General features: G+C 34.9%; 53 protein-coding genes and 1 other annotated feature (2 of these 54 cut by a window edge). Of the genes, 46 read left to right on the top strand and 7 right to left on the bottom strand.

Annotated features, from left to right (window positions below; genetic code table 11):
• From ACWG42_RS03435 to ACWG42_RS03400, 8 genes are all read left to right on the top strand, one after another.
• Positions 1-239 carry the 3' end of an ABC transporter ATP-binding protein gene (locus tag ACWG42_RS03435; RefSeq protein ID WP_455790113.1) on the top strand. It extends 2032 nt beyond the left edge of the window, so the window shows 239 of its 2271 coding nt (coding positions 2033-2271); its start codon lies beyond the left edge, outside the window; it ends in the stop codon at positions 237-239.
• Positions 232-2103 carry an ABC transporter ATP-binding protein gene (locus ACWG42_RS03430; RefSeq protein WP_455790112.1) on the top strand — a complete coding sequence of 624 codons (1872 nt, stop codon included), beginning with the start codon at positions 232-234 and terminating at the stop codon, positions 2101-2103. Before ACWG42_RS03435 ends, ACWG42_RS03430 begins: the two co-directional genes overlap by 8 nt.
• A gap of 192 nt (positions 2104-2295) precedes the next feature.
• Positions 2296-4806, top strand: a complete 2511-nt coding sequence (locus ACWG42_RS03425; protein WP_455790111.1) for a hypothetical protein — start codon at positions 2296-2298, stop codon at positions 4804-4806.
• 154 nt (positions 4807-4960) lie between these two features.
• The gene (locus ACWG42_RS03420; RefSeq protein ID WP_455790110.1) at positions 4961-5449 is read left to right on the top strand and encodes a flavodoxin; all 489 of its coding nucleotides are present in this window, start codon (positions 4961-4963) and stop codon (positions 5447-5449) included.
• The gene (locus tag ACWG42_RS03415) at positions 5446-5868 is read left to right on the top strand and encodes a cupin domain-containing protein (protein ID WP_455790109.1); all 423 of its coding nucleotides are present in this window, start codon (positions 5446-5448) and stop codon (positions 5866-5868) included. Before ACWG42_RS03420 ends, ACWG42_RS03415 begins: the two co-directional genes overlap by 4 nt.
• A gap of 175 nt (positions 5869-6043) precedes the next feature.
• Positions 6044-6892 carry an RNA polymerase sigma factor gene (locus tag ACWG42_RS03410; RefSeq protein ID WP_455790108.1) on the top strand — a complete coding sequence of 283 codons (849 nt, stop codon included), beginning with the start codon at positions 6044-6046 and terminating at the stop codon, positions 6890-6892.
• 2 nt (positions 6893-6894) lie between these two features.
• Positions 6895-7572, top strand: a complete 678-nt coding sequence (locus ACWG42_RS03405) for a DUF2461 domain-containing protein (RefSeq protein WP_455790107.1) — start codon at positions 6895-6897, stop codon at positions 7570-7572.
• A 68-nt stretch (positions 7573-7640) separates the two neighbouring features.
• Entirely contained in the window at positions 7641-7715 is a 75-nt protein-coding gene (locus tag ACWG42_RS03400; protein ID WP_455790121.1) for a Fic family protein, read from the top strand.
• Positions 7716-8140: 425 nt separating this feature from the next.
• Here ACWG42_RS03400 and ACWG42_RS03395 read toward each other — a convergent pair whose 3' ends face one another.
• Positions 8141-8410 (bottom strand): hypothetical protein, encoded by a 270-nt coding sequence (locus ACWG42_RS03395; protein ID WP_455790106.1) that lies wholly within the window; start codon positions 8408-8410, stop codon positions 8141-8143.
• A gap of 136 nt (positions 8411-8546) precedes the next feature.
• On the opposite strand from ACWG42_RS03395, the gene ACWG42_RS03390 reads away from it, so the two are divergent.
• From ACWG42_RS03390 to ACWG42_RS03365, 6 genes are all read left to right on the top strand, one after another.
• A complete protein-coding gene (locus ACWG42_RS03390) occupies positions 8547-9353 on the top strand; it encodes a sensor histidine kinase (protein WP_455790105.1) in 807 nt (268 codons plus the stop codon).
• Positions 9350-10147, top strand: coding sequence for a response regulator (locus ACWG42_RS03385; protein WP_455790104.1), 798 nt, complete (start codon positions 9350-9352; stop codon positions 10145-10147). Before ACWG42_RS03390 ends, ACWG42_RS03385 begins: the two co-directional genes overlap by 4 nt.
• A 271-nt stretch (positions 10148-10418) precedes the next feature.
• Complete coding sequence (locus ACWG42_RS03380) at positions 10419-12410, top strand: hypothetical protein (RefSeq protein ID WP_455790103.1); 1992 nt, start codon at positions 10419-10421, stop codon at positions 12408-12410.
• Positions 12411-12771: 361 nt separating this feature from the next.
• The gene (locus tag ACWG42_RS03375; RefSeq protein WP_455790102.1) at positions 12772-15042 is read left to right on the top strand and encodes a leucine-rich repeat domain-containing protein; all 2271 of its coding nucleotides are present in this window, start codon (positions 12772-12774) and stop codon (positions 15040-15042) included.
• A gap of 365 nt (positions 15043-15407) precedes the next feature.
• Positions 15408-17297, top strand: a complete 1890-nt coding sequence (locus tag ACWG42_RS03370; protein ID WP_455790101.1) for a hypothetical protein — start codon at positions 15408-15410, stop codon at positions 17295-17297.
• Positions 17298-17748: 451 nt separating this feature from the next.
• Positions 17749-20484, top strand: a complete 2736-nt coding sequence (locus ACWG42_RS03365) for a leucine-rich repeat domain-containing protein (protein WP_455790100.1) — start codon at positions 17749-17751, stop codon at positions 20482-20484.
• 104 nt (positions 20485-20588) lie between these two features.
• Here ACWG42_RS03365 and ACWG42_RS03360 read toward each other — a convergent pair whose 3' ends face one another.
• Genes ACWG42_RS03360 through ACWG42_RS03340 form a run of 5 tightly spaced genes read right to left on the bottom strand, consistent with a single transcriptional unit; the run spans position 20589 to position 24447 of the window.
• Positions 20589-21149, bottom strand: coding sequence for a DUF3783 domain-containing protein (locus ACWG42_RS03360; protein WP_455790099.1), 561 nt, complete (start codon positions 21147-21149; stop codon positions 20589-20591).
• Between the two features lie 8 nt (positions 21150-21157).
• Positions 21158-22810, bottom strand: a complete 1653-nt coding sequence (locus ACWG42_RS03355; protein ID WP_455790098.1) for a putative ABC transporter permease subunit — start codon at positions 22808-22810, stop codon at positions 21158-21160.
• The gene (locus ACWG42_RS03350) at positions 22803-23528 is read right to left on the bottom strand and encodes an ABC transporter ATP-binding protein (RefSeq protein ID WP_455790097.1); all 726 of its coding nucleotides are present in this window, start codon (positions 23526-23528) and stop codon (positions 22803-22805) included. Before ACWG42_RS03350 ends, ACWG42_RS03355 begins: the two co-directional genes overlap by 8 nt.
• A gap of 21 nt (positions 23529-23549) precedes the next feature.
• Positions 23550-24179, bottom strand: a complete 630-nt coding sequence (locus ACWG42_RS03345; protein ID WP_455790096.1) for an SdpI family protein — start codon at positions 24177-24179, stop codon at positions 23550-23552.
• A gap of 4 nt (positions 24180-24183) precedes the next feature.
• A complete protein-coding gene (locus ACWG42_RS03340; RefSeq protein ID WP_455790095.1) occupies positions 24184-24447 on the bottom strand; it encodes an autorepressor SdpR family transcription factor in 264 nt (87 codons plus the stop codon).
• A 144-nt stretch (positions 24448-24591) separates the two neighbouring features.
• Here ACWG42_RS03340 and srtB point away from each other — a divergent pair, with 144 nt between their 5' ends.
• From srtB to leuB, 31 genes are all read left to right on the top strand, one after another.
• Positions 24592-25368, top strand: a complete 777-nt coding sequence (gene srtB, locus ACWG42_RS03335; protein ID WP_455790094.1) for a class B sortase — start codon at positions 24592-24594, stop codon at positions 25366-25368.
• A gap of 11 nt (positions 25369-25379) precedes the next feature.
• The gene (locus ACWG42_RS03330) at positions 25380-26099 is read left to right on the top strand and encodes a LiaF transmembrane domain-containing protein (RefSeq protein ID WP_455790093.1); all 720 of its coding nucleotides are present in this window, start codon (positions 25380-25382) and stop codon (positions 26097-26099) included.
• A 172-nt stretch (positions 26100-26271) separates the two neighbouring features.
• The gene (locus ACWG42_RS03325; RefSeq protein WP_455790092.1) at positions 26272-27654 is read left to right on the top strand and encodes a hypothetical protein; all 1383 of its coding nucleotides are present in this window, start codon (positions 26272-26274) and stop codon (positions 27652-27654) included.
• On the top strand, positions 27647-28387 hold the full coding sequence (locus tag ACWG42_RS03320; protein ID WP_455790091.1) for a hypothetical protein: 741 nt from the start codon (positions 27647-27649) through the stop codon (positions 28385-28387). Before ACWG42_RS03325 ends, ACWG42_RS03320 begins: the two co-directional genes overlap by 8 nt.
• 97 nt (positions 28388-28484) lie before the next feature.
• Entirely contained in the window at positions 28485-29567 is a 1083-nt protein-coding gene (ftsW, locus tag ACWG42_RS03315; RefSeq protein WP_455790090.1) for a putative lipid II flippase FtsW, read from the top strand.
• A 66-nt stretch (positions 29568-29633) separates the two neighbouring features.
• Positions 29634-30713: an undecaprenyldiphospho-muramoylpentapeptide beta-N-acetylglucosaminyltransferase gene (gene murG, locus ACWG42_RS03310; protein WP_455790089.1), complete on the top strand. Its 1080-nt coding sequence runs from the start codon at positions 29634-29636 to the stop codon at positions 30711-30713.
• A gap of 4 nt (positions 30714-30717) precedes the next feature.
• Positions 30718-31620: a UDP-N-acetylmuramate dehydrogenase gene (murB, locus tag ACWG42_RS03305; protein ID WP_455790088.1), complete on the top strand. Its 903-nt coding sequence runs from the start codon at positions 30718-30720 to the stop codon at positions 31618-31620.
• Positions 31608-32387: a cell division protein FtsQ/DivIB gene (locus ACWG42_RS03300; RefSeq protein WP_455790087.1), complete on the top strand. Its 780-nt coding sequence runs from the start codon at positions 31608-31610 to the stop codon at positions 32385-32387. The genes murB and ACWG42_RS03300 overlap by 13 nt, the downstream gene beginning before the upstream one ends.
• A gap of 61 nt (positions 32388-32448) precedes the next feature.
• Positions 32449-32808, top strand: coding sequence for an Asp23/Gls24 family envelope stress response protein (locus tag ACWG42_RS03295; protein WP_455790086.1), 360 nt, complete (start codon positions 32449-32451; stop codon positions 32806-32808).
• A gap of 12 nt (positions 32809-32820) precedes the next feature.
• The gene (locus tag ACWG42_RS03290; protein ID WP_455790085.1) at positions 32821-34452 is read left to right on the top strand and encodes a DAK2 domain-containing protein; all 1632 of its coding nucleotides are present in this window, start codon (positions 32821-32823) and stop codon (positions 34450-34452) included.
• 95 nt (positions 34453-34547) lie between these two features.
• Positions 34548-35339, top strand: coding sequence for a helix-turn-helix domain-containing protein (locus tag ACWG42_RS03285; RefSeq protein WP_455790084.1), 792 nt, complete (start codon positions 34548-34550; stop codon positions 35337-35339).
• Positions 35340-35369: 30 nt separating this feature from the next.
• Positions 35370-35837, top strand: coding sequence for a VOC family protein (locus tag ACWG42_RS03280; protein WP_455790083.1), 468 nt, complete (start codon positions 35370-35372; stop codon positions 35835-35837).
• Between the two features lie 90 nt (positions 35838-35927).
• Positions 35928-36320 (top strand): SRPBCC family protein, encoded by a 393-nt coding sequence (locus tag ACWG42_RS03275; protein WP_455790082.1) that lies wholly within the window; start codon positions 35928-35930, stop codon positions 36318-36320.
• Positions 36321-36418: 98 nt separating this feature from the next.
• Entirely contained in the window at positions 36419-36790 is a 372-nt protein-coding gene (locus ACWG42_RS03270) for a GntR family transcriptional regulator (RefSeq protein WP_455790081.1), read from the top strand.
• Between the two features lie 3 nt (positions 36791-36793).
• Positions 36794-37645, top strand: a complete 852-nt coding sequence (locus ACWG42_RS03265) for an ATP-binding cassette domain-containing protein (protein WP_455790080.1) — start codon at positions 36794-36796, stop codon at positions 37643-37645.
• Complete coding sequence (locus ACWG42_RS03260) at positions 37642-38301, top strand: ABC-2 transporter permease (RefSeq protein WP_455790079.1); 660 nt, start codon at positions 37642-37644, stop codon at positions 38299-38301. The genes ACWG42_RS03265 and ACWG42_RS03260 overlap by 4 nt, the downstream gene beginning before the upstream one ends.
• Before the next feature lie 57 nt (positions 38302-38358).
• Positions 38359-38985 (top strand): hypothetical protein, encoded by a 627-nt coding sequence (locus ACWG42_RS03255; RefSeq protein ID WP_455790078.1) that lies wholly within the window; start codon positions 38359-38361, stop codon positions 38983-38985.
• A gap of 681 nt (positions 38986-39666) precedes the next feature.
• Positions 39667-40680, top strand: a complete 1014-nt coding sequence (gene hrcA, locus ACWG42_RS03250) for a heat-inducible transcriptional repressor HrcA (protein ID WP_455790077.1) — start codon at positions 39667-39669, stop codon at positions 40678-40680.
• Positions 40681-40689: 9 nt separating this feature from the next.
• On the top strand, positions 40690-41307 hold the full coding sequence (grpE, locus tag ACWG42_RS03245) for a nucleotide exchange factor GrpE (protein WP_455790076.1): 618 nt from the start codon (positions 40690-40692) through the stop codon (positions 41305-41307).
• 17 nt (positions 41308-41324) lie between these two features.
• Positions 41325-43133 carry a molecular chaperone DnaK gene (gene dnaK, locus ACWG42_RS03240; protein ID WP_455790075.1) on the top strand — a complete coding sequence of 603 codons (1809 nt, stop codon included), beginning with the start codon at positions 41325-41327 and terminating at the stop codon, positions 43131-43133.
• Positions 43134-43233: 100 nt separating this feature from the next.
• Entirely contained in the window at positions 43234-44346 is a 1113-nt protein-coding gene (dnaJ, locus tag ACWG42_RS03235; protein WP_455790074.1) for a molecular chaperone DnaJ, read from the top strand.
• A gap of 155 nt (positions 44347-44501) precedes the next feature.
• Positions 44502-45323, top strand: coding sequence for a hypothetical protein (locus ACWG42_RS03230; RefSeq protein ID WP_455790073.1), 822 nt, complete (start codon positions 44502-44504; stop codon positions 45321-45323).
• 199 nt (positions 45324-45522) lie between these two features.
• Positions 45523-47295, top strand: a complete 1773-nt coding sequence (locus ACWG42_RS03225) for an NEAT domain-containing protein (RefSeq protein ID WP_455790072.1) — start codon at positions 45523-45525, stop codon at positions 47293-47295.
• On the top strand, positions 47283-48119 hold the full coding sequence (locus ACWG42_RS03220; RefSeq protein WP_455790071.1) for a heme-binding Shp domain-containing protein: 837 nt from the start codon (positions 47283-47285) through the stop codon (positions 48117-48119). Before ACWG42_RS03225 ends, ACWG42_RS03220 begins: the two co-directional genes overlap by 13 nt.
• Complete coding sequence (isdE, locus tag ACWG42_RS03215) at positions 48097-48978, top strand: heme ABC transporter substrate-binding protein IsdE (protein WP_455790070.1); 882 nt, start codon at positions 48097-48099, stop codon at positions 48976-48978. The genes ACWG42_RS03220 and isdE overlap by 23 nt, the downstream gene beginning before the upstream one ends.
• Positions 48965-49942: a FecCD family ABC transporter permease gene (locus ACWG42_RS03210; protein WP_455790069.1), complete on the top strand. Its 978-nt coding sequence runs from the start codon at positions 48965-48967 to the stop codon at positions 49940-49942. The genes isdE and ACWG42_RS03210 overlap by 14 nt, the downstream gene beginning before the upstream one ends.
• Positions 49935-50705 carry an ABC transporter ATP-binding protein gene (locus ACWG42_RS03205; protein ID WP_455790068.1) on the top strand — a complete coding sequence of 257 codons (771 nt, stop codon included), beginning with the start codon at positions 49935-49937 and terminating at the stop codon, positions 50703-50705. The genes ACWG42_RS03210 and ACWG42_RS03205 overlap by 8 nt, the downstream gene beginning before the upstream one ends.
• A 118-nt stretch (positions 50706-50823) precedes the next feature.
• Positions 50824-51070: a binding site (T-box leader), on the top strand.
• A 41-nt stretch (positions 51071-51111) separates the two neighbouring features.
• Positions 51112-52797, top strand: coding sequence for a 2-isopropylmalate synthase (gene leuA / locus ACWG42_RS03200; protein ID WP_455790067.1), 1686 nt, complete (start codon positions 51112-51114; stop codon positions 52795-52797).
• Positions 52798-52809: 12 nt separating this feature from the next.
• Positions 52810-54081 (top strand): 3-isopropylmalate dehydratase large subunit, encoded by a 1272-nt coding sequence (gene leuC, locus ACWG42_RS03195; protein WP_455790066.1) that lies wholly within the window; start codon positions 52810-52812, stop codon positions 54079-54081.
• A 1-nt stretch (position 54082) separates the two neighbouring features.
• Positions 54083-54577, top strand: coding sequence for a 3-isopropylmalate dehydratase small subunit (gene leuD / locus ACWG42_RS03190; protein ID WP_455790065.1), 495 nt, complete (start codon positions 54083-54085; stop codon positions 54575-54577).
• Positions 54577-55656 (top strand): 3-isopropylmalate dehydrogenase, encoded by a 1080-nt coding sequence (gene leuB, locus ACWG42_RS03185; RefSeq protein WP_455790064.1) that lies wholly within the window; start codon positions 54577-54579, stop codon positions 55654-55656. The genes leuD and leuB overlap by 1 nt, the downstream gene beginning before the upstream one ends.
• A 94-nt stretch (positions 55657-55750) precedes the next feature.
• Here leuB and ACWG42_RS03180 read toward each other — a convergent pair whose 3' ends face one another.
• Positions 55751-57103, bottom strand: coding sequence for a CCA tRNA nucleotidyltransferase (locus tag ACWG42_RS03180; RefSeq protein ID WP_455790063.1), 1353 nt, complete (start codon positions 57101-57103; stop codon positions 55751-55753).
• A 146-nt stretch (positions 57104-57249) separates the two neighbouring features.
• Here ACWG42_RS03180 and ACWG42_RS03175 point away from each other — a divergent pair, with 146 nt between their 5' ends.
• Positions 57250-57671: the 5' end (the start) of a diguanylate cyclase domain-containing protein gene (locus tag ACWG42_RS03175; RefSeq protein ID WP_455790062.1), read on the top strand. 2959 nt of this gene lie beyond the right edge of the window; the window shows 422 of its 3381 coding nt (coding positions 1-422); the start codon lies at positions 57250-57252; its stop codon lies off the right edge, out of view.

The raw sequence follows: 57671 nt of genomic DNA, 5'->3' as shown, positions 1-57671 counted from the left end.
ACTTTAAAACAGATTCCAAATTACGTGGAGAATTAAATAAATTAACAAAGAAAACAAATGCAACCGTATTATTAGTTGCACAACGAATTTCATCTATTATGCATGCTGAACGCATCGTAGTTTTAGATAAGGGACGTGTAGCTGGTATTGGTACACATAATGAACTTATGAAAAACTGTGAAGTATATCAAGAAATTGCATATAGTCAATTGTCAAAGGAGGAACTGGGAAATGAGTAAAGAAAAGCAAGCTCGTCCTATGGGCCGACCAGGGCATGGACCAATGGGTGGAGGCGCACCTGTACAAAAAGCCAAAGACTTCTCTGGAACAATGAAGAAGTTGATTAAGTTACTTCGTCCGTATTATGGACGCATGATTACTTCTATCATATTTACAATCATCTCCGTTGTATTAACAATACTAGGACCTAAAATTCTAGCAAAGGCTACCGATGAATTGATCACTGGTTTTCAAAAACTAGCAAAAGGGAATGGTGGTATTGATTTTGATTATATTCTTCAAATCATCGTATTATTAGTAGGAATCTATTTGATTAGTTCCTTCATTCAATACGTTGTTGGTATTACCATTGCTGCTGTTGTTCAAAAGCTATCTTACCAACTACGTGAACAGATTGCGAAGAAAATCAATGCTCTTCCATTCTCATACTTTGATACAAGATCTCATGGGGATGTATTATCCCGTGTAACCAATGATATTGATACTTTACAGATGTCATTAAACCAATCTATGTCACAAGGGTTACAATCAATTGTTATGGTGATTGGTTATCCAATCATGATGTTAACAATTAGTTGGCAAATGACTTTAATGGCAATTTGTGTCATTCCATTGTCCTTAGTATTTGTATCTATTATCGTTAAGAAATCTCAGATTTACTTTAAACGTCAACAACAATATTTATCTGATGTAAATGGACATGTAGAAGAGATGTATAGTGGACATGTCGTTATGAAAGCCTTCAATGGAGAAGAACGTTCTGTACGTGAATTCAATGAACATAACGATAACCTATATGGAACTGCATGGAAATCTCAGTTCTTATCTGGTATGATGATGCCTATTACCCAATTTGTTGGAAACTTAGGATACGTTGGTGTATGTTTATTAGGTGGATGGTTAGCTGCAGGAGGAGGAATCACAGTTGGTGATATCCAAGCCTTCATTACGTATGTAAGAGGACTTAACCAACCAATTTCTCAATTAGCACAAGTTATGAACACTTTACAATCTGCCGCAGCTGGTGCAGAACGTATCTTTGAAATCCTAGAAGAAGAGGAAGAAGTTGCGGAAACAACGACACCAAAAGCAATCGTAGATGAAACAGGAGAATCCCTAATTCAAGGAACTGTAACATTTGAAAATGTACACTTTGGTTATACTCCAGATAAAATTATTATCAACGACTTCTCTATGTATATCAATGCAGGAAAACGCGTTGCGATTGTTGGACCTACTGGTGCTGGTAAGACAACCATCGTAAAACTATTGATGCGCTTCTATGAATTGAATAGCGGTACTATTTATATCGATGGTACAGATGTTAAAGAATATACACGCGCTGATTTACGTTCTTTATTTGGTATGGTTCTACAAGATGCATGGTTGTTTGAAGGTAGTATCATGGACAACCTACGTTATGGTCGCCTAGATGCAAGCGATGAAGAAGTTATCGCTGCAGCAGATGCTGCGTATGTTGATCACTTTATTCGTACTTTAGATCATGGATACCAAACAGAAATCAATGAAGAATCTAGCAATATCTCTCAAGGACAAAAGCAGTTACTAACAATTGCTCGTGCATTCTTGGCAGATCCTAAGATTCTAATTCTAGATGAAGCTACTTCTTCTGTCGATACTCGTACGGAAGTATTAATTCAAAAGGGTATGGAAAACCTAATGAAGAATCGTACATGTTTCGTAATCGCCCATCGACTATCTACGATTCGTGACGCAGATGTAATTCTCGTTATGAAAGATGGAGATATAGTTGAGGTCGGAGATCATGAAGAATTGATGAAAAAAGATGGTTTCTATACGCAGTTATATAACTCTCAATTTGATGAGGGACAAGAAGCCTAAACCGCTAGCAATAGCGGTTTTTTCTTTACAATTTCCGATGCGAAATCGCCACTTAATAAAAAAATCCTGTTATTCACGAAGCATATACTACATTTCACGTAATTTTCGTTTTTTTCTTAAAATTTCAGTTATGATATAGCTAGGATTAAGAATCACAAAAGTGTTTAAAATTAAGAAAGGTGAGAAAAAACTATGAAAAAAAGAAGTAAAGCAACACGTATATTCGCATGCTTATCAACGGTGGCGTTAGCCTTTATGTGCATACAACCATCAACTCTTATCCATGCAGTATCAACCGATACTTTTGGAGAAGGATATGTCCTTGCGGGAGACTTGGCATTGCCAGAGGTTCAAGTTTTTGCGGGCGAGAGTAGTATCGTAGCCTATACATATGACGTGAGTATGGGTAGTGTTAAAATAGAGAATGGCACAAACACTAATACTATAAAGGTAACTTCCAAAATCACTGCAGTAAATACAACAGGCATTGTTCAAGATAACATTTCTAAAGACACCACGTTAACTTTAACGGGAACAGATGCAACGAATGACTACAATGTTGTGATTAATGGAGCAACAGGTGTAAAGCTGACGCTTAGCGGTGTGAGCTTAACATCTACGTCCGCAGGCAGCTCACCTGTGATGCTGCAAGCAGGTGCCGAGGCTGCCCTAAATCTGGAGGGTGAGAATACACTGAATGCATCATTCATTCCGTCAGAAGATAATACGTCAGGAAAAGGAGCAGGGCTAACAGTACCTGAGGGGACGAAGATAACAATAGCTGGGAAAGGCAGCTTAATAGCAAAAGCAAACCAAAATGGAGCAGGAATTGGAGGAGGAAATAAAGGAGCCTGTGGAAAGATTAACATTACTGGCGGTACGGTAAAGGCAACGGCAAAAGACTTTCATGGAGCAGGAATCGGCGGTGGAAATGAAGGAGCCGGTGGAGAGATTAGCATCAGTGGCGGCATGGTAGAGGCAACGGGAGGCGCTTATGGAGCAGGAATCGGCGGTGGAAATGGAAGAGCCGGCGGAAAGATTAACATTACTGGCGGTACAGTAGAGGCAACGGGAGACAATCTTGGAGCAGGAATCGGCGGAGGAAAAGGAGGAGCCGGTGGAGAGATTAGCATCAGTGGCGGCACGGTAAAGGCAACAGCAGGCCAAAATGGAGCAGGAATCGGCGGAGGAAAAGGAGCAGCCGGTGGAGAGATTAGCATCAGTGGCGGTACAGTAGAGGCAACAGCAGGCACTTATGGAGCAGGAATCGGCGGAGGAGAAAACGGAGCCAGCGGAAATATTAATATTACTGGGGGAACGGTAAATGCAGGGGGACAGAGAGATGGAGCGAACGCCTATTCTGGAGCAGGAATCGGCGGAGGATATGGAGGAGCTTGCAACTCGATTCATATTAGTGGGGGAATGATAAAAGCAAGGGGCGATGTGGATGGATCTACTTATTTTGGAGCAGCAATCGGCGGAGGACGTACAGGAGCTGGCGGAACGATTTGTATCTGTGGCGGTACGGTAGAGGCAATAGCAGGAGAGACGGCTGATGGGATTATCGGAGGAGGAGGGGGAAGTGCTGTTAAGGGTACGTTTTCTACTACCTGTTCTGCAGCTGGTTCTGGAAACGCCTTTATTAGGGCTGGAAAAATTCAAGATCGGACTAATTTGAACCACTCTTCTGGTACACAAGGCGTTATCTTTGGAGGTGAAGAAGGAACTGTTTATGGTTCACCGACATTGCAGGCGAATGCGACAATCAAAGCAGACGACGTCCTGACTATTGATGCTGGTAAGAATTTTTCTATAGGAAGCGGCATCACTTTGACTAATGGTGGAACCATTATGAATGATGGAACGATTACGAACGATGGTACCATTACGAATAACAAAACGATTACGAATAACAAAACGATTACGAATAACGAAATGATTGCAAATAATGGGACTATAATGAATAACGAAACGATTACGAATGACAAAACGATTATGAATGATGGAACCATAACGAATAAAAAAACAATTACGAATCATGAAACGATTACGAATAATGGAACTATAGTAAATATCGAAATGATTACAAATGATGGAACGATTACGAATCATGGAACGATAATGAATGATGGAACAATTGCGAATAACGAAACCATCATGAATAAGGGAACCATTTTCAACGATGGAACACTGACGAATAAGGGAGAATTATACCTTGCTTTAGAAGGAATTATAACTACTGGTGATAACGGTGATTTAACAGGAACCGGCAACTTTACTATAGCACTTAGGTCAGAGGACATCACTATTATTGATGAAGCGAATATTATTTATACAGGCAGTCAGATTAAACCAGAATATAAAATCAAAGAGAGCCGGCCTATTGAAGGAAAAGACTTTAAAATCGCAATAGACCGCTACGTAGTAAGCTACGCAGAGAATATCAATCCTGGTGAAGGAAAGATAATCTTTACAGATAAAGAGGATAATACCATTGTTATTGAGAAATCCTTTACCATACATGAAAAGGATTCCGAGTCATCTCAGGATCCGATTGCACCAACGAAACCTACGAAACCAACGAAACCAACTTCACCAAATACCGGAGATGAAAGAGGGGCTTCTTATATTCTATGGACAGCAGGTAGTGGTGCACTTCTTGTGATGATTATGAATCGTAGAAAAAGAGTGATAAAGGAATAATGTGTAAAAATGCGAGAATAAATTGCTCGCATTTTTTGTGGTTTTTATAAAGAGAAATCTTTCTTTACCTAGAGTGACTTTGTTTATTTATTTCAAATTACTTGACATGGAGTGTACTCCAAGGAGTATGATGAAGATAAGGAGGATTTATAGTATGAGCAAAAAAGCAATCGTTGTGTATTTCACAAGCTCTTTACATACAGAGACAGTTTCAAAATATATCGCAGAAATTACAGGAAGTGATCTATGTGAAATTAAACCTGTGGTTCCATATACTAATCAATATTCAAGTTTAGTAAAACAAGCGAGCGAAGAAATAAAGAACGGGATAAAACCTGAAATAGAAAAAATGCCGTTCGATATCAACTCATATGATACCATTTATGTAGGTTCACCTAATTGGTGTGGTACGGTTGTACCTGTGGTTTCAACATTTTTAACCAAATATGATTTTACAGATAAAATCATTCTTCCATTTATCACACATGGTGGAGGAGGAATGGGGCATGCGGATAAAACGATTCAAGAACTTTGTCCAAGTGCACATGTAAAAGAAGCCTTACAAATACAAGGAGATGGTGGAAAAATGTTACGAGGAAGCGTGATGGGATGGTTAGAGAATGTGGGAGAAACTCATTTATGAACAAAGAAGAAATGATCAAAGATTTGGGTGTAGAAGTATTTGAAACGGGGGATAAGAATGATGCCTTTGCGAAGTACTTCACAGGACAAAGTTATTTGAACATGTTGAATATGGAAGGTGTTAGTGTAGGTAATGTTACCTTTGAACCGAACTGTAGAAATAATTGGCATATTCATCATAAAGGTGGACAAATTCTTTTGGTTACTGGTGGAAAAGGAATCTATCAGGAAGCAGGAAGCAATGCTAGAATGTTAAAGATGGGGGATGTCGTTTATATTGCCCCTGAAGTAAAACACTGGCATGGAGCACAACAAGATCGTTGGTTTGCGCATGTAGCGATTGAAATCCCTTCAGAGGGTGGAAATACTGAATGGTTAGAACCAGTAGAGGATGAAGCGTATTTTGCTTGTCATAACTAATTTAATAAGAGAATAACACAGGTCACGTTTGGAAACGTAAGGTGATTAAGTGTTATTTTTTTCTGTGTTTTCTTAGTGTGCTATACTTTTTATGTAGGAATATAATATAATATATGAAATTCTGTCACAACTTTATGAAAAAGATGTCTAATAAGTGAAAAGGAGAAGTTTACATATGGAAAAAGAAAAATTAGAAGAATGTTTAGCAAAAGCATTAGAGGGTGATAACGAGGCATTAGAAGCGTTGATTCTGGAGGTAGAGGATTTTGTATTCAATCTTTCTTTAAGGATGTTAGGAGGCGTCGCTGACGCCCAAGATGCAACACAGGATATTTTGATACGTATGCTTACGCACTTGTCTTCCTTTCAAGGAAAGTCTTCGTTTAAGACATGGGTATATCGCATCGCAACAAATTATTTGATTGATTATAAAAAGCATATGTTCTCAAAGTATCCACTAGACTTTGATTTTTATGCGAATGACATCAAAGCGGGCTTTATAGAAGATAGTGAAGAGGTTTTGTTGGGGATAGAGCGTGAAGTATTAGCGGAAGAGTTGAAACTCTCTTGTACCAATGTGTTACTTCAATGTTTAGACCCAAAAACACGTTGTATTTTTATATTGGGAACGATGTTTAAAATTGATAGTAAAGTTGCAGGAGAAGTATTGGATTTAACACCAGAAAACTATCGTCAAAAATTATCTAGAGCGAGAAAGAAAGTCGCAGATTTTCTAAGTGAGCATTGTGGGTTAAGCGAGAGTGGGTATTGTTGTTGCGAGAAACGAATTGAATATGCAATCAAACAACATCGTTTACAGCCTGCGAATTTAGAATATCTAAAATTAAATGTATTAACAGAATATAAAGAGACGATGGATTCACTTGATGATTTAACAATTGTATTTGATGAATTACCAAAGTATAAATCCACGATACAATCAAAAGAGCTTTTAAAACAACTATTACAATCAAAGCCTATGGAGAAGATGCTTCATTTTGAAAATGGAGAACCAATGCAATGAACATGAACATCATATTAGATTATTTGTTAGAACTAAGAAGAAACAATTGTCGTGAATGGTATGCGGCACATAAAGAAGAGCGTAAGATTGCAGAGAAGGAATTTGAAGCCTTTCTACAAGAACTCATTATAAGAATCAGTGAGTTTGATGAAAGTGTACTATTTCATAATCCTAAAGACCTTACTTTTAAAATGGTAAGAGATACTCGTTTTAGCAATGATAAATCGCCCTATAATCCAACCTTTCGTGCACATATTTCATCAAAGGGTAAATACCCAATTCCAGTAGGGTATTATATTTCTATTAGTCCTGAAGATATGAGCTTTTTAGGCGGTGGTTTATTTACAGATATGTTTACAAATGCAGCAACAATGATTCGAGAATATATATGTAATCATGGGGATGAGTTTCTAAAGATTATTTCAGATCCATCCTTTTGTGAACATTTTACATTGAAAGGGACATCACTTAAAAATGTACCAAGAGGATATGATAAGGAACATCCTATGGCCTCCTATTTGAAGTATAAGAGTTTTTACTTAGAGTACTATGTGGAAGATAATTTACTTATGGATAGTGAAACGTTTTTAAATCTTGCAGTGGAAAAATTCAAAGCGATGCAAGGGTTTAATGACTTTTTGAACAAAGCACTTGTAGAGTTTAAAATGCCAGCGAGATAGAAACAGGAAAGAACTATTGATATACTCTGTATGTAACTCGGTTCATTGACAAAATATAACTTGATATTATGTTTGAGCATATCCATCCATTTGAAGATGGAAAAGGAAGAACAGACCGATTGTTAATAAATGTCGAATTATGATACAAAAGGTTTAACAGATATGTTTACAGAATTACAAGAACTAGAAACAAAACGGATGGAGCAGTTTAAAGATATGAAACCTTAAAAAGGAATGGAAATACCAATAGGTGTTGTCCATTCCTTTTTGTTTTATACTTGAACAGTCCTCTGCGAAAATGTAAAAAGAAATTCTAACTTTAGAATGCGCTCTTTATACTCTAGAAACATTGAAAGAAAATGTGTATTCATATATAATATTACAATATAAGAAAACACGTTCAAAAGGTAATTAAATTTTTAGATAATTTAAAATTTACAATCAAATATAGTATACTACATAATGAAGGGGCGGCAAATGCCGAAATGGTGATGATTTTGGAACTTGCAAACGGATGTCTTGAAATATTTGCGGCAATGATAATTCTAATACTATATGTGGGCATGCATCAAACAAGCACTAAGTCTATTTTTGAAAAAAGGCTTACCTTTATTATTATATGCCATGCTTTGGTATTGGTTTTAGATGCAATGCGTTGGTTCTTATGCCAATACACAAACTTTCCCCTGTTATTGATTTTTCTATCCGTTACCCCTACTATTTTATCCTTAATTGGAAATGCTGTTTTTTGTTTCTTTATCTTCTCAATTCTTTCCCAAAGAGAAACCATCTCACGAAAATATATATATATTTTATATTTTTTTACTTTGTTGGCCATTGTTGTATGGACTATTCTTATTTGTACAAATGGGGTTTCAAGCGCAATCAATTTACAAACCAGTCATGAGTCTTTAAATTTTCATAAAGTATATTGGCTTGGACATCTCATTTGGGGGGTGGGATGTCTCTTTTGGATGCTTGTTTTATTACGTTGTCGTAAATTACTAAGTATAAGTGAATTATGGGCATTACTTAGTTATTGCATCTTCCCATTAATTGCACTTGTTTTACGCTTTTTTTGGGATGGGCCACAGATTTTCCTTTCTGTATCCCTAGCGTTAATTTGGATTTATGTAGTATTGCAACGAGACCAACAAGCGCGGTTGGAAAAACAAGAAAATCAGCTTGTTCAAAGTAGAGTTGCTATTTTATTAAGTCAGATACAGCCCCATTTTTTATATAATACCTTAACGATAATTTGTGGTTTGTGTGATGAAAATCCAAAGGAAGCAAAAAAGGTTACTGCAGAATTCGCAGATTATCTACGACATAATTTAGACGCTTTAACTAAAACAAATCTTATCCCTTTTAAAGATGAACTTCAACACATCAAACTATATCTTAATATTGAGAAAAAACGTTTTGAAGAAAAATTGAGGACTGACTATGATATTCAAACGGAAGATTTCTTAATACCTTCTCTCACAGTTCAACCAATTGTAGAAAATGCAGTAAAGCATGGCATCCTCAAAAAGAGAAATGGAGGAGTAATTTCAATTTCAACACGCGAAAAAAAAGAATGTTTTGAAATCGTTATTTCTGATGATGGTATTGGATTTGATTCAGAATCACCACCAACAGACGATAGAACACATATAGGATTGAAAAATGTACAAGAGAGATTATTTGCGATGTGTAAAGGAACTATTCTCATTGAAAGTACAGTTAATAAAGGGACAATCGTAACCATGAGCATACCAAAGGAGAAATTAAAAAAATGAATATCATTGCAGTAGATGACGAAAGAATCGCTTTAAATTTATTGGTTAATTCCATTAAAGAAGTATTACCAAGAGAACAGGTGTTTGGATATATTTCAGGGGAGGAAGCCCTAAAATTTCATGTTAAAGAAGCATGTGAAATAGCCTTTCTAGATATTGATATGGCAGAGCTTGATGGAATTTCACTTGCTAAACGATTAAAAATAACAAACCCAAGAATAAATATTATTTTTGTAACTGCGTATAAAGACTATGCTATACAGGCGCTTAACATCCATAGTAGCGGATATGTTATGAAACCAGTTACGAAAGAAAAGATAAAAAATGAATTAGATAATTTGAGATATTCTATATCAATTTTTAAGACTCATGATGTTTGGATTCAATGTTTTGGTAATTTTGAAATATTTATAGAAGGACAACCTGTCAAATTTATGTATAAAAAAACTAAAGAATTACTTGCATTTTTAGTAGATCGAAAAGGATCGTTTTGTACAAATGGCGAAATCATAGCAAATTTATGGGAGGATGATGCAAGTAATTATAAAAAAAGTTCTTATTTACGAGATTTACGTTCTGATTTAATCAAAACTCTTTCTAAGCTTGGTGTAGAGAATATTATCTATAAAAGTCGTGGTGTCATGGCAATAGCAACAAGCAATGTTGCCTGTGATTATTATGATTGGTTACAAGGAGATAACGTTGGAATCAATGCGTATCATGGTGAGTATATGTCCCAATTTAGTTGGAGCGAATTTACACGCGGAGGCTTAGAAGTAATTTCTAGTAAATAATAAAAAAACCATTGGAAAGTGATTCAATGGTTTTTTTATCGACGCATTGTCGACATAGGGTATGGTACACTTATGAGGTAAGTGAAAGAAGAGGGATATATTAGGATGAAGTACTTAATTACAATCCATTCTTCTGGGAGGTGTATTCGCTGGTAAATTTTTAAATGAAGAGAAGAATTCTAATAACATATTATGAAAGGAAGTGAAGTTAAAATATAGTGTGGCAATGATTTAATCAAAATAATAAATATACAAGGAGAAAAATAAAAGAATGAAGAATATGAAAAAGAGAGTAGAAAAAATACTATTATCATCAACAATGGTATTAACAATGGCATTTACTGTTATGCCAATAAATGTATTTGCGACGGAGAATGATACTAACAACAAAAATTCCGCAAGCCCTAGATCAGGAGAGGTGGAGATTAATGAAACAAATTTTCCAGATTCTATATTTAGACAGTACATATCAGAAGATGTAAATGCAAATATAGACTCGAATAAAGATGGGTTTCTATCACAAGAAGAAAGAAATAAAGTAACAACGATGAATTTATCATATAAAGAGATTACAGATTTAAAGGGAATTGAATATTTTAGCGCTTTAACAGATTTATATTGTAATAATAATAAGCTTACAAGTTTAGATTTGAGGCAAAATACAGCTTTAGAAGTCATTATGTGCGATGAAAATCAACTTACAAGTTTAGATGTAAGTAAAAATAGCAATTTAGAGAAGTTAGCGTGCTCCTTCAATAATATTACGAGCTTGGATGTTAGTGAGAATACTGCTTTACGGGAATTAGATTGTAGTGCAAATCCATTAGGTAACTTAGATGTAACTAATAATACTGATTTAGAAGTATTAGTCTGCATGTTCAATCAACTGACTAGTTTAGATGTGACTAATAATATCAATTTAAATGAATTGCTTTGTTGTAATATTCCAATAGAAGCAATGCCAGAAGAAAACGAATATTTAAAACTGTATTTTAATCAATTTACAAGTATAGATGTTAGCAAGAATATAAAATTAGAATATTTAGCATGCTTTAACACTCAACTCACAAGTTTAGATGTTAGCCAAAATACAGCGTTAGCAGAATTGTATTGCAATGGCAATCAACTTACAAGTTTGGATTTAAGCAATAATACTTTTCTAGAATTATTGGATTGTTCTGCACAGACAAGAACTTTTACTTATGATAAAAATAAAGGGTATTTGTTGAGTGCGTATGATGCAGGATTTAATAAGAGTAACGCATCTGATTTTGAAGGTGCTACATTGGAAGGCGATGGAACACTAACAGGTGTTACATTAGATACACCTATTACATATAATTATGATACTGGCTTCAATGCTTTTATTCCACAAAGCAACAGTAGTATGATTAGAAACAGTGGTTTGCTTATGGATGTTACTCTTACTTTTACTGATAGAAAAGATTCTAGCAAACTAGAGGAAGCAAAACCATTAGCAGAAAAGGCAATCAAAGAATTTGGTGTAACAAATAGTACAACAAATAAAAATATCCTTGATGCTGTAGCTACTGGTATTTCTTCCGTAGATGATGTAACAGCTACATGGAAAACGGGTTCACCAATCATCACAAAGGCAACAAAAGATAAAGAAGGTTCTATTACTGGAACTATTATATTAACAAGTGGTAGTAAATCGATAGAAATCGCTGTGAATAAAGTTATTGACAAGCTTCCATCTAAAACTACTATTGTAGATAAAACAACAGGTATAGAGATTGGGTATGAAGATGGCTCACCTTTCGCTGAGGATATTACCTTAGTGGTGACTCCTAAATCAAAAGAAGAAATGAAAGAATTCCAAAATAATGTAAATAAAGTTGTTACTGGAAAAACGATTGCTGGAGTTTATGATATTAAACTTCTAAAAAATGGAGTTGAGATTCAGCCTAATGGGAAATTAAAGATTAGTTTATCATTAACTGAAGAAATGAAAGCAATGTCTGAATTACAAGTTGTTTATATTGATGATAATGGGATGGTAACAATTATTCCAAGTCAACTTATTGATGGGAAATTAGTGTTTATCACGGATCACTTCAGTTACTATGGAGTAATTGGAAAAGAAAATTCAACAGGACAAATACAACCAGAAACACCATCAAAACCTACTTCTCCTCAAACAGGTGATACATCAAATACAATGCTTTGTCTTGGATTGATTGTTTTATCTGGAAGTATCGTTGGATATGGTGTAAAGAAGAAAAAAGCTTTAAGTAAATAATTCGAATGTACCAATTTATGCGTTCTTGTTATTGTTATCTAGTTGTGTAAGTGATTATTATGATCGCTTACAAGGAAATTAATAAGTAATTTTAAATAAGTAATAAAAAACCCATTCAATGGGTTTTTTATCGACGCATTGTCGACACACAGTGTTGTATACTTACATAGTAAAAAAAGAGAAGGATGGTAGGATGAAGTATGTACTTGGTTATAATCCGTTCTTCTGGGAGGTGTATTCGCTGGTAAATTTTTAAATGAAGAGAAGAATTCTAATAATATATTATTAGAGGAAGTGAAGTTTAAAATATAGTGTGGCAATGATTTAATTAAAACAATAAATATACGAGGAGGAAACAAAAATGAAAGATAAGAAAAAGAAAGTAGAAAAAATACTATTATCATCAACAATGGTATTAGCAATGGCATTTTCTGTTATGCCGGCAAATGTATTTGCGCAAGAAAGCAATATAGCGGATAACACTAGAGCGGGAGATATTTCGATTGACTACACAAATTTTCCAGATTCAGTTTTTCGAGATTATGTAAAAAATGTTGTTGATACAGATAAGAATTATTCATTATCACAAGCAGAAATAAATGCCGCAACAACAATGGCTTTTGATGAAGGTGGTATCAATGACTTTAAAGGAATAGAATATTTTACTGCTTTAACAGATTTGTCAATAAAAACGGTTCCATTTTTGAAAAGTATAGATTTGAGTCAAAATACTGCTTTAACAAGTTTAAAAATTGTACAAAGTGATATCAATAATTTAGATTTAAGTGCGAATACAGCTTTGAAAAAGTTGACATTTTCGACTAGTAGAGTCACAACTTTAGATTTAAGTGCGAATACAGCTTTAACTTATTTAGATTGTAGTTGGAGTGGAACTTTGACAGACTTAATTATCAGTCAAAATACAGCTTTAGAATATTTGAAATGTGATCATAGCACGAATCTTAAAACGCTAGATGTAAGTAAGAATACTGCTTTAACAACTTTGGATTGTTCCGCAAGTAACCTCAAAAGCTTAGATCTAAGTTACAATACGGCTTTAAAAGAGTTATATTGTCAAAGAAATCAACTTACAGATTTAGATGTGAGTAAGAATACTGCTTTATTAACCTTGGAATGTTATTCTAATCAACTCGAAAATCTAAATTTGGATAAGAATGTGGCTTTGACATCTTTGGATTGTTCTGACAATCAAATAGAAAGCTTAGATGTAAGTCAAAATGCAGCTTTAAAAGAATTGTCTTGTGCTAACAATCAGCTCACAGATCTAAGTGTGGATAAGAACGAGGCTTTAACATCTTTAGATTGTGGAGAAAATCAACTCGCTAACTTAGATGTGAGTAAGAATACTGCTTTATTATCCTTGGGATGTTATTCTAATCAACTCACAGATCTAAATGTGGATAAGAATGTGGCTTTAACGGATTTGTATTGTTCTGACAATAAACTTAAAAGTCTTAATTTGAAAAACAATGAGGCTTTAACATCTTTGGATTGTTCTAGAAATCAACTTACAAGCCTAGATTTAAGTAACTATGATAATTTTGATTACTTTGAATGTTCTGCACAGGAAAGAACTATTGCTTTTATTAAAAATAAAGGTTATTTGTTGAGTGCATATGATGCAGGATTTGATAAGAGTAAAGCATCCAATTTTGTAGGTGCTACATTCAACGACAATGGAACACTAACGGACGTTACATTGGATACACCTATTACATACGATTATGATACCGGATATGTTGGAAGTAATGGAAATCCTATGGATGTTACTCTTACTTTTGTTGCAGCAACCGATTCTAGCAGACTAGAGGAAGCAAAACCATTAGCAGAAAAGGCAATCAAAGAATTTGGTGTAACAAATAGTACAACAAATAAAAATATCCTTGATGCTGTAGCTACTGGTATTTCTTCCGTAGATGATGTAACAGCTATATGGAAAACGGGTTCACCTATCATCACAAAGGCTACTATTGATAAAGCAGGTTCTATTGTTGGAACTATAATATTAACAAGTGGTGATAAATCGATAGAAATCGCTGTGAATAAAGTTATTGACAAGCTTCCATCTAAAACCACTATTGTAGATAAAACAACAGGTTTAGAGATTGGGTATGAAGATGGCTCACCTTTCGCTGAGGATATTACCTTAGTTGTAACTCCTAAATCCAAAGAAGAAATGAAAGAATTCCAAAATAATGTAAATAAAGTTGTTGCTGGAAAAACGATTGCTGGAGTTTATGATATTAAACTTCTAAAAAATGGAGTTGAGATTCAGCCTAATGGGAAATTAAAGATTAGTTTATCATTAACTGAAGAAATGAAAGCAATGTCTGAATTACAGGTTGTTTATATTGATGACAATGGGAAGGTAACGATTATTCCAAGTCAACTTATTGATGGAAAGCTAGTGTTTATTACTGACCACTTTAGTTACTATGGAGTAATTGGAAAAGAAAGCTCAACAGGACAAATACAACCAGAAACACCATCAAAACCTACTTCTCCTCAAACAGGAGATACAACGAATACAATGCTTTGTCTTGGATTAATTGTTTTATCTGGAAGTATCGTTGGATATGGTGTAAAGAAGAAAAAAGCTTTAAGTAAATAATTCGTATCATGTAGAGTATATGTTCCAATTTAGTTTGTGGATTTACTCGTCGAAGTATATAGGCAATTTTATGTAAATAATAAAAAACCATTGGAAAAAACATTCAATGGTTTTTTTTATCGACGCATTGTCGACACATGGTCTTGTATACTTATGTGGTAAGTAAAGAAAAGGGATATACTATGATGAGGTATGTGTATGATTTCGATTCATTTGCTTAAGTGGGATGTGTTAGTTAGTGGGATTTAAAATGAAAAGAAGAAGTCTAATAACATATCATGAGAGGAAGTGAAGTTGAAAATAGTATGTCAATGGTTCAATTAAAGCACCGAATATATTTTGCGAAAGCAAAAGAGGAGAAAAAAATGAAAGAAATTAAAAAGAAAGTAGGGAAAGTATTATTATCTTCAACAATGACATTAACAATGGCATTTTCTATTGTGCCAACCAATATATTGGCACAGGAATCTGATCATTGTTCTCATTGGAGAGAGGATGGAACTTATGACTGTTCTTCAAAAGATGAAAATGGGTATATTTGTAATCATGATGACAATTGTGGTTATATAAAAGACGAAAGAAATATGATTGAGAGTGAAACAAATGTAAATGCTGACTCTGAAATTAAAAAAGAAAAAGAGATTACTCGATCAATAAGTACACCCCAAGTAAAATCAATTTCAAAGCGTACTTCTCTGCTAGATTTACAAGATAAAAGTTGGATTTTAGATAAAGATGGAAATCAAATCACTTCATCAGATGGAGTGTTTGATGCGATGGACAGCGAAGGATGGATGTTTGATTCAAATACACAAACACTGACATTGAATGGAGCAAATTTTGATACGAATACAAATCCTTCCATCATAATGCCACGAATTCTTGGCGCAAAAGTCGTACTGAAGGGTATAAATAATATATCTAATTCTAACACTAATGCTATTGATATGGCTAATTACCCTTTAACAATAGAGGGCGATGGTACTCTTATAGCCAATACTAAGGAAGTTTGTATTGCTACATATGATGGGCTTATCATCAATGGTGGGACATTTGATTTAACTTCATTAAATAGTGATGCCATTTATTCTCCACTTGGAGACGTCATTATTTCAAATGGAAAATTAGAACTCTCCGCTGTTAAAGCGAACGGGATTTTTACAAGTAAAAACATTGTCCTTTCTGGGGGTATTGTAAATGCAAATAGTTATTATTGTGGTATGCAAGCAAGAGGTGTAGATGGAATCAAAATAGATAATTCAACTGTAGTTGTTAATTCTACCGCTGATTATGGTATTTGGGTAGATGCTTCACTTGCAATTAACGATAATTCCGATGTTACAGCCACGGGTGCTATTGCTAGTCTTGGTGCTAGAACTTCTATTACGATTGAACCAACCATTAATAAAAGTGTCGATGTTTATGTAGGTGACAAAGAAAGTAGTGCCAAGTTACTTGCTGGTGCACCTTTTTCGACAAAAACAGATTTGAAAGCACTTGGTGTAACAGGTAATCTCTATTTTCATAGCAAAATACATGCACATACTGCTTCCACAACATGGTCTACAGATGTAACTTCTCATTGGCATGAGTGTACTACTAAGGATGGCGGGAAGTTGGATTTATCTACACATACACCAAGTGCTCCAGCAACGTTTGAAAATGCTCAAGTATGTACTGTATGTGGCTTTGAAATTGCGCCTAAATTGGAGAAGACAAATATTGTAGATAAAACAACAGGTACGGAGATTGAATATGAAGATGGTTCTGTTTTCGCCGATGATATTACCTTAGTGGTAACTCCTAAATCTAAAGAAGATATGAAAAATTTGCAAAATAATGTAAATAAAGTTGTTACTGGAAAAACGGTTGCTGGAGTTTATGATATTAAACTTCTAAAAAATGGAGTTGAGATTCAGCCTAATGGGAAATTAAAGATTAGTTTATCATTAACTGAAGAAATGAAAGCAATGTCTGAATTACAGGTTGTTTATTTTGATGATAATGGGAAGGTAACGATTATTCCAAGTCAACTCATTGATGGGAAATTAGTATTTATCACGGATCACTTCAGTTACTATGGAGTAATTGGAAAAGAAAATTCAACAGGGCAAATACAACCAGAAACACCATCAAAACCTACTTCTCCTCAAACAGGAGATACAACGAATACAATGCTTTGTCTTGGATTGATTGTTTTATCTGGAAGTATCATTGGATATGGTGTAAAGAAGAAAAAAGCTTTAAGAAACTAATTTGAATGTAATAATTTACGTATTCTTGTTACTATTATCTAGTTGAACAAGTGATTGTTATGATTGCTTACAAGGAGATCAATAGGTAATTAATGCGTTTCATGGAGAGTATATGTTCTAATTTAGTTGGAGCGAATTAATCCGTGAAGATTTTGAAGTAATTTTAAGTAAATAATAAAACCCCATTGAAAATTCATTCAATGGGGTTTTTACCGACGCATTGTCGACACATTGTTTGGTATACTTATCCGGTAAATGAAGGAAGAGAGATATACGTATGTACTTAATTACAATCCATTTCTTCTGGGAGGTGTATTGGCTGGTAAAATTTTAAATGAAGAGAAGAATTCTAATAACATATTATGAGAGGTAGTGTTAAACATAATATGGCAATGATTTAATTAAAACAACAAATATATTTTGCGAAAGCAAAAGGGAGGAAAACAAAGAAATGAAAGTAATAAAAAAGAAAGTAGGTAAAGTACTATTATCATCAACGATGATATTAACAATGGCATTTTCCGTTATACCAACAAATGTATTTGCGGAAGAAAATGACTATAGTAATGAAAATACATCAAGTTCTAGAGCAGGCGATGTTGAAATCAATGCATCATACTTTCCGGATGCTAATTTTAGAGACTGGGTAAAAAGACACACAGATACAAATGCTGATGGTAAACTTTCTATTGATGAAATAGCAAAAGTTACGAGTATCGATGTAATAGCTAAAAATATAAGTAGTTTGACAGGAATAGAGCATTTTACTGCTTTAACAGAATTAAATTGTCAAGTTAATGAACTTACAAGTTTAGATTTAAGGCAAAATACATCTTTGATAAAGTTAAATTGTTATTACAATAAACTCGAGAGTTTAGACTTAAGCAAGAATACTGATTTAACAGATTTGATTTGTAGTGATAATGGACTCACTAGTTTAGACTTAAGCAAGAATGAGGCGTTAACAGCTTTGTCTTGTTCTGAGAATCAACTCACTAGTTTGAATTTGACAAATAATACTAAGTTAACAAATCTTGATTGTCACTCAAATACCATCAAAGATTTAGAATTGTCTAAGAGTACTGATTTAACAGATTTGGACTGTTATGAAAATCAACTCACTAGTTTGGATTTGACAAATAATACTAAGTTAAAGGAGCTTGGTTGTTCATCAAATAACATCACAGATTTAAATTTGTCTAAGAACACTGATTTAACTGATTTGAATTATGCTAACAATCAACTCACTAGTTTGGATTTGACAAATAATACTAAGTTAAAGGAGCTTGGTTGTTCATCAAATAACATCACATCCTTAGATTTGTCTAAGAATACTGATTTAATTAAGGTAACATGTGTGGACAATCTACTAGACGGTTTAGATGTAACCAAGAACCCAAATTTGAAGGAATTAATTTGTGTGGCTAATAAACTCACAAGTTTAGATGTAACTAATAATCCTGCTTTAGAAAATTTAGATTGTTCTGAGAATCTACTCACTAGTTTGGATGTTACCAAGAATACAGATTTAGATAGTTTAAATATTTCCATTAATCCATTAGGTAGTGTGGATTTAAGTAAGAATGTAAAATTAACTTCATTAACATGTTATAACAGCAAACTTTCAAGTTTGGATGTAAGTGCGAATGTTAATTTAGATTCTTTAATGGTTATGAATTTTCCGTCAGATCGGATACCTCCTGCACTTGAATACATAAAGAAATATAGTAATGAAATATCAAGTTTAGATGTAAGTAAAAATATAGCTTTAACAAATTTGAATTGTAGTGGCAATCAACTTACAAGCTTAGATTTGAGTGAAAATGTTAACTTGGAAGATGTAGATTGTAGCAATCAAAAACCCTCTATTCTTTTTGAAAAATCAAAAGGGTATAAGTTAAGCGCGTACGATACTAAGTTTGATAAGAATAAAGCAAGTGGTATTACATTCACAGATGATGGATCAATTGTAGATGCAGCACTTGATACTCCATTGAGTTACAACTATGACATAGAATTTGCTGAGCCTCTCAGTTTAAGAAGTGACAAAATGACTATGGATGTTACTCTTACTTTTGTTGCAGCGACAGACTCAAGCAGACTAGAGGAAGCGAAACCATTAGCTGAAAAAGCAATCACTGATATTTCAGCTACGAATGATACAACTGCAGGAAATATCCTTGACAAAGTAAAAACTGGAATTTCTTCTGTAGATGATGTAACAGCATCATGGGAAGATGGTTCACCAATCATTACAAAGGCAACAAAAGATAAAGAAGGTTCTATTACAGGAACAATTATATTAACAAGCGGTAGTAAAACAGTTGAAGTAGCAGTGAATAAGGTTATAAACAAACTTTCAGTTATTGATGATGAAAAATTAGCTAAGGCGAAACCATTAGTTGAAACTGCAATCAAAGATATGAAAGTGTCAAATACTACTACAGATAAAGATTTCCTTGATACAGTTAAGAATAGTATTACTTCTATAACTGGTGTAACGATTTCATGGAAAGCGGGTTCACCAATCATTACAAAGGCAACTAATGATAAAGATGGTTCTATTACAGGAACAATCGTATTAACAAACGGTAGCAAAACAATAGAAATCACTGTAAATAAAGTTATCAACAAGCTTTCATCTAAAACTACTATTGTAGATAAAACAACAGGTATAGAGATTGCATATGAAGATGGCTCTGCTTTTGAAGATGATATTACCTTAGTAGTAACGCCTAAATCTAAAGAAGAAATGAAAGGGTTTCAAAACAATGTAAATAAGGTTGTTGCTGGAAAAACAATTGCTGGAGTTTATGATATTAAACTTCTAAAAAATGGAGCAGAAATTCAACCTAATGGGAAATTAAAGATTAGATTGACATTAACTGATGAAATGAAAACAATGTCTGAATTACAGGTTGTTTATATTGATGATAATGGGAAAGTAACAATTATTCCAAGTCAACTTGTTGATGGAAAATTAGTGTTTATTACGGATCACTTTAGTTACTATGGAGTAATTGGAAAAGAAAATTCAACAGGACAAATACAACCAGAAACACCATCGAAACCAAATTCTCCTCAAACAGGCGATACATCAAATACAATGCTTTCTCTTGGATTGATTGTTCTATCTGGAAGTATAGTAGGATATGGTGTAAAGAAGAAAAAAGCTTTAAGAAAATAATTTATAGGGATACTGTCTTAGAAGAGAGATACATATAAAATTTTAGTTTGAAATAAAACAGCAGTTCTTACCATTGTGGTAGGAGCTGCTGTTTTGTATTAGGGTTACTTTTTTTCAAGTTGTTGTAAGGCATCTGTTAATTGTTGGTATGCCTCTTGCATTTCTTCTGAAGTACACTCCTTGCTAATGCAGTCATATGCTTTGTAGAAGGCTTGTTCATAGACGTTCCAAGTAGTAGGGGTATATTCTTCTATGATGAGATCCTTACTATGCGATAGAATAGTTTTGATTTGTTCTACTTGTTGAAAGTAGCGATGTTCTTTTTCAATCTCTTGTAACAAATCAGCTACTTTCCAATGTTGGTTATGTTGGGTTAACATAGCTTTGCGTGGCATTTGTAAATCAAATGCTTTTAGTAAGGTGTTAAAGGTTTTGATTTCTTCATCATCGATGGAATTTAAAATCATGAGGTCACTATCATAATGGGGAATGACTCCCTCTTCATGTGGTTGAAATCCTTCTAGTTCCATAAGATAGCCTGTAGTATCTAACAGTTGCTCATCATGGATAATGGCATAGGGTATCTTCATATCTTGTAGGATACGTTCTACAAAGGGACGTTTATGTTCTTGGCTTCCAAAGTATATAACTATTTTTTTGTTCATATAATCTCCTAATATTTCGCAAATGCTGCTTGGGCAAATTTCCCAATTCCTCTGTATAATAACACAGCAAATAGGATCATGAGAAGCAATATGCCAAGGGAAGCATATAGGATAAACTCTTGAGGAATAAAGAAGAGGACAACACCCATTCCTACCGCAATCGCCATACCACCTAACATGGAGATAAAGCCTGCCATGTTTTGTTTGACTGCAGCTGCTTCTTGTTCCCAAACAAGTTTTGGATGGAAGATATCAATGTAGATTCCAATATAGTTTCCAAGGATGATGCCTACTACGCTTGTTAGAAAGATTAACAAGACAAAATAAAATGGAAGAATAGGGAACACGAAGTAGAATGCAATTAGCATTGCTAAAGAGGTACAAATGGAGACGATGATACCACTTAATGCTTTCGCATGCAATTGTTGTGCTAGAGGCATAGGAATGTATTTCATGAATGGAAGGTTAGTTCCTTCACGCGATATCGATGTAGAAGATATAAGGTTAAGGTTGCTGACAAAGATGCCTAAGATAATTCCAACCATGATCATATATGGCCAAAAATCAGGTATCATATCTAGGAATTCCTGTGGGATATCCGATACAGAAATAGAACCTTCTCCCATTAAAGGAATCACAAAAATCATAAGTGTAAAGATAACAGCACTTCCGATACAATTCATTAAATAAATAGGAGTACGTACAATTAACTTCAATTCTTTCATCGTATAAGTTAAGATACGATTTTTTTGTTTGTTCAATTTGTTCATATCGTTCACACTCAGTTTTTTACGACTTGAACTTGTTTCACTAAATCCGATCAATCCTTTAAAGTATAATGTTTTTCCTAAGAATAGGCACACAGCTAAAGAGGCAATGGTGATACCTATGAAAATGAGCATTTGTAATATGTCATTTTGAATGATAGCACGTGCTGCGAAAGGTACTCCTGGGAATAAATATGCAAACATACTAATCAAAGAGTTGTTTCCTTGCATCATGGTGGTTAATATAGCTTGTGCATCTGTAGAACTTGATATATTGTTCATAGAGAAGCTAAATCCTAACCCTACCGCAACGGATAAGATTCCTGCAATTAAATTAAAGCGATCGCGATTTTTAAAGAATGGCACGAATCGCATAATTAACATCGATATAATGGAACAGATTACCAATGGGTACATCGGCAATAGGATAAAGATGATGAGCGCAAAGAATACAAATAAGATATGAAATGGAAAACATGTTAAGTATGCCACAAACGCTGGTAGAAGAACTAAGAACGTAAAGGCATATTCATACACAAGACATACAATAAACTTACTCCCCATAATCGCTTCTGGTTTGATTGGAAGTGAGAGTAGGGTTTCTCCATCTTTACTAAAGTAGAATACACTTGGTATTAAGAAAATGGAGAAGAAGAAGGTAATAAAGGATGCGACATGAAAGGCAAGTGCTAATATGGTACCCGCTTGATCCATCAACGCAAAGGATTCAAAGGCTCCTTTGAAGATCGCGAAGAAAACAAAGGCTAAAGGAATTAAGGAAACACCTAGAATTCCCATGAGAATCACGGTTGTACTTTTCTTGCTAGAACCATCACTTATCATGCCCATCGTATTCTTTAAGGTGACACGTGTCAGTGATAGGAATTTACGCATTGTTTACGACCTCCAAGAATACGTCTTCTAAGGAATCGCATGTTGGATGTGCCGCCTTTAAAGCTTCTAAGGTACCAAAGTATAGGATGGTTCCTTTGTTGATGATAACGACTTTATCACAAAGCTTTTCTGCAACTTCTAATACATGGGTAGAGAAGAAGACTGTGTTTCCTTTGTTTGCATGTTCTTTCATCATTTCTTTTAGTTTAAATGCAGATTGTGGATCTAATCCAGTCATTGGTTCATCTAGAATCCATACATTAGGATCACTCATCAATACACCCATAATCACAATCTTTTGACGCATCCCATGAGAATAGGAAAGAATCTTATCATTTAAGGCTTCTTTCATCTCGAAGGTTTCAGATAGAGATTCGATGCGTGTTTTACGGATGGCACTATCTACTTCATAGATATCTGCCATGAAGTTCAAATATTCAATTCCTTTTAAACGTAGGAAGATATCTGCGTTGTCAGGCACAATACCAAATTCTTTCTTTGCTTCCATTGGTTCTTTTACGATGTCTTTTCCATTGATTAAGATTTGTCCTTCATCTGGATTTAAAATCCCAGTAATCATTTTAATCGTTGTTGTTTTACCAGCTCCATTTGGCCCAATGAATCCAATAATTTCTCCTGTGGGAATATGCATAGAAATGTTATCTACTGCTTTATGTTTCCCTCCATAAATCTTTGTCACATGTTTAATTTCAATCATAAGTTTTTCCTTTCTCAAACGTTACTTTTCTAAGTTTTTAAAACATACATAAGAATATATTGTAGGGATAAGCGCTTGAATGAGCGCAATTCCTACAATGAAGAATATCATGGCTTCATCACTTACCAACAATCCTAAAAAGGTAAGAAAGCCTCCCACTACCCATATTTTACCTGCAAAACGATGTGTTTTATACCAAACATCTTCGTTTGCGATGGTCCAAGGGGTACGTATTCCTATAAAATAATTTGCTTTGATCTTTGGCATGGCATTGCCTAGGACAATAAAGACAATCCCCATCATCGTAATCATAATCATATTGATGTTTAATTTTCCAGGGGATAAAGCCTCTGATATCACTGTGATCAATATAATAAACATGATCATATTGATGATAAATAAAATCATCCAAAAGGTCTTAATGAAGCGATCATAATTCGTTCTCTTTGGATCTATTTTTTTGAATAAAATGGAACTTGCTGTAATTAACAATGCAAGTATAGGAAATAAGAAGATTTCAAAACTACTTCCATAACGATCAATTTCTCCTGATGCATTAAAATGCATTGGAATTTTATCTGGTAAAAGGAAGAATGCAATTCCTGTTATTACCAGCATCGAAATACATAAAACAATGGTAGCCTTTTTCATAGCCTTAATCTCCTTTTAGTGCAGTGATCCAAACAAGGATCTCATCGATGACACTTGTGTTTAATTCATAGTAAATATATTTTCCAACTTTTTCATCACAGATCAAATCAGCATTCTTCAAGACAGATAGGTGATGCGATATCGTCGCATTGGTACTTGAAAAATGAGAGACAATATCTCCGGCAGAAAGTTTGCCATGTTTTAAGAGTGTGATGATTTCTCGACGTGTTGGATCGCCTAACGCTTTGAACGTATCTTGAAACCCCATGACATCATCCTTTCCGATATTTAGATAATCATCTAAATATAATATACCCCTGTGGATACCCTATGTCAATAGATATTGTGTGAATAATATCATGGAAAAAATAGAGCGTTTGTGGTACTATAAATGCACACCAAGGAGGATCTTATGGAAAAGAAAAAAAGAAAGAAGTTATTCTATAATATACTACTTGTAATAGCTGGGGGTGTATTCATATATTCGGCATTTAATCTTGGGGTGATCTTTTATCAATATTACCAACAAGATAGTGAAAATGAACGAATGGAAGAAGTCGCAAAAGTACCAAAGAACCCAGAAAAGGAAAAGTTTAGCGTGGATTGGGAAAATCTACAAAAGATAAATCCCGACATTATAGGATGGATTTTAATACCTGATACCAATATTTCTTATGCGATGGTACAGGGAAGTGATAATGATTATTATCTAACGCATACTGCAGAGAAAACGCCGTTGTATTCAGGAGCTATATTTATGGATGCGGGTGCGAATAAAGAGTTAAGCGATCGTAATACGATTATATATGGACACAATGTATTGCATGGGACGATGTTTGCACAATTGGAGAAATTCAAAGAGAAAGAGTTCTTCGATGCGCATCCTTATGTGTATATTTTTACACCTACCAAGAATTATCGAAGTGAAGTCTTAAGTATGTATACAACAAAAGATTCTTCTAGTACGTATACAACACAGTTTGTAAGTGAGGAAGATTTTTTATCCTATATTAATACGATAAAAGGACAAAGTGATCATGCGAGTTCGTTTGTTGCACAAGCAGGTGATAATATCATTACCTTAAGTACTTGTAGCTATGAAGATAGTGGGAAGTTAAGCGATTTACGTTATGTATTACAAGCAAAGCTTGTTGAGTGGAGCGGAGATTACATGGTAAATAAAGAATAGGAGAGTAGCTAATGAAATCAAATTATCAATCAAGGATCATTGGATTTTTATTTGTAGTAGGTGGAGTTTTGTTTTTAGGAGATCAATTGGGGTATTGGGAGTTTTCTGTTTTCTTCCCTGGTTGGTGGACAATATTCCTTATTCTTCCAGCAATCTTTAGTATGGTAGAATCTGGTGTGCAGATGGGGAATGGCGTGTTATTGTTGGTGGGGTGTGGCTTGTTGGTACAAGCCAATGGATGGCTAGGAATCCGTCTTAGTTTTGGAATGATTGTAGCCCTAATTTTTATCTTGTTGGGTATTCGTATGGTATTTGGAAGACATGGACATCGAGAAAGAAGCAATCACAGTAAACATATGGAAACTAAGAATGTAAAAAACATACATTCGAATGTAATTTGTGGAAGTCGTAGTTTTCGTGCAGCGGGTGTAATCAATTCCTTAGATGTACAATGTATGATGGGGACATCATGGATTGATTTAAGTGAAGCGGATGTTCGCAATATGGAGTTTGTAAATTTGAACTGTGTGATGGGAACCATTGATTTGATCGTTCCTAGCGATATGAATTATGTGGTAAAGAAAGACAATGTACTGGGTTCATGTGAGATTCAAGATGAACCAATAGGAAGATACGATTTATATGTAGATATATCGTGTGTATTAGGACAGGTCAATTTGCGTAAGAAAAAAGTAGAAAATGTAAAAGAAGGGGAATTCAAAGAGAAGTAAATATTCCCGATTCTATGGACTCTGTTTTATAGGGTCTTTTCTTTTGCTTTTATAAAATTTTATTAAAAAAGGATAAAATAACACCACATTTCTATAAAATGATACATTTTGTTACTTATATCAATATTGACAAGCTGTTTTATTCTGTTAAAATTACTGTAGAGGTGTTTTTATGGAAGAAATGGTTAGAATTGAACAAATTGAAATCAAAGGCATAAAAAATGTGCGAAGTGGTACTGTGAATTTTAATGAGTATGGCAATATCTTAAAAGGAAAGTTTGATGATTTAAAATCAGTTCTTGGTATATATGGACAAAATGGCTCTGGGAAAACAACGATTCTAGAAGTAAGTAAATTACTAAAGAATATTTTGATTGGGGGAAAGCTCCCTGAATATTTTGATAAGTTTATCAATAATGAATGTGAAGAAACTGAAATTAGTTATCATTTTTTTATACAATCCAAGAACTACAAGCAAATGATAATATATACCTTTAAGATTGCATTAATAGAAGGTGTTTATCAAGTATACGCAGAGAAAATAGTCTCTAAAGAATACGCAGATCAAGAAAAGAAATGGAAGCCGCAAATTACTTTGATTGAGTGTTATAATCAAGAAATTGTATTAAAAAAATTAATGAATAAGATTTCAAAGGAAAGCTTGATTGAGTTAAGGGTAGCTCAAGATATTGAAAAAGGAACATCTTTCATTTTTCATAAGCGGAATCAAAAAACTTTATTAGAACAGCTTATGAATAAGAATGAAACAGATGAAGATAGGAAGCTTGTAGATGTTCTTAGGTTATTGCCAATCTATGCAGAAACGAGTCTTATCATTATTGAAAATGATGTGATCGGAAGCATAAACTTGAATTCATTTGTTCCAATTAACTTATATCTTACTTCAGATAACTCATTGAAGATGGGGAAAATACCTGTGAATTTATTAAAACCTAATGAAATGCCAAAAGATATTTTCAAAGATTTGGAAATTGTAATTAGACAAATTGATATCGTTTTAAATTCGATTGTTCCTTCTCTCAATTTGCAAATTGCAAATCAAAAAGAGCAGCTCTTGTCAGATGGCAATGAAGGAATTAACTTTGAAATTGTAAGTGTTAGAAATGAGAAATTTATACCTTTGAAATATGAATCCGAAGGTATCAAAAGATTGATTTCAGTAATCAGTTCAATGATTGCTGCGTTTCATAATCACTCTATATGTTTAATGATTGATGAATTTGATTCTGGGATATTTGAATATCTTTTGGGTGAAATTGTTGAAATTATCGATGAATCCGCAAAAGGACAATTTGTGTTTACTTCACACAATTTACGTGCGTTAGAGAAACTTTCTTATAAGTCCATCGTTGTAACAACAACGAATCCAAATAATCGCTATATACAATTATCTGGCATTAAAACAAATAATAACACTCGTGATTTTTACTATACAAATTTGCTTTTAGGTGGACAAAGTGAAGCGATTTATGAAGATACCAAAAACTATAAAATAAAGAGAGCCTTTCGAAAGGCAGGGGAGTTGTATGATTAAAAAAGTTCTTTTATTTCTAGTAGAAGGATTGAGCGATAAAGAAGCATTAGAACCGATTCTATCGGAGTTGATCGATGAAACAAGGATACATTTTGAAGTGTTGCGTTATGATCTTTCAGCAGATAATAGTGTGCAAATGAGATCTTTGAATATGAAACAGCGTATTACAAAAGTCATAAAATCATTCTTAGATAAAAACCATGGAATTAAGAAAAATAATATTGAAAAAGTTATATTCTTAACAGATACAGATGGTTGTTATGTTGATGAACAATTTATTTATTATTCAAGTGCAGATATGAATTTTCGCTATGAAGATAACGGTATATATACAAATAATCGAAAAGATGCAATCTTTAGGAATCAAAACAAGGCAAGGAATTTAGACACAATAAATTCCACTACGGATATATATAGTCTGCCTATTGAAGTGTATTACTTTTCCTGTAATTTAGATCATGTATTACATGAAGAAAGAAATCTAGAACAACATTTAAAAGAAGATTATGCATACAAATTTGCGGATAAATATGAACATAAAGAAGATGAATTTATAGACTTTATTAGTACGGATTCCCTATGCTTGAGTTATCACTATAGGGATTCTTGGATCAAAATCAAAAACAATCATAACTCATTATTAAGATATACGAATCTAATGATTTTCTTTTTTCACAATATTCAATTGCTAAAGAAAGAGGTTAGAGAAAAGGTTGAAAGAGCTTATAGATAATGAATGAGTACTTTCAACGTCTTCAAGAAGCGTTAGTCGCTTCTTTTTTTGTTCTTGTGAATAGAGTTTACACATACAATACAGTGAGGTGAGTTGCTTGTTTACAAAGAAATGCAGAATGCTAAGCATTCTTATTTGTTTGCTGGTGATCCTTGGCATAATCATGGTTGGAAGCAGTTCACGTGTATGGGCAGCCGCAAAATTTGATGATAGTAGATATTTTATGAGTAGACAAGCAATCTTTGCGTTGATTGGTTTGTTTGTGATGTTTGTGGCGAGTAAGGTATCACTCTTAAAGATACGAAAACATTGTAAGTTGATTTTTATTCTATGTGTGGTTGCGTTGATTCTGGTGTTGATTCCGGGGTTGGGTGTTGCACGAAATGGGAGTCGTAGCTGGTTTGGCTTTGGTTCTTTTTTAGTACAGCCTTCTGAATTTTTTAAGATTGCGATCATTATGTATGTTTCGGATTATCTTGCAAAACGATATCGTGTGAAAAGTTTTCGAAAAGATTTGTTATTTCCAGCATTTTTGGTAATGATAGGGTTTGGTCTTATTTTGTTACAGCCTGATTTTGGTAGTGGGCTTGTAATGGTGTGTTCGATTGTGGTCATTGTGTTGGCGGCGGATTCTCCGATTTCTTATTTTGTACGAGTGGGAATGCTGGGACTAGCTGGCCTTGGGGGATTGATTATTTCAGCGCCATATCGATTGGCTCGTATTACATCTTTTATCAATCCATGGGAAGATCCTTTGGGATCTGGATTTCAAATCATTCAATCCTTATTCGCAATATCACCAGGGGGGATATTAGGAGTAGGTTTTGATCAAAGTATGCAGAAGCATTTTTATTTACCAGAACCACAAACCGATTTTATTTTTGCGATCTTTGCGGAAGAATTTGGATTTATCGGATGTGTGGTGTTGATCGCTTTATTTCTTATGGTCATTTATCAAGGTGTAAAGATTGCCAAACGCTGTGTGGATCCTTATCTTTGTTATATAGCGATTGGATTGACCTCCTTATTTGCGATACAAGTGATGATCAATTTAGGGGTTGTAGTGGGTTTATTTCCTGTGACTGGAATCACCTTGCCATTTATTTCCTATGGAGGAAGTTCCTTGATTGTTATGATGGGTTCTATGGGTTTGTTGATGAGTATCGCCAACGAGAGTTGAAAAAGCCCTAAAAATTATTCTCTAAATAAAGAGAACATGGTATAATAAACACTAAGGAGTGATTTCATGAAAATGCTGATCGTCACTGGAGGAACTGGTGGTCATATCTACCCAGCTATCGCTTTAGCGGATGCTGCAAAACAGAGATATAAAAATATTGATATCCTGTTTGTAGGAAATGATGATCGAATGGAAGCGAGTGAAATCCCAGCACATGGCTATGCATTCAAAGGTTTGCATGCATGTGGATTGACTGGAAATGTATTTCATAAAGCGAAGGCGATTTTATTGATGATGAATGCATATCGTAAAACACTGCCTATAGTAAAAGAATTTCAACCAGATATTGTGATTGGGTTTGGTGGTTATGTAAGTGCGCCAGTAATGTTAGCGGCACATGCAAAACACATACCTACAATGATTCACGAACAAAATTCCATTGTTGGTGTTTCTAATAAAATGGTCGCAGATAAAATGGATGCGATTGTGATTTGTTATGAAAAATGCTTTGAAGAATTTGGAAGAGAAAAAACTAGATTATTAGGAAATCCAAGAGCCGGTAATGCGGTACAAAGCGTGTTTGATAAAGAATATTATGAATCGTTAGGGTTGTCGTTAGACAAACCATTGATTTTAGTTGTTATGGGTTCTTTAGGATCCACTTCTATCAATGCGATTATGAAAGATGTTTTACCACAGGTAAGTGATCAATATCAAATCTTATTTGTAACGGGAAAACAAAATTTACAAGATATAAAAAAACAAGTAACAGCAAAGCATGTAATTGTTGTGGATTATGTAAAGCAGTTGGATATTATGGCGCATGTGGATTTGATTATTTGTCGTGCTGGAGCAACCACTGCAGCAGAGATTACGGCACTAGGTACGCCTAGTATTTTAATCCCTAGTCCTTATGTAGCGCATAATCATCAGTTTTATAATGCTTCTGTATTGGTAGATAAAAAAGCTGCATTTATGATTGAAGAAAAAGATTTAAATGCGGAAACATTAAAGAAAAAGATTGACATGATTATGTCGAATGAACAATTGCGTAGTGAAATGAAACAACATGCACTAGAACTTGGAAAACCAAACGCATGCCAAGATATATTAGATTGGTGCGACGAAATGAAAAAGGTGAAATGAATTGATGAATATTGAGAAAAGACTACAACCATATGCGGATGTTGAATGTGATGTGCCGTTAAGTTCACGAACAACCTTTCGTATTGGTGGAAAATGTAAATATTTTATATATCCGAAAAATGAATTGAATTTACTTCGTATTTTGGATATCCTTGAAGAAGAAAATATCCCATGCCGTGTATTTGGTAAGGGTAGTAATATTTTATGTAGTGATGACGATTATGAAGGGGCAATTTTGTGCTTAGATCGTTATTTTACAGATTTCACATTTGAAGAGAGTGGGGAATGTGTGGTGCAAGCAGGAGCTAGCATCATTTTATTGGCGCATGAGGCAATGAAACACTCATTTAGTGGATTGGAATTCGCAAGTGGAATTCCTGGTACTATTGGTGGAGCTGTATTTATGAATGCTGGGGCATATAAGAGTGATATGTCTAAAATATTAAAAGAAGTATATGTGGTACAAGATAAAAATATCGTGACTATGGATGTGAAGGAACTTGCCTATAGTTATCGTCACTCTATTTTTCAATCCAATCGTGATTGGATTATTATTGGGTGTCGTATACAATTGCAGCAAGGAGATCAAAAAGAAATTCGTGACTTGATGGATTCTAGAAGAAAACGTCGTATGGAGTCACAGCCTTTGGATAAACCATGTGCTGGAAGTATGTTTCGTAATCCAGAAAAGTATCAGGCATGGGAGTTGATTGAGAAGATTGGATATCGTGGGAAACGTATTGGTGGAGCCATGGTTTCTGATAAACACGCAAACTTTGTGGTGAATGAAGATCACGCACGAGCAAGTGATGTGAAGGAACTTGTAGAACATATACAGCAGGAAGTAAGAGAGTGTTTCGATGTAGAATTGATAACGGAAGTTGAGCAATTTAATTGGAAGAAATAGAAGATATTCTATACGATGATGTCGAAGCCAAATATCTTGCCCTGCAAAACAAGAAGAAGAATCGAAAAAAGAAAAGAAGAAAAATTAAAGTATTTACCATGTTGATACTATTTGTATTTGGGTTTTTATACTTTAGTAGCGATTTATCAAAAGTAAAGTCATTGGATGTAAGTGGAAATGTATTCTATACAAAAGAGACGGTATTGAAGAAAGCACAGCTTTCTTATAATACCCGATACATAGTAATACCAAAGTTTTATATCGAATGGAAACTAGAACAAGATGAACTCATTGAAGATGTTCGTGTAAAGAAGAATTTAAATGGGGTCATTTCTATTCAAGTGAAAGAAAAGACAATTGTTGGATATTATATAGAAGATAGTAAAAACTATATTTTGATGAACGATGGTTCTAAGAAAGAAATAGAACAAGAATATTTGTCATCCATCGTAAACTTTCCTTTGATTGATGGATTTGATAATGCACAACGAAAGAAATTAGCCAAAGCATTTGGGGCTAAGAATGAAGTAAAGCCAGAAATATTACGTATGATTTCAGAAATCGTACCATATGCGACAAGTTATGATGCACATATGGCAAAGATTGTCATGCAAGATGGAAACGTAATTTATACATCGTATGAATCCATTCCACTTTTAAATAGTTATCTAGAAACCATTGTAAAGTTGAATAAAGATCATGCATGTTTATGGCCTGATATTAATACGGGAAGTATTCAATCTTCGGATTGTACCATAAAAGAATAATCACAGTATTGGATTTCCTTTTGTAATTTGGTATAATTAAAAAGATATAAGGAGGAATTTTATGTCAATCTCTAAAAGTACACAGTATGGTAATATAAATATTTCAATGGATGCGATTGCTTCTTTGGCAGGTGGAGTCGTAACAGAATGCTATGGTGTTGTTGGAATGGCATCTCAGAAATTCGTGAAAGATGGTATTGCGGAATTATTAAAGAAAGAGAACTATACAAAAGGTATCGTTGTACGTCAGGAAGAAGACGGCTTAGAACTTGATTTGTATGTGATTGTTTCACACGGTATTAAAATCAGCGAAGTTGTTCATGAAGTACAAGAACGAGTAAAATATATGTTAGAAAAATCTTTAGAACTGGAATTCAACAAAGTCAATGTGTTTGTCCAGGATGTGAAAGTCATTAAGTAGGTGTAATTGAAAATGGATATGATTAGTGGAAAACTGTTTAAGGATATGTTAGCAAGTGGTGCCAACAACTTGTCAAATAAGTTCAGTGAAATTGACGCATTGAATGTCTTCCCAGTACCAGATGGTGATACGGGGACAAACATGTCTTTAACCTTTAGTGCAGGTGTAAAAGATGCACTTGCATGTCATAGTGATGATGTGTGTGAAATTGCGAAGGTTCTTTCGAAAGGACTTTTAATGGGAGCTAGAGGAAACTCTGGGGTTATTACATCTCAGATTTTTAGAGGTCTTTATCAAGGTGTAGATGGTATGAAGGAAGTCAATGGCTTCCAATTAGCCAATGCTTTGGTAAGTGGATCACGTGTTGCCTATAAGGCAGTTATGCGTCCTGTAGAAGGTACCATTCTTACCGTAGTTCGTGAAGCAGCAGATTATACATATGCGTTTGCGAGCGGGAAAGAAGACGTCACTTGTTTAGAAGTTATGGAAAAGATGGTATTAGAATCTAAAGAAAGTTTAGAGCGTACACCAGATCTTCTACCAGTTCTAAAAGAAGTAGGCGTTGTAGATAGTGGTGGAGCTGGATTATTAACTATTTTTGAAGGTTTCCTTTCTGCTATGAAAGGGACTGTGATTGAAAAAGAAGATGCTAGCGAAAATAAAGAAGTTGCTGGTGCTGCGATGGAGAGTGAAGAATTTGGATATTGTACAGAATTCATCATTCGTTTATCAAGCAGTGGTATGCAACACTTTAAAGAAGAAGCATTAAAGAATTCATTGGCACGTATCGGTAATTCTATCGTATGTGTTCAAGATGATGATATCGTAAAAGTACATGTTCATACATTAACGCCTGGAGAAGCATTGAATCTAGGACAACGTTATGGTGAATTTGTGAAGTTAAAGATTGAAAACATGCAGGAACAACATGAGAATATCATGATGAATGCAAGTGTAGAAGCTGCACCAAAAGAAGAAAAACCAAAACAGAAGTACGCAATCATTACAGTTGCGGCTGGAGATGGTTTACGTGATATGTTTACAGAGTTACGTGCTGATTATGTAATCAGTGGTGGTCAAACAATGAATCCATCTACAGAGGACTTTGTAGAAGCCATTAACGAAGTGAATGCAGAAAACATCTTCATTCTTCCAAACAACTCTAATATTATCTTAGCGGCGCAACAAGCAGCTACGGTATGTGAAGATATGAACGTACATGTAATTCCAAGTAGAAGTATTCCTCAAGGATTATGCGCATGTATCAACTTCAATCCAGATGTTGACTTTGATATGAATCTTTCAGAAATGAACGATGCCTTATCTCTTGTGAAGACTGGACAAATTACGTATGCAATCAAAGATACAACATTCGAAGGCATGGAGATTAAAGCTGGAGATTATATGGGTATCAAAGAAAAAGATATTGTAATTTCGATTACAGACAAAATGGAAGCGACAAAACAATTGATTGATCAAATGGTCGATGAAGAAAGTGAAATCGTAACCTTAATCTATGGTGAAGATGTAAATGAAGAGGAAGCGAATGCCATTTCTTCCTATATCGAAGATAAGTTCGATGTAGAAGTAGAAATGAACAATGGTATGCAACCAGTATATTCCTTCATCATTGGAGTAGAGTAAAACGTAAAAAGTGCCTAACGGCGCTTTTTTATATGATTGAATTTTTATTTTCATGTATGATATGATACTAGAAACAAATATATTGGAGAAATTATATGAACGTAGATTGTAAAAAATATCCTACATTTGATATACATAAGGATACGCATTTATTTATAGAACCGCATCCAAAATTAAGCGATTGTATAGCACATTATACATATATGCAAGATCAATGTTTTGAACAAAATGCCAGTTTAACACTGGTTCCAGATGCAGCAGGTTGTTTGGTCTTACAAGATAGTGGGAATGGTCTTGAGTGTATGTTTTGGGGACCTACTACAAGAAGTGTAAAGGTACATGCAAATCCGAATCTTCATTTTCGCTTCTTTGTGGAATTTCACCCAACGGGTGCCTATGCATTGTTTCATCATGATTTGAACGCGTATATAAATATATTAGCGGATTTGAAGGAAGTGGATGAAACAGTGGAAACAAAGATGATAGAGGCATATCGTACGTCTTCGTATTTGCATACCTTTGTACAACGAGTGGATGAGATCTTTTTAGAACTATTACATAAGAATGAAGAAGAAGATAAAAAGCTAAAAGCTTTTGTATTACAGCCAAGTAAAATTGAGGGCATGGGGTATAGCAAGCGCCATGTTCAACGTTTATACCAAAAGCAACTTGGGTGTAGTCGAAAGGACTATCAACGCGTAGAACGTATCAATCAAGCAGTAAAACACCTTCAAGAAACAAGTGACAGTGTGGCAGTGGTTGCTCAAGCATGTGGGTATTATGATGAATCGCATTTTATTCATGATTTTAGTAGTGTGTTGGGTGTATCTCCAAAACAATACAAAGAAACTATGTCCGTTTTTTACAATGAAGAACGCAAGTTCTAAAGTATACTTTACTTACTGAAGGAGGTACTTATGAAATATCAAGGAATATGTATGGCATCAAGAGATTTAGAGAAGACAAAAGCATTTTATAAGAATTTGTTAGGCGCAAGAGTGATTCAAGATTTTGGTGAGAATATTACGTTAACAGGTGGGTATTCTTTTCAAATCTTACATAGTTGGATGAATTTTCTAGGAAAAGAAGAAAATGAAGTTGTGTTTGGTGGAAATACACAAGAACTTTATTTTGAACATGATGATTTAGAAGAAATCATGGATAAGATAAAACAGTATCAAGTAGAATGTATCCATGGGATACAAGAACACTCTTGGGGACAAAGAGGAATTCGTTTCTATGATCCAGATAAACACATCATTGAAGTAAGTGAAAGTATGTCTTGTATGGTAAAACGAATGAAACAACAAGGAATGAATGAACAAGAAATTCATCAAAAGACGGGATTATCCGTTGCCATGGTAAAACGATTTTTAAGTAAATAGTAAAAAAGCTAGATTTCATAGCTTTTTTTTAGATATGATACAGGTTGTCATATCGGGTGTGCTATACTTTCTAAAAAGAGGAGGAGGTTCATGACAACAGCAACCATAGAATTTGAGATAGAGAAAAGTGTAGAGGAAGTATGGAACGTAATAACGGATTTACAGCAGTATGAATGGCGAAGTGATATCCTTCAAATTAAAATTCTTGATGATAAAACCTTCATAGAAGTATCCAAAGATGATATTGAAACGACATTTACCATTACTACTTTTGAAGTGGGTAAGCGTTATGCCTTCGATATTGATAATAAAAATATGAAAGGGCATTGGATAGGTTTGTTTGAGAAAACAAATAAGGGAACCAAAGTAATCTTTGAAGAACAAGTAGAAGTAAAACATGCGATTATGAAATTGTTTGTGAAGAAATTTCTTACCAAACAACAAACAACATATGTAAATGATTTGAGAAATGTATGGAAATAGGATATCAAGCGTATTCTATTTTTTTTGAAATAAACAGTATATAACAGTTGACAACAGTTATATACTGTTATATACTGTTTATAGAGCAGGAGGAGATTATGAAAATAATTATCAGTAATGCATCCATGGTACCAATCTATGAACAAATCATGGATCAAATAAAGAGTGCCATTGTAAAAGGGGATACATCCTTTGAAGAAGCGCTCCCATCTGTTCGCTCACTGGCAAAAGATCTTAAAATCAGTGCATTGACAGTAAAGAAAGCCTATGACAATCTTGAACGTGAAGGTTTCATCGTTACCATACATGGGAAAGGTAGCTTTATCGCGAATACAAATGCAGATTTATTGTTAGAGGAGCAGAAAAAAGAAGTAGAAGCTGATTTGGAAAAGGCCGTCCAAAAGGCGAAACAATGTGGAATGAGTCTTCAAGAAATTCAAGATTTAATTACACTTATTATGGAGGGATAACTTATGATGCTGGAAATGAAAGATGTTAGAAAACAATACGATCGATTTTTGTTAGATTGTACTTTACGAATAGAAGAGGGGCGCGTTGTAGGCCTTGTTGGTCAAAATGGAGCAGGTAAGACAACTACATTTAAAGCGATGCTTAATCTTATTGATATTGATGCAGGTACCATTTCCTTATTTGGTAAAGCACATGATCAATTAAGTGTAGAAGATAAGATGAAGATAGGCGTTGTGTTAAGTGATGCAGGATTTTCAGAATATCTGAATGTAAAAGGTGTTCTATCCATTGTACGTAACTTATATAAGAACTTTAATGAAACTGAATTTTTAAAGAAGTGTGCAACTTTTCAAATACCGATGGATAAAAAAATAAAAGATTTCTCTACAGGGATGAAGGCAAAATTAAAATTGATTGTGGCAATGAGTCATGATGCGAAAGTATTGATTTTAGATGAACCTACAGCTGGTTTGGATGTCATTGCACGTGATGAATTATTAGATATGTTACGAGGGTATATGGAAGATGAAACACATTCCATCTTGATCAGTTCTCATATTTCATCTGATTTAGAAAGCTTATGTGATGACTTCTATATGATTCATAATGGAAAGATTGTACTACACGAAGATACAGATGTACTCTTAAGTGACTATGGAATTTTAAAAGTAAGCGAAAAACAATTTCAAACATTAGAAAAACAATATATTCTAAAAGTAAAAGAAGAATCATTTGGATATCGTTGTTTAACGAAAGAAAAACAGTTCTTTATGGATAATTACCCAGATATCGTTGTGGAAAAAGGAACGATGGATGAAATGATTTTAATGATGGTGAAAGGAGACTCTATATGAAAGGTTTACTCATAAAAGATTTTCAAGTATTACGTACCAATCGACAATTGTTAATCGTTGTACTCGCAATGTTTGTATTCTTTGGTTTAACCCAAGAGGGTGCTAATGTCTTTATGGTGAGTTATGTGACCGTGGTATCAGGCATGTTGGTTATGAGTACCATTTCTTATGATGAACTCGATCATGGATACTCCTTCTTATTTACACTTCCTATCACACGTTCTTTATATGTACGTGAGAAATACTTGTTTGGATGTATCTTGTCATTCAGTGGATGGTTATTATCTTCTCTTGTATCCACTGGATTATATATGGCACGCTCTTCTGTTATCAATTGGTCCCAATGGGGATTTACGCTAGGTGCTTTTATCTTCATCATCTTCATTCTATTAAGCGTGATGTTGCCAGTACAACTAAAGTTTGGTGGAGAGAAAGGAAGAATTGCCCTAATTGGTATGATTGCAGGAGCATTTGCGGTAGGTGCACTTGTGATAACGGCGGCAAAATACTTCAACATTGATTTTACTTCTTTGTATCAAATGGTAGAATCCATGGGTTCGCTAGGTATTGTGGCGGTAATGGTTGTGGTAACATTGGCAATTGTGGCGGTATCTTATCGCATTTCTTTAAACATAATGAACAAAAAACAATTCTAAGACATATACGATACCTCATAAAGTATGCTATAATAGCACTACTTGTGAGGTATTTTTATGGAACATGAACAATTAGAAGAAGTTAGCTTAAACTGGAGAAAAGAAGTACAAGAAATCTACGCTTCCTTTGATGCATCAAAACAAGTTTTATCCGATGCCAAGAAAGAACAATTGCGTACATTATTGGAAAATCGTGAAGCTGAAGTAAGTATCGATGAATATGTAAATATCATGTATATGGAAGGCAAAACATACGAGAGTGAAGGCAATCGCAATGCAGCAAGATATTGTGCTATGCGTATTTTATGGATGAAAGAATGTTACGAAAAGCCAAAGAAGAAAAGACCTAGGTTTTTAGATATGCATCCTTATACCTTCCGTGATGAAGTAGTAGCGTTTGTTCGTGAATATACAGATTTTCTAACAGAAACATACGCAAATATCAATCGCAAATTACTTATTATCAGTGGACTTCTATTAGTTGTAGTGATTGCGATATTATTCTTTGTGTTGCAGGTGAATATTCTTCTAGCAATCGTCGAGGGAATCGGACTATGTGCATTGAATTTCTGGTTACAGAAAAGAAAGCTTCCAGAGATGTTTCAAAAGAATCAAACCAATGTGATTGAAAAATATATCGATGCGGATCTTTTAGAATTCGATCGTTCATATCGAGTATTTTAAATATATGGTATACTGTCATTGTTATCATAAGTCTACATAGGGTGTTGAAAACTTTGTTCATAATATTCAGTTAAAGGAGATCGTATGGAAACTTTAAGTAAAACTTTTAAATATAAATATGAAATTGCTCTCATAACATTACATATTTTTATCACTTCATATTGTGTCTTTAGTAACCAAATGCAAGTTCAATATACGATGGCGTTTATCATGGTATTTGTCCTCTTTTTCCTAATACATAAGAACTATGTAAATGCAAAACTATACGCTATTAGTATCATTTGTTTACTTCTAGGTTTTGTTTGTCTTCTTTGTCTTTTAAATAACAAAGCTTATGTGGAGGTAATCAACGCATATTGTACACATTTGTTTTTACTTTATACAAGCATTTATATAAGGAATAGAATGTCTAAATTTTAAATAACAGATGTCAGGAATATCTTGATTGTAGTTTTATCTGAGAATATTAATAGAATAGATAGGCTATACGGTAATGTTTGGAAGTTCATTATACTAGCAAATAAAGGATTCATTCTTATACAAAATAGGAATGGGTCCTTTCTACATTATGGAAAATGATGTTAATTTGATGTTTTTAGCACTAAAGTGTTGACAGTGCTAAAAAACTGTCATATACTATTAGCAGACATAGAGGATGAGTGCTAGAAAGGAGTGAATGGAATGTTAACAAACCGTCAGACATTGATTTTTAAAGCCATCGTTGATGAGTTCACGAGAACGGCAGAACCCGTTGGTTCCAAGTCCTTGATGGATATGTTAGATTTTGTTTGCTCAAGTGCTACGATTCGTAATGAAATGGCAGCGTTAGAAGAACTAGGGTTGCTAGAAAAGACCCATACATCAAGTGGTCGTATCCCAAGTAGCAAGGGATATCGCTTCTATGTTGAACATCTAATGGAGAAGCAACTAGACGATACCGTTAAGAATTCTTTAACGCAAATCTTCAGTGAGCGTCATTACTCCATAGAGGAAATCGTCAAGAAGAGTTGTGATATACTTTCTCAGATGACATCCTTAACATCCATTGTATTAGGTCCTGAAAGTCGTACCCAAACCTTACAGCATATTCAATTGTTCCCTTTGAGCGAAAGAAGTGCTGTGGCAGTCTTTATCACAGACCATGGGCATACGGAGAACAAGACATTTAACTTTAATACAGATGTTGGTGTAGAGGATATCAAAACTTGTTGTAACTTATTGAACGATAAGTTAGCAGGAACCCCAATCAATGAAATTGTAGTACGTATGAATGAGATTGAGCCATTGCTTGCATCTCATGTAGCTCGTCATGAAGTGTTATTTGAAGCCTTTGTGAACGCATTTATGCGATTTGCGACAAACAATGTGTATTGTAGCGGTCAATCCAACATGCTCTATCAACCGGAATTTGCGGATATAGAGAAGTTAAAGGAATTGATGAAAATGCTAGAAGATAGTTCTTTGTTTCGTCAGATTGCGAATCATGAAGGAAACATGGCAATTGAAATTGGTGGAGAACATGAACTTATTCAAGTCAACAATGTGGCGGTCATTTCTTCGAAGTTCAAAATCAATGATGATGAACAAGGGGAGCTAATGATTGTTGGACCTACTCGCATGCAATACAACCGTGTGGTTGCGTTGATGGAGTATATGAGTAAAGTAATTGAAGATATGTATAGGAATGAACGATAGGAGGTCAACATGCAGGACGAAAAAGATGTAGTAGAAAAAGAAACATGTGATTGTGAATGCAATGAAGAAGTTGTTAATGAAGAAAACAAAGAAGTAGAACAGGCAGAGGCTTCCAAAGAAAGCAAGGAAGATAAAAAATCTAGTAAGTTTGGTAAGAAAAAGAAAATTGAAGAATTAGAAGAAGAAATTATAAAATTAAAAGAAGAAATCGCCGCTAGTAAGAATGCTTATTTCAAAGCATATGCAGATGCGGAAAACTTGAAGAAACGTTTACAAAGTGAAGCAGACAATGTTCGTAAATATCGTATTCAAGGATTTGCTTCTGAAGTATTACCAATTATTGATAACCTAGAGCGTGCGCTTAATGTAAAGAGCGAAGATGAAGCATTAAAAAACTATGTAAAAGGGTTTGAAATGATTTATCAGCAGTTGATCGCCGTACTAGATAAAGAAGGCGTTAAAGAAATTGAAGCGTTGAATCAACCATTTGATCCAAACATCCATCAAGCATTGATGCAAGAAACGATAGAAGGTGTGGAATCAGGAATTGTTGTGGAAGTGCTTCAAAAAGGATATATGTTAAAAGATCGCGTATTACGCGCTACACTTGTAAAAGTAAGTGAATAAAATAGGAGGAAATGAACATGAGTAAAATTATTGGTATTGACTTAGGTACAACAAACAGTTGTGTGTCTGTAATGGATGGTGGAGAATGTAAAGTAATTACAAATCCAGAAGGAAATCGTACAACTCCATCTGTTGTGGCTTACAAAAACGGTGAAAGAATCGTTGGTGACGCTGCAAAACGTCAGGTAGTAACAAACAAAAACACAGTAAGTTCTATCAAACGTTTAATTGGTACAAATGACAAAGTAGAAATGGAAGGGAAACAATACACTCCTCAAGAAATTTCTGCAATGATTCTTCAATATTTAAAAGGTTATGCAGAAGATTATTTAGGTGAAAAAGTTGAAAAAGCAGTTATTACAGTACCTGCATACTTCAACGATGCACAGCGTCAAGCTACAAAAGATGCTGGTAAAATCGCTGGATTAGAAGTAGAACGTATCATCAATGAACCAACAGCTGCAGCACTTGCTTATGGTATTGATAAAACAGATAAAGAACAAAAAGTTCTTGTATATGACTTAGGTGGAGGAACATTTGACGTTTCTATCCTTGAGTTGGCAGATGGTACATTTGAAGTATTATCTACAAACGGAGATACAAAACTTGGTGGAGATGACTTCGATAATGTGATCGTTGATTGGATGGTAGATACATTCAAGAAAGAACAAGGTTTTGATTTACGTAAAGATACAATGGCAATGCAACGTTTAAAAGAAGCTGGAGAAAAAGCGAAAAAAGATTTAAGTGGTGTTGTTCAAACACAGATTAGTTTACCATTTATCTCTGCAGGTGCAGATGGACCTCTTCACTTTGAAGCAACTTTAACACGTGCTAAATTTGATGAAATGACAAAGACATTAGTAGAACGCACAATGGAACCAGTACGTAATGCATTACGTGATGCTGGTCTTACAAAAAATGATATTCACCAAGTATTATTAGTAGGTGGATCTACTCGTATCCCTGCTGTTCAAGAAGCAGTGAAGAGTGTATTAGGAAAAGAACCAAACCGTTCTGTAAATCCTGATGAAGTAGTAGCAATGGGTGCAGCAATTCAGGGTGGAGTTATCCAAGGAGATGTAAAAGACGTATTATTGTTAGACGTTACTCCATTGAGCTTAGGTATTGAAACAATGGGTGGAGTTATGACAGTATTGATTCCACGTAATACAACTATCCCAACAAGTAAATCACAAGTGTTCTCAACTGCAGCTGATAACCAGCCAGCAGTAGATATCCGTGTATTACAGGGTGAACGTCCAATGGCAAACGACAACAAAGAATTAGGTATGTTTAAATTGGATGGTATTGCGCCAGCACGTCGTGGTGTACCTCAAATCGAAGTTACCTTCGATATTGACGTTAATGGTATCGTACATGTTTCCGCAAAAGATAAAGGAACTGGTAAAGAACAATCTATTACAATTCAAAATACAAGTGGATTAAGTGATGAAGAAATCGATCGTATGGTTCGTGAAGCTGAGGAACACAAAGCGGAAGATGAACAACGTAAAGAAGAAATCGATTTGCGTAACCGTGCAGAAGGATTCATTGCACAGATTGACGGTATGTTAGCAGATAGCGGAGATAAGATTGATGCTGCTCAGAAAGAAGAAACTCAGAAACTTCGTGATGATCTTCAGAAAGCATTAGATGACAACGATATGGCTAGTGTAAAAGAGAAATTAGATGCTCTTGAAAAAGCTGCTCAGGCTGCAAGTGCTCAAATGTACCAACAACAACAAGCTGGTGGTGCTGATGCAGGTGCAACTGGAGCAAATGACGATAACGTTGTAGATGCAGAATTCGAAGAAAAGAACTAATTAACATAACGACAAAACAAGTGCATGCGCTTGTTTTGTCTGTTGCATAGTATTGTGTTTTCTAAGGGAAGACAAGTATGAAGAATTCATTAGGAAGGTGATGACATTGGAAAAAAGAGATTATTATGAAGTCCTTGGTCTACAAAAAGGGGCCAGTGACGATGAAATAAAAAAAGCATATCGTAAGATGGCCAAGAAATATCACCCAGACATTAATAAAGATCCAGGGGCAGAAGAAAAATTTAAGGAAATCAACGAAGCAAACGAAGTATTAAGTGATCCCCAAAAGAAAGCTACCTATGACCAATTTGGTCATGCTGGCATGGATGGTGCTGGTGGTTTTGGCGGAGGACAAGGCTTCGGTGGATTTGATGACCTTGGAGATATTTTCGGTTCTTTCTTTGGCGGTGGTTTTGGTGGTGGTTCATCTCGTCGTCAAAGCAATGGTCCACGTAAAGGAAATGATCGTTTTATGCAGATGCGCATTGATTTTATGGATGCCATCTTTGGTAAAACAGAAACAGTTACTATTGATGTAGACGAACAATGTGATGAATGTATGGGAAGTGGAGCAAAATCCAAGTCCGATATTAAATCATGTTCACGTTGTAATGGTACAGGAAGTGTCACAACACAACAACGTACTCCATTTGGTGTATTCCAATCACAAAGTGTATGTCCAGAATGTAATGGTAGTGGAAAGACAATTGTGAACAAATGTCCAAAATGCCATGGCAAAGGATATGAACATAAACGTGTAAAACTAGATATTAAGATTCCTGCTGGAATTCAATCTGGTCAACAGGTGAGAGTACAAAACAAAGGAGAACGCGGTGTCAATGGTGGTGCTAATGGAGATTTGTACATCGAAGTTTTAGTCACAAGACATAAACAATTTGTACGTGATGGAAACGATATTCGTATTTCCATTCCATTGAGTGTTATTGATGCAGTGTTAGGATGTAAAGTAGATGTTCCTACGGTATATGGAGATGTAGAATTGTCCATACCAGCAGGTACACAACACGGGCAATTGTTCCGCTTAAAAGGAAAAGGTGTAAAAACAACACGTGGTCAAGGTGATCAATATGTTGAAGTACAACTTGAAATTCCTACGAAGATTAGCAAAGAAGAACGTGAACTTTACGAAAAGATTAAAAAGAAACAAGAACACGAATCCCCATTTGATAAATTTAAGAAAGCGTTTAAGTAGAGGATAAGACATCTTTATTAGGAAGGTGTCTTTTTTTTCTTAATCGAAATATTCTTTTGTAAAGTTCATAAATACAACGATTTGTTAAAAAAGTGTTGAAATTCTTTTTCAAACAGTTATGATAGTTAGTGTAAACTAACTTCAAGGAGATTGCTATGCGACTTACACAAGAGAAATTAAACTATTTACTGTACATAAACCAGCATCAGCACACGATTTATACGATGACAGATATTGCAGGAAGATTAGGGATAAACAAATCAACGCTCAGTAAAGTACTGAGTAGTTTCTACCAAGAGGGGTATATGGTGGAAAAAGGAAAGATACAACTTTCAAAAGAAGGATTGGCATTGGCGAAAACTTGGCAAGAGGAAATTGACAACATTACCAAATGGCTTTTGGAAACCACAGCTATCACATTGGCCGAAGCAAAACAAGAAGCACTGAGTTTTGCGTTACATATGTCGCAACATACAAAGGAAAGCTTATTGAAAGTGAATGAAATGCATAACTTTCTATATGTGCTAGAAGATGTAAAAATGATATATGGGGAAATGATGAGCATGCACATTAAGGATGGTGAATATCCCTTTAGTTTTACATTGTACAAGGATCAAGTAGAAAATCGTTTGGAAATTTCAATGTCAAATGAAGCATTTTATCATCCTGGGGTGTTGAAAATAGAAGAAGGAAAAGGATTTTTAGTTTTACATTATCATGAGATAGAGGTACGCTCTAAGCATGGGAAAACAGTAGTTAAAGGGACACTAGAACATCTTCAATATGATAATGGACTAACCTATATGGATGCGAAACCTTGGAAAGATAGCTTCTTAATTCCAATTGCTGGAATTGAATTTTATCATAGTAAACAGGAACGTATACTACAAGGACATTTAAAGTTAAAGATGAAAGTAAGTGTAAAAACGAACGAAATGCCAGAAAGTATTGCATTACTTGCGATTATTTTCAAATAATGTTTCCACTATGGAAACATTTTTAAATATATAGCAGAATAGATAAAATCAAGTAAAATTAGTCAAGGCTAATAAAAATGTATTTTGAAAGCATCGAAATGTTTCTATGGGGGCAACCATTTTGCTTGTTGCATAATCCTCTGTATTTGATATGATATTTACTATAGTTAGATTAAACTAACTTATATAGGAGGATATTATGAATTATAAATTTACGAAGATTGCTTTGGCTTCGACCATGGTATTTGGAATGCAGTTTACAAACATATCACAACTTTTTGCGGCAGATCATACTGCTGTTACGAGTACTGTCTCAAATACACAATCGATGAAAGTAAAGGCATCATTAAAAAATGCTACAAATATTGCGAATAATTCGATGGCTTCGGGTGCTTTGATGAGTGAAGCAACGCTAGAAATAGTAGATGATAAAATGTACGCAACAATCGAATTTCAAACATTGAAAATTGGTAACATTGAAGGAAATGCCACAAAGGTAAAGTATTATCCTGGAGCACTTGCGAATAAGGATGCAGTGACACCGGCAGAAAGTGATGTTACACTCCGTACACTTGCGGATGGGTCGAAGGTTGAAAAAACAGTGAGAATACCAGTAATAGCGAATGAGACTGGTAGCTATGGAACTTATCTTAATATTACGATTTCACCCCTTGATATGGCTCAAGATGCATATGTAGAAATTGATGTACAGGCAAGTTTGAAAGAACAATTAGTGAGTAAGATTACGAATGCTAAAACATATAAAGCTGATGCATATACGCAGGATTCTTTCGCTAGTTTACAAACAGCAATTATAGAAGCACAAGGTGCGATAGATGATGATGCTGAAGTAAATGCATTACAGGATGCTATGAATGCACTTGATAATGCAATAGCAGGGTTAGTAAAAATAGAAGAACCTGTGGATTTAGCGGATGGAACATATCGTGTTCCAGTCAATGTATTAAAGATTGATGGAGTTAATCAATCAATGGCTGCAAGTGCTGTTAAGGGTGCGAGTATTACAGTAAAAAACAATGAAATAGTTGTAGATTTAGAATTAGGTGCTGTGAGTGCTTATGGACAGACAGCTTATATTGAGCGCTTAGATGTTGAAAATACTACAAGCATGAGTCGTAGTGTGAGTACTTGGGAAACAGCAGAAGTGACAAAAAATGATGCTGAAGGACATGTGCGTGGAGTACGTTTTACATTAAGTGAAAATCTTGAAAATACAAATGTGAAATTTTATTACGGAGGAAGTGAGATAGGGTCAGATGCAATTCTTTACTTGGGCTTAAATGACGCTGAAAAACAAGTAACAAGTGTGTTCGAGAGTGATGGAACTTATGAAGTAAACGTAGCGTTATGGAATGCAACAAGTGATCAAGCTTCTATGGCCGCTTCAGCAATCAGTGAAAAAGCAACCATTACTGTAGAAAATGGAAAAGCTATGATGTATGTAACATCTAAGAAAATGATGATGGGTTCAATTACAGCTTACTTACAAGAGTTAAAAGTGAATAATGGTACAGAGTATATAAATGCAAAAATCTTTATGAAGGATAGTAATCATAATCCAACCATCTTCTCTTTCGATTTACCAAGTGAGGATGCCATGTTAGATGTGAAGGTAAATCCAATGGTTGCGTTAATGGGGAACAGTGATATCCCAGCACGCTTGAAAGTGGATTATACAACACTTGAAAAAGTATCCAATGATATCAAAAAGCCTTCACAAAGTGTTGCGCCTGATGCATCACCAGAGAAAACACCAAATGCAACACCAGAAGTGAAACCAACGGATACAACTACTCCAAATGTGAGTGAAACAATAAAAAAAGAAGCATCACCTAAAACTGGAGATACTACAAGACTTGGATTATATGGAGGATTATTATTCACAAGTATTGCAGGGATTTTCTTAGCAGGGGTTTTCTTCATTAAGAAAAAGAAGCTATGTCGTTCATAAAAAAAATTAGTTTCTTATGCGTTGCAGCTTTCCTAGTGTGTATGCAATATGAGCCGATAACGGCAACGAGTGATGGAGCATATGTAATAACATGCTCCTCTTCGTATGTAAATCCTCTGACTGGAGCCACAGAAGATGGTGGTTCCAATATTGAACTAGGAAATAGCATGGTTTCTAGTATCGTGGAGTCACACGCTTTAGTAGAACAAACGCAAGGTGCACTTTATGTAACCGTTGGTCTTGGATTGGCTTCTAATGTTTCAAATGTACGTTTCCAATTAATGAATAGCGATGGAACTCGTTCTAGTGTGAGTGGTGTGATTACAGGGAGTTCGCAAGCGAATGGAGATACAGTGAATCATTATCGTATCCAGGTGAGTGCATTAACCCAATATATCAGTCCTATTATATATGTTGGACCTATGGGTCGTGACGTACAATTCTTTATTCAAATGAATCCTAACACGTTAACAGCAGGTACAGGTATCTATAATAGCCATATGATTACAAGCACAACCCCTTCACCAACCGAGAATACGCAACCTTCAACCGCTACAAAAGAAGAAACAAAAGAGGAAAGCAAAGAAGAAATTGCAGATAAAAATGTAGATACAGAAGAAAAAAACAGAGAAACGACAAAGAAGAATACCCAAACTTCTTCAACAGTAACAAAACAATCACTTTTTAAAGATGTAAAAGGATTGTCTTCACATCCAATACAAGAAGAACGTTCTAACATATGGCTCTACACAAGTATTGGAGTACTATTCGTTTTGATTATAGCAGGAGGTAGTTTCTATTATGTTAAAAAAATTAAGAAGTAGCCTGTTGTGTGGAGCATCCCTTCTCCTATTATGTGGATGTGTCAGTCAAAATCAAAAAAGCATATCAAGTGAAAAGATAGTGGTGACATCAGTAAGTATTGCGGAAATTTTAAATGCATTGGAGGTGGACACAAAGCAAATTGTAGGTGTACCATCGAGTGATACTTACGAATTACCCAAAGCATATCAAAATATCAAAACAATAGGGACTCCAATGTCTCCAGATATGGAAATCATAGCACAATTATCCCCATCACTTATATTAAGTCCTAATTCATTGGAAGATGATTTAGCAAAAAAATATGAAAAAGCAGGCTTTCGTTCTTCGTTCCTTAATATGAAAAGTGTAACAGGAATGTATAAGAGTATCGAAGAATTAGGAACTTTGTTAGATAAAGAAAGCCAAGCAAAAAAATTGGTGAATGAATTTGTCACCTATATGAAAGAATATAAAGCAACAAATCAAGAGAAGACACAACCAAAAGTGTTGATTTTAATGGGACTTCCAGGCAGTTATGTAGTTGCGACATCTTCTAGTTATGTAGGAGATCTTGTGAAACTTGCTGGTGGAGAAAACGTTTATGGAGATGGAGATGGAAAAGACTTTTTGAATGTAAACCCAGAAGATATGTTAAAGAAACAACCGGATATGATTTTACGAACATCTCACGCAATGCCAGATCAAGTGAAGGAAATGTTTGCGAAGGAATTTAGTGAAAATGATATTTGGAGTCAATTTGATGCTGTCCAAAAGAATAAAGTTTATGATTTGCATCATGAAAACTTTGGGATGAGTGCAAACTTCAATTATCAAACAGCATTGAAGGAATTGGAAGGTATTTTATATGGGGATGATTAAACAACATCCCCGACTTTTCTTGTTGGGTTTATTTCTGATTTTAGGTCTCTGTTTTTTTGTGTCTATTAATGTGGGAAGTATTAAAGTAAGTCCTGTGGATTTATTGAAAGGTCTTTTCATAGAATATAATAAAGATGTTGCCAGTATTTATAATATCCGTTTTCCAAGAGTATTTGTAAGTATGTTGACTGGGGCAGCACTTGCTCTTTCGGGTTTATATTTACAAGTTGTTTTGAAAAATCCACTTGCAGATCCAAGTATTATTGGAATATCTTCTGGGGCATCCTTAGTCTCATCACTTATCATCTTGTGGTTACCACAACTCTATTTCTTTACGCCTGTATTTGCCTTTGTAGGAGGATTGACAACATTTGCTATTATTTACTCCCTTTCGTGGAAATCAGGCTTACAAGTCACTAGAATATTGCTGATAGGAGTAGCGTTAAACTATACGTTATCGGCAATTTCGCAGTTTGTAGTTTCATCGTCCTCCACCATTTCATCACAGGGAAGTGGACAGATGACCTTTATGACATGGAAGGATGTTTCACCACTTGCTATCTATTTGATACCCTTGTTGATTCTATCATTGTTTCTGTTTAAAGCTTGTGATTTGATGGGATTAGAAGATAAAACGCTTTTATCACTAGGGATAAATGTAAACGTGTATCGTTTGTTGTTGTCCTCACTTGCTGTATTCTTGTGTAGTATTAGTGTTTCAATAGCTGGTGTCATCAGTTTTGTAGGTTTGATTGTTCCACATATTGCACGTTTATTTGTTGGAAATCAACATCGCTATCTATTGCCAGTAACACTTGTATTAGGGGCGATTCTACTGTTGTGTGCAGATACCCTTGGTCGCGTCTTATTGGCACCTTATGAAATTTCTAGTGCGATCATGATGGCAGTACTAGGAGGACCCTTATTTATTATTTTATTAAAACGAGGTATGCAAGATGATTGAACTAAAACAACTTGATTTCTCTTATACGAATCAACCATTTATGAAGAATGTATCCATTCAATTCATAAAAGGACATTTAACTTCCATCATTGGCGCAAATGGGAGTGGAAAATCTACACTTTTGATGTTAATGAGTAAGATTCTTCATGAACAAAGTGGGGAAGTGTTCATCGAAGGAAAAGACATTCAAACATATACATTAAAAGATTTCGCAAAACAAGTAGCAGTTGTACATCAAAAAAATAATATGCAAAATGATGCGAAAGTAGAAACCCTAGTTGGATATGGAAGATTACCATATCTATCCTATATGCAACGCTTATCAAGTAATGACTACGAAATTATAGAATGGGCACTTGAAGTAACTGGTCTACTACAATTACGTCATGCGAATTTTAAAACATTATCTGGTGGACAACAACAAAGAGTTTGGATCGCAATGGCACTTGCACAAAAAACACCAATTTTATTGTTGGATGAACCAACAACATACTTAGATATTAAATATCAAGTAGAAATATTAAACCTGATAAAAAAAATAAACAAAGAGTATCATATGACAATCGTAATGGTACATCATGATATTAATCAAGCGTTACATTATAGCGATGATATTATCGCTATGAGACAAGGAAAAATTCTTTTTCATGGACCTGCGCATGATGTTATTCATGAAACATCGCTACGAGCTGTTTATGATTGTGAGTTCCAAATGATAGAACACGAAGGACATAAAATTGTTTTGAATGTTGCGATTACATAATGTTCATTCTGTATACGTATTTATTTTGTTATGAAAATAGTTTCAAAAAAACAATCTGAAAACATGACTCAAATGGATTGACTTTTTATATGAGATACTATAAACTTATGAATAAGAACAAAAAGCAATGATCGGGACTATCCTGTATTCCGCTGGTGTAGAGAGCTGTCGTGTGGTGAAAGACAGTGCAGAGAATAAGGGAAACTCACCCGTAAGCTGTAACCTGAAAGCACTTAGTGTAAGTAAACGTTACCGAAGACTCACACGTTATCGTGAGAACGTATTCGTAGTTTGGATATGTGAGTGGGCAGTATTCTGCCAATAAGAGTGGTACCGCGTAGGTTAAGTTAACTTTCGTCTCTTGTATGGGATGAGAGTTTTTTTGTTTATAAGAGGAGGATCTTTTATGAAGGGTTATGAAAAGTACAAACGACAGTATTATTTACCACCAGAAACATGTATGGAATGGGCAAAGAAAGAGTATATTCAAAAAGCACCAAAATGGTGTAGTGTGGATTTACGTGATGGAAATCAATCTTTAATCATCCCAATGAGTCTAGATGAGAAAGTTGAATTTTTCAAATTACTAGTAGAAGTTGGATTCAAAGAAATAGAAATTGGATTTCCTGCGGCTAGTGAAACAGAGTTTGAATTCCTACGTAAATTGATCGATGAGCATATGATTCCTGATGATGTAACCATTCAGGTATTAACACAAGCACGTGAACATATTATTCGTCGTACATTTGAAGCTGTAAAAGGCGCAAAGAACGCAGTGATTCATGTATACAACTCTACTTCTTTTGCACAACGTGAACAAGTATTTAAGAAATCTAGAGAAGAAGTGAAACAGATTGCAGTAGAAGGTGCGAAATTACTTAAGAAGTTAACAGAAGAAGATGGTGGAAATTATCGATTCGAATATTCTCCAGAAAGCTTTACAGGGACTGAAATTGAGTATGCATTGGATGTATGTAATGCCGTATTGGATGTATGGCAACCAACATCCGAAAACAATGTGATTATCAATCTTCCAGTAACGGTACAAATGAGTATGCCACACATCTATGCACAACAAATCGAATACATGTGTAAACATATGAAATATCGTGAACATGTGATTGTATCTTTACATCCTCATAATGATCGTGGATGTGGCGTTGCGGATACAGAACTTGGTATTTTAGCTGGGGCAGATCGTATTGAAGGTACATTGTTTGGAAATGGAGAGCGTACGGGTAATGTAGACATTATTACCTTAGCTATGAACATGTATGCACATGGAATTGATCCAGAATTGAACTTCCATGATATGCCACATATTGTTGAAGTATATGAACGTGTGAGTCGTATGGAAGTACCAATGCGTCATCCATATGCAGGACAACTTGTATTCGCTGCATTCTCTGGTTCTCATCAAGATGCGATTGCGAAAGGAATGCACTATCGTGATGAAGTGGATCCAAGTCATTGGACAGTTCCTTATTTACCAATCGATCCAAGAGATGTTGGACGTGTGTATGAAACGGATGTTATTCGTATCAATTCACAATCTGGCAAGGGTGGAATTGGATACATGTTGGAAGAGTATTATGGATACGATCTACCAAAAGATATGCGTGAAGATGTTGGATACTTTATGAAAAATGTATCGGATCATGAACATAAAGAATTGTTGCCAAATGAGGTAAACGATTTATTCCAAAAAGAATACATGAATGTAAATATGCCATATGAATTAATCGATTACTATTTTACAAAAGTAGATGATCGAGTAACTTGTAGTTTAAACATTACCTTTGATGGAGAAGAAATGGATATTGGAGGTAGCGGTAATGGTCGTTTGGATGCAATCAGTAATGCATTACGTGACAATACTAAATTACAATTTGATATTTTAGATTATAAAGAACATGCATTGAGCAAAGGTTCTACATCTAAGGCTGTTTCTTACGTGAAAATCATTGATTGCCGTCAGAAACATCAATGGGGTGTAGGATTGGATGAAGATATTATCGCATCCAGTGTAAAAGCATTGTTCTCTTGTATCAATCGAGCAGTGTTACAAAAAAGAACAGAAGAAACAAAGTAGGAGGATAAAGACATGGGAATGACAATGACACAAAAGATTCTAGCTGCACATGCAGGATTAGAATCAGTTACAGCAGGACAGCTGATTGAAGTAAACTTAGATATGGTGTTAGGGAATGATATCACTTCACCTGTTGCGATTAATGAATTTGAACGATTTGGTTTTAATGAAGTTTTTGATCCAGGAAAAGTAACGATGGTAATGGATCATTTCGCACCAAACAAAGATATAAAAGCAGCACAACAGTGCAAAGCTTGTCGTACCTTTGCACATGCAAAAAATATTGAAAACTTCTTCGATGTTGGAGAAATGGGAATTGAACATGCTTTGTTACCTGAAAAGGGAATTGTAGGACCTGGTGAATGTATTATTGGTGCGGATTCCCATACTTGTACCTATGGTGCCTTAAATGCATTTTCAACAGGTGTTGGAAGTACTGATATGGCAGCGGGTATGGCAATTGGGAAATGTTGGTTTAAAGTGCCTGAAGCTATCAAGTTTGATCTTCGTGGAAAACTATCTCCAAATGTAAGTGGAAAAGATGTCATCCTTCATATCATTGGAATGATTGGAGTAGATGGTGCATTGTATAAATCGATGGAATTTAGCGGTGTAGGTTTACAATATCTTTCTATGGATGATCGTTTATGTATTGCGAACATGGCAATTGAAGCTGGGGCAAAAAATGGAATCTTTGAATACGATGATGTCACACGCGAATATGTAGATGGAAGAGTCAATCGTCCATATAAAACATATCGTGCAGATGCAGATGCGGAATATCATAACATCTACCACTTAGACTTAAGTTCTATCAAACCAACGGTAGCATTCCCACATCTTCCTGAAAATACACGTGCAGTTGAAAGTATTGATGAAGATATTATCATCGACCAAGTTGTCATTGGCTCTTGTACCAATGGTCGTATTTCCGATATGAAAATTGCGGCAGAAATTTTCGAAGGAAAACATGTAGCAAAAGGAATGCGTGCAATTATTATTCCAGCGACACAAAGCATTTACATGGAATGTGTAAAACTAGGTTATATTGAAACCTTTATCAATGCAGGATGCATTGTATCTACACCAACATGTGGACCATGTCTTGGTGGATATATGGGTATTTTAGCAGAAGGTGAACGATGTGTTGCGACAACCAACCGTAACTTTGTTGGACGTATGGGACATGTAGAATCCGAAGTATACCTTGCAAGTCCAGCTGTTGCGGCAGCAAGTGCAATTGCAGGTAAAATCGTAGCACCAGAGATACAGGGAGGTAAATAGCATGAAAACAAGTGGATTTGTTCATAAATACGGGGATAATGTAGATACGGATGTAATTATTCCTGCACGTTATTTAAATACAAGTGATCACAAAGAATTGGCCGCAAAATGTATGTGTGATATCGATGCGGATTTCGTAAAGAATGTAAAAGTGAACGATATTATGGTTGCGGGCTTTAACTTTGGGTGTGGTTCTTCTCGTGAACACGCACCAATCGCGATCAAAGCAAGTGGTATTTCTTGTGTCATTGCGAAAAGTTTTGCGCGTATCTTCTATCGCAATGCAATCAACATTGGCTTACCAATTTTAGAATGTGAAGAAGCGAGCAATCGCGTCAGCGCAAACGATGAAATTGAAATCAATTTTGACACTGGTGAAATTGTAAATAAAACAAAAAAAGAAACTTATCAAGCACAACCATTTCCTGCATTTATTCAAAACATTATGAAACATGATGGTTTGATGAATGCAATCAAAAAGGGAGAAATCAAATAATGAAGAAACATATTGCGGTCATTCCAGGAGATGGCATTGGTCCTGAAATCGTAGCGGAAGCTGTCAAAGTATTAGATGTCATCGCAAAGAAATTCAATCATGAGTTTGCATATACCAACGTTATCGCTGGTGGATGTGCTATTGATCAATTTGGTAAATCATTACCCGAAGAAAGCTTACAAGCATGTCTTGCGAGTGATTCTGTATTATTAGGCGCAGTAGGTGGTCCTAAATGGGACAATGTAGATCCTAACATTCGTCCAGAGAAAGCACTTTTAGGCATTCGTAAAGAAATGGGTCTTTATGCGAACTTACGTCCAGCAAAAATATTCCCACAACTTGCGGATGCATCACCACTTCGTAAAGATATCGTGGAAAATGGAATTGACTTTATGGTCGTTCGTGAATTGATTGGTGGTGTGTATTTCGGTGAAAAGAAAACCGAAATGGTAAATGGTGAATTGTATGCATGTGATAGTATGTGTTACTACGAACATGAAGTTCGTCGCATTGCTCACACAGCATTTCAAACTGCACGTAAACGTAACAGCAATGTCATTTCTGTAGATAAAGCAAATGTATTAGATTCTTCACGCTTGTGGCGAAAAGTAATGCATGAAGTTGCGCAAGAATATCCAGATGTAACATGCACAGATATGTTAGTAGATAATACTGCCATGCAAATTGTAAAGAATCCTGCACAATTTGATGTCGTTGTGACAGAAAATATGTTTGGGGATATCTTAAGTGATGAAGCGAGTATGATTACAGGAAGTATTGGACTTATACCGAGTGCTTCTTTAGGTGAAACAAAGCGTGGAATGTATGAACCAATTCATGGTTCCGCACCAGATATCGCTGGACAAAACATTGCCAATCCAATTGGAACAATTCTTGCAGCCGGTATGATGTTGAAGTACGCATTTGATATGGATGCGGAAAATGCCATGATTGAAAAAGCTGTAGAAGATGTCTTAAATGATGGGTATCGTACAGGTGATATCATGGAAGTAGGCAAAACAAAAATGTCATGTAGTGATATGGGAAGTAAAATCGTAGAGTATATCGAAAAAGCATAGAAGTTCTGAAATAGAACTTCTTTTCTTTTTACTTGAAAACTTGAAATAAAAAGGATATGAGTTTGATTTCAACCAGTTGAACACCCATATCCAATTATTTCATTTTTTGTAAACGTTTGATTAAAGTCTCTTTTGTATTCCATGTAGGATCTTCCAATACCCATTCATACAGCATAGAAAGAACTTCTCCAATTTCTTTGCCAGTATACCCTAAGCGCATAACATCATGACCATTCAATGCCAAATCCTTCTTATGAAGGATATCTTTTTCTTCTTCCATTAATGATATCATGGCTTTACACTCCAGAACATTATCAATAAGTGCTTGTGCTAATTCTGGATTCTTTCCATGATTATCTGCGATTTGTACATCCAATGCTTCGAAAGCCAAACCTACATCATTGGAAAACTTACTAAGATACTTGCGAAGCACCTTTCGTGTTGGCTTCACATAGTAATCATGATATAAAATAAGATCACAAACACGCTGTATCGTAGCGTTATCGTAATGCAGTTCCTTTAAGTAATGTTGTGCAATACGCTGCGATTGCAGGGCATGTCCTTTATAATGCGCACTTCCTTGTTCATCAATTGTACAACATAATGGTTTACCTATATCATGAAACACAATGGCTAGTTTTACATATAACGAATCCTCAGTTGTATGGTTTAAGGCAACATCCGTATGCGTAAAGACATCATACACATGCCATTTTGTAGGTTGTTTATAATCGTATAGAGATGCATAATCAGGAATGATTTCTAAGAGAATGTTTGCATCTCGCAACATGCGTAAGGTGTTTGGTTTACTCGCCATCAAAATTTTATTGAATTCATCACGGATGCGTTCTTTTGATACATACTTTAAATCTTGATGATGAACTTGGATGGCATTCCATGTGTTGGATTCTATTTCAAATCGAAGTTGAGAAGAGAAACGCAAAGCCCGTAGCATCCGAAGTGCATCTTCTTCAAAACGTACCATGGGATCTCCAACACATCGAATGATACCTTGATGAATATCTTCTTGTCCATGATGTGGATCAACGATTCCTACTTCTGGATGAAAGGCAATGGCATTCATTGTGAAATCTCTACGTTTTAAATCATCCTCTATATGGGGTGTAAAAACAACCTGGTCAGGAGAGCGATGATTTTGATAGGATTGATCTATGCGATAAGTTGTGATTTCTACAGGTTCTTCATCAAGAAGTACAGTGATTGTGCCATGTTTTATTCCAGTAGGAAGAGCCTTGCATCCAGCTTGTGTAAACCAAGAAAGCATATCTTCCGCTTTTGCACTGGTGGTAATATCATAATCATGCAAGTCACGTTGCATGAGCATATCACGTACACATCCACCCACAAGAAAAGCTTGCGCGTGATGCATGCGCAAGAATTTTAATATCTCAAAAATATAAATAGGGATATGATAATTCGTATTCATAGTACTATTATATAATGATTTATACGAACTAAAAAGGAAAAAGTATTAAAAATTCATCCAAGAACACATATTACATGATATAATAAAAAAAAGCAATCAAAAAAAACTGGGAAGATTTACAAATTTTAGTGGTCTGGAGAGAGTATATGAAAACAAACGTTAAAGAAATGGAAGTAGATATTTTTGAATATCTATCAAGAGCAAATAATCAGTTCTTCTTTTTGTATGATTTTGAAGAAAATCAAGTTCGCTGGTCATCGAACTCATTGGATGTTTTTGACATTAAGGAAGAATTTGATTGGAGTCAATTGATTCATCCTTTAGACATGGAGTCTTTTGAAGCACAATGTCAAGAAATACAAAGAAGACATACAGGACAGTTTTGTAACGATTTTAGATTCAAGGGAAAAGATGGAGAATATATCTGGGTACAATGCAACGGAAGCATGGTGATTTCTTCTTCACGAGATAAATTTATTTTATCGGGAATTCTAAGCCTTATTGAAGTGAAGAATCATTATGATCCTGTTACCAATTTACGCTATATTAGTAGCTTTAGAGATTCCTT

This window comes from Amedibacillus sp. YH-ame10, from assembly GCF_053848885.1.
The sequence above is the reverse complement of the archived record's forward strand: the minus strand, read 5'-3'. Positions and strand labels throughout refer to the sequence as shown.

Excerpts from the sequence above, each read along its gene's own strand:
- ACWG42_RS03360 (WP_455790099.1), bottom strand. The coding sequence starts at position 21,149 with ATGAACAAAAAAATAGTTATATACTTTGGAAGCCAAGAACATAAACGT.
- ACWG42_RS03425 (WP_455790111.1), top strand. The coding sequence starts at position 2,296 with ATGAAAAAAAGAAGTAAAGCAACACGTATATTCGCATGCTTATCAACG.
- grpE (WP_455790076.1), top strand. The coding sequence starts at position 40,690 with ATGCAGGACGAAAAAGATGTAGTAGAAAAAGAAACATGTGATTGTGAA.
- ACWG42_RS03340 (WP_455790095.1), bottom strand. The coding sequence starts at position 24,447 with ATGGGGTTTCAAGATACGTTCAAAGCGTTAGGCGATCCAACACGTCGA.
- ACWG42_RS03370 (WP_455790101.1), top strand. The coding sequence starts at position 15,408 with ATGAAAGAAATTAAAAAGAAAGTAGGGAAAGTATTATTATCTTCAACA.
- ACWG42_RS03375 (WP_455790102.1), top strand. The coding sequence starts at position 12,772 with ATGAAAGATAAGAAAAAGAAAGTAGAAAAAATACTATTATCATCAACA.
- dnaK (WP_455790075.1), top strand. The coding sequence starts at position 41,325 with ATGAGTAAAATTATTGGTATTGACTTAGGTACAACAAACAGTTGTGTG.
- ACWG42_RS03280 (WP_455790083.1), top strand. The coding sequence starts at position 35,370 with ATGAAATATCAAGGAATATGTATGGCATCAAGAGATTTAGAGAAGACA.
- ACWG42_RS03365 (WP_455790100.1), top strand. The coding sequence starts at position 17,749 with ATGAAAGTAATAAAAAAGAAAGTAGGTAAAGTACTATTATCATCAACG.
- ACWG42_RS03220 (WP_455790071.1), top strand. The coding sequence starts at position 47,283 with ATGTCGTTCATAAAAAAAATTAGTTTCTTATGCGTTGCAGCTTTCCTA.
- leuA (WP_455790067.1), top strand. The coding sequence starts at position 51,112 with ATGAAGGGTTATGAAAAGTACAAACGACAGTATTATTTACCACCAGAA.
- ACWG42_RS03420 (WP_455790110.1), top strand. The coding sequence starts at position 4,961 with ATGAGCAAAAAAGCAATCGTTGTGTATTTCACAAGCTCTTTACATACA.
- ACWG42_RS03385 (WP_455790104.1), top strand. The coding sequence starts at position 9,350 with ATGAATATCATTGCAGTAGATGACGAAAGAATCGCTTTAAATTTATTG.
- leuB (WP_455790064.1), top strand. The coding sequence starts at position 54,577 with ATGAAGAAACATATTGCGGTCATTCCAGGAGATGGCATTGGTCCTGAA.
- ACWG42_RS03180 (WP_455790063.1), bottom strand. The coding sequence starts at position 57,103 with ATGAATACGAATTATCATATCCCTATTTATATTTTTGAGATATTAAAA.
- ACWG42_RS03275 (WP_455790082.1), top strand. The coding sequence starts at position 35,928 with ATGACAACAGCAACCATAGAATTTGAGATAGAGAAAAGTGTAGAGGAA.
- leuC (WP_455790066.1), top strand. The coding sequence starts at position 52,810 with ATGGGAATGACAATGACACAAAAGATTCTAGCTGCACATGCAGGATTA.
- ACWG42_RS03230 (WP_455790073.1), top strand. The coding sequence starts at position 44,502 with ATGCGACTTACACAAGAGAAATTAAACTATTTACTGTACATAAACCAG.
- ACWG42_RS03430 (WP_455790112.1), top strand. The coding sequence starts at position 232 with ATGAGTAAAGAAAAGCAAGCTCGTCCTATGGGCCGACCAGGGCATGGA.
- ACWG42_RS03225 (WP_455790072.1), top strand. The coding sequence starts at position 45,523 with ATGAATTATAAATTTACGAAGATTGCTTTGGCTTCGACCATGGTATTT.
- ACWG42_RS03380 (WP_455790103.1), top strand. The coding sequence starts at position 10,419 with ATGAAGAATATGAAAAAGAGAGTAGAAAAAATACTATTATCATCAACA.
- murB (WP_455790088.1), top strand. The coding sequence starts at position 30,718 with ATGAATATTGAGAAAAGACTACAACCATATGCGGATGTTGAATGTGAT.
- srtB (WP_455790094.1), top strand. The coding sequence starts at position 24,592 with ATGGAAAAGAAAAAAAGAAAGAAGTTATTCTATAATATACTACTTGTA.
- ACWG42_RS03270 (WP_455790081.1), top strand. The coding sequence starts at position 36,419 with ATGAAAATAATTATCAGTAATGCATCCATGGTACCAATCTATGAACAA.
- ACWG42_RS03285 (WP_455790084.1), top strand. The coding sequence starts at position 34,548 with ATGAACGTAGATTGTAAAAAATATCCTACATTTGATATACATAAGGAT.
- ACWG42_RS03260 (WP_455790079.1), top strand. The coding sequence starts at position 37,642 with ATGAAAGGTTTACTCATAAAAGATTTTCAAGTATTACGTACCAATCGA.
- dnaJ (WP_455790074.1), top strand. The coding sequence starts at position 43,234 with ATGACATTGGAAAAAAGAGATTATTATGAAGTCCTTGGTCTACAAAAA.
- ACWG42_RS03290 (WP_455790085.1), top strand. The coding sequence starts at position 32,821 with ATGGATATGATTAGTGGAAAACTGTTTAAGGATATGTTAGCAAGTGGT.
- ACWG42_RS03395 (WP_455790106.1), bottom strand. The coding sequence starts at position 8,410 with ATGGCCAACAAAGTAAAAAAATATAAAATATATATATATTTTCGTGAG.
- ACWG42_RS03330 (WP_455790093.1), top strand. The coding sequence starts at position 25,380 with ATGAAATCAAATTATCAATCAAGGATCATTGGATTTTTATTTGTAGTA.
- ACWG42_RS03405 (WP_455790107.1), top strand. The coding sequence starts at position 6,895 with ATGAACATCATATTAGATTATTTGTTAGAACTAAGAAGAAACAATTGT.
- ACWG42_RS03255 (WP_455790078.1), top strand. The coding sequence starts at position 38,359 with ATGGAACATGAACAATTAGAAGAAGTTAGCTTAAACTGGAGAAAAGAA.
- ACWG42_RS03210 (WP_455790069.1), top strand. The coding sequence starts at position 48,965 with ATGGGGATGATTAAACAACATCCCCGACTTTTCTTGTTGGGTTTATTT.
- ACWG42_RS03415 (WP_455790109.1), top strand. The coding sequence starts at position 5,446 with ATGAACAAAGAAGAAATGATCAAAGATTTGGGTGTAGAAGTATTTGAA.
- ACWG42_RS03295 (WP_455790086.1), top strand. The coding sequence starts at position 32,449 with ATGTCAATCTCTAAAAGTACACAGTATGGTAATATAAATATTTCAATG.
- ACWG42_RS03205 (WP_455790068.1), top strand. The coding sequence starts at position 49,935 with ATGATTGAACTAAAACAACTTGATTTCTCTTATACGAATCAACCATTT.
- ACWG42_RS03325 (WP_455790092.1), top strand. The coding sequence starts at position 26,272 with ATGGAAGAAATGGTTAGAATTGAACAAATTGAAATCAAAGGCATAAAA.
- ACWG42_RS03410 (WP_455790108.1), top strand. The coding sequence starts at position 6,044 with ATGGAAAAAGAAAAATTAGAAGAATGTTTAGCAAAAGCATTAGAGGGT.
- isdE (WP_455790070.1), top strand. The coding sequence starts at position 48,097 with ATGTTAAAAAAATTAAGAAGTAGCCTGTTGTGTGGAGCATCCCTTCTC.
- ACWG42_RS03350 (WP_455790097.1), bottom strand. The coding sequence starts at position 23,528 with ATGATTGAAATTAAACATGTGACAAAGATTTATGGAGGGAAACATAAA.
- ACWG42_RS03320 (WP_455790091.1), top strand. The coding sequence starts at position 27,647 with ATGATTAAAAAAGTTCTTTTATTTCTAGTAGAAGGATTGAGCGATAAA.
- ACWG42_RS03345 (WP_455790096.1), bottom strand. The coding sequence starts at position 24,179 with ATGAAAAAGGCTACCATTGTTTTATGTATTTCGATGCTGGTAATAACA.
- ACWG42_RS03355 (WP_455790098.1), bottom strand. The coding sequence starts at position 22,810 with ATGCGTAAATTCCTATCACTGACACGTGTCACCTTAAAGAATACGATG.
- ACWG42_RS03390 (WP_455790105.1), top strand. The coding sequence starts at position 8,547 with ATGCTTGTTTTATTACGTTGTCGTAAATTACTAAGTATAAGTGAATTA.
- leuD (WP_455790065.1), top strand. The coding sequence starts at position 54,083 with ATGAAAACAAGTGGATTTGTTCATAAATACGGGGATAATGTAGATACG.
- ACWG42_RS03265 (WP_455790080.1), top strand. The coding sequence starts at position 36,794 with ATGATGCTGGAAATGAAAGATGTTAGAAAACAATACGATCGATTTTTG.
- murG (WP_455790089.1), top strand. The coding sequence starts at position 29,634 with ATGAAAATGCTGATCGTCACTGGAGGAACTGGTGGTCATATCTACCCA.
- hrcA (WP_455790077.1), top strand. The coding sequence starts at position 39,667 with ATGTTAACAAACCGTCAGACATTGATTTTTAAAGCCATCGTTGATGAG.